Annotated in this window: 49 protein-coding genes and 1 pseudogene (1 of these 50 cut by a window edge); 24 read left to right on the top strand and 26 right to left on the bottom strand. The window is 71.8% G+C overall.

Annotated elements, in window-relative coordinates; translation table 11 throughout:
• Positions 1-42: the end of a helix-turn-helix domain-containing protein gene (locus tag ABZ454_RS12265; protein ID WP_359537555.1), read on the top strand. Its footprint begins 594 nt before the window's first position; 42 of the gene's 636 nt are visible here — the last part of the coding sequence; its start codon lies off the left edge, out of view; its stop codon occupies positions 40-42.
• Positions 43-203: 161 nt separating this feature from the next.
• Here ABZ454_RS12265 and ABZ454_RS12260 read toward each other — a convergent pair whose 3' ends face one another.
• The gene (locus ABZ454_RS12260; RefSeq protein WP_359537553.1) at positions 204-908 is read right to left on the bottom strand and encodes a 2-phosphosulfolactate phosphatase; all 705 of its coding nucleotides are present in this window, start codon (positions 906-908) and stop codon (positions 204-206) included.
• A 396-nt stretch (positions 909-1,304) separates the two neighbouring features.
• Complete coding sequence (locus tag ABZ454_RS12255; RefSeq protein ID WP_359537551.1) at positions 1,305-2,831, bottom strand: alpha/beta hydrolase; 1,527 nt, start codon at positions 2,829-2,831, stop codon at positions 1,305-1,307.
• A 95-nt stretch (positions 2,832-2,926) separates the two neighbouring features.
• On the opposite strand from ABZ454_RS12255, the gene ABZ454_RS12250 reads away from it, so the two are divergent.
• Positions 2,927-3,877, top strand: coding sequence for a MerR family transcriptional regulator (locus tag ABZ454_RS12250; protein ID WP_359537549.1), 951 nt, complete (start codon positions 2,927-2,929; stop codon positions 3,875-3,877).
• A gap of 101 nt (positions 3,878-3,978) precedes the next feature.
• Here ABZ454_RS12250 and ABZ454_RS12245 read toward each other — a convergent pair whose 3' ends face one another.
• The 9 genes from ABZ454_RS12245 to ABZ454_RS12205 form a co-directional block, all read right to left on the bottom strand.
• Positions 3,979-4,536 (bottom strand): GNAT family protein, encoded by a 558-nt coding sequence (locus ABZ454_RS12245; protein ID WP_359537547.1) that lies wholly within the window; start codon positions 4,534-4,536, stop codon positions 3,979-3,981.
• A 52-nt stretch (positions 4,537-4,588) separates the two neighbouring features.
• Positions 4,589-4,828, bottom strand: a complete 240-nt coding sequence (locus tag ABZ454_RS12240) for a LapA family protein (protein WP_356323328.1) — start codon at positions 4,826-4,828, stop codon at positions 4,589-4,591.
• A gap of 123 nt (positions 4,829-4,951) precedes the next feature.
• On the bottom strand, positions 4,952-6,730 hold the full coding sequence (locus ABZ454_RS12235) for a CocE/NonD family hydrolase (protein WP_359537808.1): 1,779 nt from the start codon (positions 6,728-6,730) through the stop codon (positions 4,952-4,954).
• Positions 6,731-6,953: 223 nt separating this feature from the next.
• On the bottom strand, positions 6,954-7,928 hold the full coding sequence (locus tag ABZ454_RS12230; protein ID WP_359537546.1) for an LD-carboxypeptidase: 975 nt from the start codon (positions 7,926-7,928) through the stop codon (positions 6,954-6,956).
• Positions 7,929-8,029: 101 nt separating this feature from the next.
• The gene (locus tag ABZ454_RS12225) at positions 8,030-10,018 is read right to left on the bottom strand and encodes a prolyl oligopeptidase family serine peptidase (RefSeq protein ID WP_359537545.1); all 1,989 of its coding nucleotides are present in this window, start codon (positions 10,016-10,018) and stop codon (positions 8,030-8,032) included.
• Positions 10,019-10,038: 20 nt separating this feature from the next.
• The gene (locus ABZ454_RS12220; protein WP_359537543.1) at positions 10,039-11,379 is read right to left on the bottom strand and encodes a M20/M25/M40 family metallo-hydrolase; all 1,341 of its coding nucleotides are present in this window, start codon (positions 11,377-11,379) and stop codon (positions 10,039-10,041) included.
• Positions 11,372-12,205, bottom strand: a complete 834-nt coding sequence (locus tag ABZ454_RS12215; protein WP_359537541.1) for a M55 family metallopeptidase — start codon at positions 12,203-12,205, stop codon at positions 11,372-11,374. Before ABZ454_RS12215 ends, ABZ454_RS12220 begins: the two co-directional genes overlap by 8 nt.
• A 106-nt stretch (positions 12,206-12,311) precedes the next feature.
• Positions 12,312-13,238, bottom strand: coding sequence for a ketopantoate reductase family protein (locus tag ABZ454_RS12210; RefSeq protein WP_359537539.1), 927 nt, complete (start codon positions 13,236-13,238; stop codon positions 12,312-12,314).
• 57 nt (positions 13,239-13,295) lie between these two features.
• Positions 13,296-14,273 carry a zinc-binding dehydrogenase gene (locus ABZ454_RS12205; RefSeq protein WP_359537537.1) on the bottom strand — a complete coding sequence of 326 codons (978 nt, stop codon included), beginning with the start codon at positions 14,271-14,273 and terminating at the stop codon, positions 13,296-13,298.
• A gap of 104 nt (positions 14,274-14,377) precedes the next feature.
• On the opposite strand from ABZ454_RS12205, the gene ABZ454_RS12200 reads away from it, so the two are divergent.
• Positions 14,378-14,719: a helix-turn-helix transcriptional regulator gene (locus ABZ454_RS12200; RefSeq protein ID WP_356323864.1), complete on the top strand. Its 342-nt coding sequence runs from the start codon at positions 14,378-14,380 to the stop codon at positions 14,717-14,719.
• 192 nt (positions 14,720-14,911) lie between these two features.
• On the opposite strand, the gene ABZ454_RS12195 is transcribed toward ABZ454_RS12200, so the two are convergent.
• On the bottom strand, positions 14,912-15,913 hold the full coding sequence (locus ABZ454_RS12195; protein ID WP_356323862.1) for an aldo/keto reductase: 1,002 nt from the start codon (positions 15,911-15,913) through the stop codon (positions 14,912-14,914).
• Between the two features lie 151 nt (positions 15,914-16,064).
• Between ABZ454_RS12195 and ABZ454_RS12190 the strand changes: the two genes are divergently transcribed.
• Together ABZ454_RS12190 and ABZ454_RS12185 are read left to right on the top strand one after the other, a co-directional pair.
• Positions 16,065-16,955 (top strand): LysR family transcriptional regulator, encoded by an 891-nt coding sequence (locus ABZ454_RS12190; RefSeq protein ID WP_356323860.1) that lies wholly within the window; start codon positions 16,065-16,067, stop codon positions 16,953-16,955.
• A 236-nt stretch (positions 16,956-17,191) separates the two neighbouring features.
• A complete protein-coding gene (locus ABZ454_RS12185; protein WP_359537534.1) occupies positions 17,192-17,611 on the top strand; it encodes a hypothetical protein in 420 nt (139 codons plus the stop codon).
• 55 nt (positions 17,612-17,666) lie between these two features.
• On the opposite strand, the gene ABZ454_RS12180 is transcribed toward ABZ454_RS12185, so the two are convergent.
• From ABZ454_RS12180 to ABZ454_RS12165, 4 genes are all read right to left on the bottom strand, one after another.
• Positions 17,667-18,386, bottom strand: coding sequence for a class I SAM-dependent methyltransferase (locus tag ABZ454_RS12180; protein ID WP_356323858.1), 720 nt, complete (start codon positions 18,384-18,386; stop codon positions 17,667-17,669).
• A gap of 124 nt (positions 18,387-18,510) precedes the next feature.
• Positions 18,511-20,955, bottom strand: coding sequence for a SpoIIE family protein phosphatase (locus ABZ454_RS12175; protein WP_359537532.1), 2,445 nt, complete (start codon positions 20,953-20,955; stop codon positions 18,511-18,513).
• Positions 20,956-21,130: 175 nt separating this feature from the next.
• Positions 21,131-23,572, bottom strand: coding sequence for an MFS transporter (locus ABZ454_RS12170; RefSeq protein WP_359537530.1), 2,442 nt, complete (start codon positions 23,570-23,572; stop codon positions 21,131-21,133).
• Between the two features lie 188 nt (positions 23,573-23,760).
• The gene (locus ABZ454_RS12165) at positions 23,761-24,204 is read right to left on the bottom strand and encodes an SRPBCC family protein (protein ID WP_359537528.1); all 444 of its coding nucleotides are present in this window, start codon (positions 24,202-24,204) and stop codon (positions 23,761-23,763) included.
• Between the two features lie 149 nt (positions 24,205-24,353).
• Here ABZ454_RS12165 and ABZ454_RS12160 point away from each other — a divergent pair, with 149 nt between their 5' ends.
• Positions 24,354-25,403 carry an Rv2578c family radical SAM protein gene (locus tag ABZ454_RS12160; RefSeq protein ID WP_359537526.1) on the top strand — a complete coding sequence of 350 codons (1,050 nt, stop codon included), beginning with the start codon at positions 24,354-24,356 and terminating at the stop codon, positions 25,401-25,403.
• A gap of 129 nt (positions 25,404-25,532) precedes the next feature.
• The gene (locus ABZ454_RS12155; protein ID WP_359537524.1) at positions 25,533-27,125 is read left to right on the top strand and encodes an alpha/beta hydrolase; all 1,593 of its coding nucleotides are present in this window, start codon (positions 25,533-25,535) and stop codon (positions 27,123-27,125) included.
• A gap of 48 nt (positions 27,126-27,173) precedes the next feature.
• On the opposite strand, the gene ABZ454_RS12150 is transcribed toward ABZ454_RS12155, so the two are convergent.
• On the bottom strand, positions 27,174-27,746 hold the full coding sequence (locus ABZ454_RS12150; protein ID WP_359537522.1) for an adenylosuccinate lyase: 573 nt from the start codon (positions 27,744-27,746) through the stop codon (positions 27,174-27,176).
• Positions 27,747-28,119: 373 nt separating this feature from the next.
• On the opposite strand from ABZ454_RS12150, the gene ABZ454_RS12145 reads away from it, so the two are divergent.
• Together ABZ454_RS12145 and ABZ454_RS12140 are read left to right on the top strand one after the other, a co-directional pair.
• Positions 28,120-29,901, top strand: a complete 1,782-nt coding sequence (locus ABZ454_RS12145) for a 3-hydroxybutyryl-CoA dehydrogenase (RefSeq protein ID WP_356323844.1) — start codon at positions 28,120-28,122, stop codon at positions 29,899-29,901.
• Positions 29,902-29,989: 88 nt separating this feature from the next.
• Positions 29,990-30,805 (top strand): TetR family transcriptional regulator, encoded by an 816-nt coding sequence (locus ABZ454_RS12140; RefSeq protein WP_359537521.1) that lies wholly within the window; start codon positions 29,990-29,992, stop codon positions 30,803-30,805.
• 72 nt (positions 30,806-30,877) lie between these two features.
• Here the strand turns inward: ABZ454_RS12140 and ABZ454_RS12135 are convergent, their stop codons facing one another.
• Complete coding sequence (locus ABZ454_RS12135) at positions 30,878-31,666, bottom strand: restriction endonuclease (protein WP_359537519.1); 789 nt, start codon at positions 31,664-31,666, stop codon at positions 30,878-30,880.
• A 130-nt stretch (positions 31,667-31,796) separates the two neighbouring features.
• Here ABZ454_RS12135 and ABZ454_RS12130 point away from each other — a divergent pair, with 130 nt between their 5' ends.
• From ABZ454_RS12130 to ABZ454_RS12090, 9 genes are all read left to right on the top strand, one after another.
• Positions 31,797-32,600: a GNAT family N-acetyltransferase gene (locus ABZ454_RS12130; protein ID WP_359537517.1), complete on the top strand. Its 804-nt coding sequence runs from the start codon at positions 31,797-31,799 to the stop codon at positions 32,598-32,600.
• Between the two features lie 375 nt (positions 32,601-32,975).
• The gene (gene ccrA, locus ABZ454_RS12125) at positions 32,976-34,313 is read left to right on the top strand and encodes a crotonyl-CoA carboxylase/reductase (RefSeq protein WP_356323836.1); all 1,338 of its coding nucleotides are present in this window, start codon (positions 32,976-32,978) and stop codon (positions 34,311-34,313) included.
• A 1-nt stretch (position 34,314) separates the two neighbouring features.
• Positions 34,315-36,327, top strand: coding sequence for a protein meaA (locus tag ABZ454_RS12120; protein WP_359537516.1), 2,013 nt, complete (start codon positions 34,315-34,317; stop codon positions 36,325-36,327).
• Positions 36,324-37,349, top strand: a complete 1,026-nt coding sequence (locus ABZ454_RS12115) for a CoA ester lyase (protein WP_356323832.1) — start codon at positions 36,324-36,326, stop codon at positions 37,347-37,349. The genes ABZ454_RS12120 and ABZ454_RS12115 overlap by 4 nt, the downstream gene beginning before the upstream one ends.
• Positions 37,350-37,351: 2 nt before the next feature.
• The gene (locus tag ABZ454_RS12110) at positions 37,352-37,879 is read left to right on the top strand and encodes a MaoC family dehydratase (protein ID WP_326740005.1); all 528 of its coding nucleotides are present in this window, start codon (positions 37,352-37,354) and stop codon (positions 37,877-37,879) included.
• 2 nt (positions 37,880-37,881) lie between these two features.
• Positions 37,882-39,087, top strand: a complete 1,206-nt coding sequence (locus tag ABZ454_RS12105) for an acyl-CoA dehydrogenase family protein (RefSeq protein ID WP_356323829.1) — start codon at positions 37,882-37,884, stop codon at positions 39,085-39,087.
• A gap of 181 nt (positions 39,088-39,268) precedes the next feature.
• Positions 39,269-39,916, top strand: coding sequence for a phosphatidylserine decarboxylase (locus tag ABZ454_RS12100; RefSeq protein ID WP_359537513.1), 648 nt, complete (start codon positions 39,269-39,271; stop codon positions 39,914-39,916).
• Positions 39,903-40,757: a CDP-diacylglycerol--serine O-phosphatidyltransferase gene (gene pssA / locus ABZ454_RS12095; RefSeq protein WP_356323824.1), complete on the top strand. Its 855-nt coding sequence runs from the start codon at positions 39,903-39,905 to the stop codon at positions 40,755-40,757. Before ABZ454_RS12100 ends, pssA begins: the two co-directional genes overlap by 14 nt.
• A gap of 1,368 nt (positions 40,758-42,125) precedes the next feature.
• Entirely contained in the window at positions 42,126-44,486 is a 2,361-nt protein-coding gene (locus tag ABZ454_RS12090) for a discoidin domain-containing protein (protein ID WP_359537511.1), read from the top strand.
• Between the two features lie 69 nt (positions 44,487-44,555).
• On the opposite strand, the gene ABZ454_RS12085 is transcribed toward ABZ454_RS12090, so the two are convergent.
• From ABZ454_RS12085 to ABZ454_RS12065, 5 genes are all read right to left on the bottom strand, one after another.
• Positions 44,556-45,806, bottom strand: coding sequence for an ABC transporter substrate-binding protein (locus ABZ454_RS12085; protein ID WP_359537509.1), 1,251 nt, complete (start codon positions 45,804-45,806; stop codon positions 44,556-44,558).
• Positions 45,803-46,852, bottom strand: coding sequence for a branched-chain amino acid ABC transporter permease (locus ABZ454_RS12080; RefSeq protein ID WP_359537806.1), 1,050 nt, complete (start codon positions 46,850-46,852; stop codon positions 45,803-45,805). Before ABZ454_RS12080 ends, ABZ454_RS12085 begins: the two co-directional genes overlap by 4 nt.
• Before the next feature lie 76 nt (positions 46,853-46,928).
• The gene (locus tag ABZ454_RS12075; RefSeq protein WP_359537508.1) at positions 46,929-47,819 is read right to left on the bottom strand and encodes a branched-chain amino acid ABC transporter permease; all 891 of its coding nucleotides are present in this window, start codon (positions 47,817-47,819) and stop codon (positions 46,929-46,931) included.
• On the bottom strand, positions 47,816-48,619 hold the full coding sequence (locus ABZ454_RS12070) for an ABC transporter ATP-binding protein (protein ID WP_359537507.1): 804 nt from the start codon (positions 48,617-48,619) through the stop codon (positions 47,816-47,818). Before ABZ454_RS12070 ends, ABZ454_RS12075 begins: the two co-directional genes overlap by 4 nt.
• Positions 48,616-49,413 carry an ABC transporter ATP-binding protein gene (locus ABZ454_RS12065; RefSeq protein ID WP_356322847.1) on the bottom strand — a complete coding sequence of 266 codons (798 nt, stop codon included), beginning with the start codon at positions 49,411-49,413 and terminating at the stop codon, positions 48,616-48,618. The genes ABZ454_RS12070 and ABZ454_RS12065 overlap by 4 nt, the downstream gene beginning before the upstream one ends.
• 349 nt (positions 49,414-49,762) lie before the next feature.
• Here ABZ454_RS12065 and ABZ454_RS12060 point away from each other — a divergent pair, with 349 nt between their 5' ends.
• Positions 49,763-50,503 (top strand): helix-turn-helix domain-containing protein, encoded by a 741-nt coding sequence (locus ABZ454_RS12060; RefSeq protein ID WP_359537506.1) that lies wholly within the window; start codon positions 49,763-49,765, stop codon positions 50,501-50,503.
• A 144-nt stretch (positions 50,504-50,647) separates the two neighbouring features.
• Here the strand turns inward: ABZ454_RS12060 and ABZ454_RS12055 are convergent, their stop codons facing one another.
• A complete protein-coding gene (locus ABZ454_RS12055) occupies positions 50,648-51,763 on the bottom strand; it encodes a glycerate kinase (protein WP_359537804.1) in 1,116 nt (371 codons plus the stop codon).
• A gap of 142 nt (positions 51,764-51,905) precedes the next feature.
• On the opposite strand from ABZ454_RS12055, the gene ABZ454_RS12050 reads away from it, so the two are divergent.
• The gene (locus ABZ454_RS12050) at positions 51,906-52,397 is read left to right on the top strand and encodes an NUDIX hydrolase (protein WP_356322843.1); all 492 of its coding nucleotides are present in this window, start codon (positions 51,906-51,908) and stop codon (positions 52,395-52,397) included.
• Positions 52,398-52,420: 23 nt separating this feature from the next.
• Here ABZ454_RS12050 and ABZ454_RS12045 read toward each other — a convergent pair.
• A pseudogene (locus ABZ454_RS12045) lies at positions 52,421-52,570 on the bottom strand (DUF2191 domain-containing protein); the annotation flags it as partial.
• A gap of 115 nt (positions 52,571-52,685) precedes the next feature.
• Here ABZ454_RS12045 and ABZ454_RS12040 point away from each other — a divergent pair.
• Both ABZ454_RS12040 and ABZ454_RS12035 read left to right on the top strand, forming a co-directional pair.
• Complete coding sequence (locus ABZ454_RS12040) at positions 52,686-53,441, top strand: Sir2 family NAD-dependent protein deacetylase (protein WP_359537505.1); 756 nt, start codon at positions 52,686-52,688, stop codon at positions 53,439-53,441.
• A 94-nt stretch (positions 53,442-53,535) separates the two neighbouring features.
• Entirely contained in the window at positions 53,536-54,315 is a 780-nt protein-coding gene (locus tag ABZ454_RS12035; RefSeq protein WP_359537504.1) for a sporulation protein, read from the top strand.
• 61 nt (positions 54,316-54,376) lie between these two features.
• Here the strand turns inward: ABZ454_RS12035 and ABZ454_RS12030 are convergent, their stop codons facing one another.
• Entirely contained in the window at positions 54,377-54,955 is a 579-nt protein-coding gene (locus tag ABZ454_RS12030) for a CGNR zinc finger domain-containing protein (protein WP_359537503.1), read from the bottom strand.
• A gap of 86 nt (positions 54,956-55,041) precedes the next feature.
• Here ABZ454_RS12030 and ABZ454_RS12025 point away from each other — a divergent pair, with 86 nt between their 5' ends.
• Positions 55,042-55,956, top strand: coding sequence for an alpha/beta hydrolase (locus ABZ454_RS12025; RefSeq protein WP_359537502.1), 915 nt, complete (start codon positions 55,042-55,044; stop codon positions 55,954-55,956).
• A gap of 259 nt (positions 55,957-56,215) precedes the next feature.
• Complete coding sequence (locus tag ABZ454_RS12020; protein ID WP_356322832.1) at positions 56,216-56,800, top strand: TMEM165/GDT1 family protein; 585 nt, start codon at positions 56,216-56,218, stop codon at positions 56,798-56,800.
• Positions 56,801-57,013 lie beyond the last annotated feature (213 nt).

The following is a 57,013-nucleotide window of genomic DNA, read 5'->3' as shown; positions in this document are numbered from 1 at the left end:
GCCCGCCTGGCGAGCGCGGAACCGCCCGGCCCGCCCCGGTGATGGCCGGTCCCCCCGGGGGGCGGCTGCCGTGATCACGGCGTCCGGCCCTTCGGGACGGGCCGGGGCAGAACCGGCCCGTGCGGGATTCGGCCGGTTCCCGGCGCGCGTGACGTGGTGAGTCCGGCCGGCGTCGTACGGAGCCTGCCACGACCGGGCCCCGGCTATCCGGCCCGGACCTCGCCGGCCGGCGCGGGCACCGCGTGCGGGCGCAGGACCATGAGCGATCCCTCCGAGGTCGCCACCATGGCGAAGGGGAACCGGTCGAGTTCGAGGCAGAGGGCGACGTCGTCGGGATGGGTTCCCTGGCGCACTCCCTCCGTCAGTTCGACGGCGGCACGTGACACGGCGGCGCGGCGGAGGTATGCGGCGGGGTCCGTCCCGGCGCCGGTGGCCCTGCGGGCGATGTACTGAGCACAGGCCAGATCTTCGTCGGCCCGGCCGTCCTCGCCGGTGACGACGAACGTGACGCTGTCGCTCCCGCGCGTCCGCAGGAGCCGAGCCGTCGCCTCCGCCACCACGAAGCTCGCGCACAGCACCAGTTGGGCCTCTTTGACCGCGAGGGCGCCGACCGTCCCCGCCGTGGTCTTCTGCACGACGGTCCGTCCGGCGAGGTCGATCGAGCGCAGCAGGCCAGGTGAGTTGACGGTGTCGAAGCCGGGGGCGGGCGGGCCGTCCTTGAGAGCCGCCCAGTCCGGGTGGCGGGCCTTGAGCGCCAGCGCTTCGTCCAGCGATTCGGCGAGAACGATCCGATCCGCTCCCTGGGCGAAGGCCCAGGCAGCCACGGTGAATGCGCGCATGACATCGACGACGACCGCCACGGACGGGACTTCGGCCAGATCGGCGATGCCGAGGAAACGGGTCTTCATTCCGGTCATGATCGCGCATGTGCGTCCCGAGAAGCCCGGCGTGTGGTGCACCGCACTGAACCCCGTGGCGGCTGACGGCCGTCTGTCCGTCCGGCCCGGGTGACCGGGGCGGTGAGGCCGCCTCACGCGACAGAGACCTCCTCGGTCTCGACCACCCGGCCCCGGACCGCCCGGCCCGCCCGGGTAGCCGAGACGGTGAGGCCGCCTCACGCGGCAGCAGCTCCCTCGGTCTCGACCACCCGGCCCCGGACCGCCGACCGCGTGCGCCTCGGCACGGACGCGGAAGCCCTCCCCCGCGGTCGTCGCGCGGGGCGCCCGGCGAGCAGCATCGTCCTGAGCGGCGCACGCGGCATCCGGATCGCCGCCGCGGGCGGTGACCGCGCGCCCCGCCCGCGCTCAGGCCATCAGGTGCCCCAGCACCGAGCGCATCGCGCGGCGCACGGCCCCGCGTGACTCCTCCGTCGGGTCGAGGGTCTCGAAGGCGTGGCGGCCGTTCGGCACGTCGACCACTTCGACGTCCGCGCCGCACTTCTCGGCCGCACTCAGGAACTCCTCGACGGTGACGGCGATCTCGGGTGACTCACGCCCCACCCGGGTGATCACGATGGGCAGGGTCCCCGCGCCCGCCACCGCGTCCACCGGATGGAACCGGCTGTCGACCAGCCCCCAGCCGGGGTGTGAAGCCAGCACCGGGTAGGAGGCCGCCAGGCAGCGCAGCCAGGCCGGCGGCTGCCTCAGCCAGTCCGCCGCGATCAGGCCGCCTCCCGAGAAGAACCACAGCGCGATCCGGTCCGCGTCCACCCGTGGATCGGCCCTGACCCGCTCGACCGCGGCTGCCACGTCCTCGGCGGCGCGCTGGTAGTCGGTCATGTCGTGCAGCCGGTGATCGAGTGTCACGCCGACCGCCCCCTCCGTGGCCGCGTACCGCGCGTACCCCTTCAGGGTCGGCCAGTCCCGCGGGGTCGGCAGGACACCGGCGGGCACGGGGCCGCCGTGCACGAACACCACCGCCGGCCGGGGGCCCTCGGCCTCGGGCAGGTACAGGTCGACGTTCCCGGTCCGCTCGCGCGGGAGTTCCGGCAGGTCCAGCAGGAACGGGCGCAGGTGTGCGGGCGGCTGCGCGGAGCCCGGCGGTGTCAGCCGGTGCCCCTCGCCCGTGGCCGCCCGCAGCAGGACCTCGGCCAGTTCCGCCGGGAGGGACAGCATCGGCCAGTGGCCCGTGGGGAGTTCGAAGAACGACACCTTGGGGTCGGCCAGGGGCAGCATGGCGGCGTCGCCGAGGTCCACCCGGCGCTGGACCATCTCGATGCTCGAACCGTTCGCTTGGCACAACACCCCCGTGACGGGCAGGGACGCCGCTTCGCCGGTCAGCCGCAGGGGCTGGAGCAGGGTGCGCAGCGGCTGCGGCGAGGCGAGCGCGGTGAGCCGGTCCAGCACCGTCCCGGGGATGCCCGCCGTGCTGCCCCAGCGCTGCCACTCGTCGCGGGCCGGGGCGGCCAGGTCCCGTCCGGCCCCCTCCGCACCGGCGCGCCCGGCCACCTCCTCGCGCACGGACCGGTCCGGGACGGCGGCCAGGGCGGGCGCCCCGTCCTGCCCGGGCCCCGTGTCCAGGAAGACGATCCGGCCGATGCGCTCCGCGCGGCGGTCGGCGGCGCCCAGCACCGGGTGGACGCCGTAGTCGTGCCCTACCAGCACGATCTCCGCGTCCGGGCCCGCCTCGACGCTCACCGAGTCGATCAGTGCGAGCATTTCCTCGATGTGGGTGTCCAGGTCGATGTGGTCCGTCGTGGCGCTCCCTGGCCCGCCGAGACCGGTGAGGGCCGCCGTGTGCGCCCCGGCGCCCGCCGCGGCCAGGCGGGCAGCGGTGTCCTCCCATACGTGTGGGCCGGTGAACATGCCTGACACCAGGATGAATTCGGTCATGGCCGTCTCCTTCGCGATCCGTCGTCGGCGGGCCGGCCACGTCGGCCCGGCCGCCCTCGCCGGTACCGTAGAAGCTCCCTCAGAGGGAGGTTCAAGTGTTCACGTCGCACGACGGTCTGTGCAGCATCGGCGAGCTCGCCGAGCGCGCGGGCGTCACCGTCAAGGCCGTCCGCTTCTACTCCGACAACGGCTTGCTGCCCGAGGCGGCGCGCAGCGCGGGCGGGCATCGCCGTTACGGTCCCGAGGCGCTCGGCCGGTTGCGCCTGCTCCGCTCCCTGCGCACCCTCGGGCTGCCGGTGCGCGAGGTGCGCCGCGTACTCGGCGAGGAGGAGGACGCGGCGGGCAGCGTGCTGGAGGGCGCCGTCGCGGGGCAGTTGCGTGAACTCGGCTCCCAGCTCGCGGCCCTGCGCTGGCGGGAGGCGGCGTTGCGGCTGGTGCTGGAGTGCCCGCCCGGGGAGCGGGCCGACCGTTTGCGTCTGGTGGGGTCGGTGGCCGCTCCGCCGAGCACCGCCGCACTGGCCAGGTTCTGGCGTGCCTGGCTGCCGCCGCGGATGCCGGCCCGGGCGACGGCCGCCTTCCTCGATGCGGCGGTTCCGCAGCCTCCCGACGACCCGGAGCCGGCCCAGGTCCTCGCGTTCGCCCGGCTGTACGCGCTCGTGACCCGCCCCTGCACGGGGGACGAGCGGCCCCAGCCGGAGGCGCACAAGGTGTCGGGGTCCCGCGGGCCCGCCGTGCTGTACGCGGGCCTCGCCCAGGCGTACGAGCTGGCGGGCGCCCGGCTGCGCCGGGGCCACGGCCCGTTTCCGGGAGAAGAGCTGGACAGCTTCGTGGACGCGTACGCGAGCGCGTACGGCAGCCGGGACACCCCGGGTTTCCGCAGCGTGCTCGCCGGTCAGCTGGCCGCCGACCCACGGATCGACCGGTACTGGGAGCTGACGGCCGAGGTGATCAGCGCACCCGGCGGGCCGCCGCAACCGACCCCCGGGTCCGCGCACGACTGGCTGTGCGCGGCGCTGGACGCGCAGACTGCCGTGGCGGCGGGCTGAGACACCGACCGGCCCTGCCCGGGTATCCGTGCGCGGCCCCCGCCCCACCCTGTTGCCGCAAGCCGCCGGTCCCCCGCTTCTGCGCTCCTGCGTTCCTTCGGTCAGCGCATCTCGGCCGTGATCGCCCACCGTTCGTGGTCGCGCCACGCCCCGTCGATGAACAGGAAGTCCGGCGAGACGCCCTCCAGCCGGAAGCCCGCCCTGCGCACCAGGGCGATCGAGCCCGCGTTGCCGGGCTGGATGTTGGCTTCGAGCCGGTGCAGACCGAGCGGGCCGAAGGCGTGCCCGAGGACGAGGCCGAGTCCCTCGCTCATCAGGCCGCGGCCGGTCGCGTGGGCGAAGCCGCCGTAGCCGAGCGCGCCGCAGCGGAAGCCGCCCATGACGATGTTGTTGATGTTGATGAACCCGGCGATCGCGCCGTCGCCCGGCTTTTCGGCCGTGCCGGTCCGCTCGCACACCAGGAAGCCCGCCTTCGTCGGGTCCTCGATCAGCACGTCCGCGTACGCGGCGTACGCGGACGGGTGCGCCGGCGGGAACAGCCAGGGACGGTGCAGGTCCCGGCTCTCCCGGGCCCGGGCGGTGAACTCGTCGGCGTCGGCGTGCGTGAAGGGGCGGATCGCCGTGCGCCGGCCCTCGGCCAGGTAGGTGGTGTCGGACATCGGGCCAGCGTAGATCGTCGCCGCCGGGGCTGCGCGACCGGACGGCGGGCGTCTACCTGGACCGCCGGCGGAAGGCATACGCCCCGCAGGCCATCCCGGCCAGGAACATCACGATCAGCCACACGTAGAGCGGCATGGTGACCAGCGGGACGATGAGGCGGACCTGGACCTCTTCGGTGTTCTCGACGATGAACACGACCGACAGGACCGCGATGAGAATGACGATGATGCGGGCCGGTGTGAACGCGCCCGTGCTGTGTTTGCTGCCGCTCGACACGTCCTTCGGGCTCATGAAGCGGCCCCTTCCCTGGTTCTGGTGCGTCACCGCCCCCGGATCACCAGGATGACCGTGTCCAGGCCCCAGGGGGTGGCGCTGTACGGCCGTTCGGGTGACGGCCGTACAGCGATGACCGCGTCACCCCGCCGTGCCGCCGACCACCGGCAGCTCCAGCACTCCGGTGTCCTCGGGGGCGCTGACGACCGTGACGGGCTTGATTCCACGGTTGCCGAAGTACGCGTCGTCGCTGGCCGCGATCACGAATTCCAGCCGGTGCCCCGCCTCGTAGCGGTGGACGACGCCGGGCAACTGGACGGTGAAGGGGCGGGTCACGTCCGGCACCCGGACCGGGGAGACGAGCCGGTTCACCAGGGTCCTGGAGCCGTCCGGAGCCACGTCGTACACCTTGGCGAACAGGACGAGCTTGTCGGCGGCGTCACCGCTGCTCTGCACGCGCTCCGTCTTCGGCGAGACGACCTTCAGTGTGGCCTTCGGGGCCCCGACCACGTCGACCGAGGAGGTCAGCGGTGCGCTGGTCCAGCCGAGGTAGGTGCCCTTGGTGTCGTACGGCTTCGGATCGGGCAGCCCGATGAGACCGCCCAGGGAGCTCTCCGAGTGGCTCGTGGGCACCAGCCAGTTGGTGTACTGGCGGCTGCCGCGTGCGACCTTGGCGCGGTTGTCGACGAGCTTGCCGTCGCCGGAGAGGTACATCGTCCGCGTCGGGCCGGGGACGGCGTCCGCGGTGCCGTAGCCGCTCTGCCAGTCACGGTAGTAGGCGAACTCCGGTCCGGTGTCCGTCGTCGACCCGTGGCGGAGGTAGCGGTCGAACCAGGCGAGGATGCGCCCGCCGACGTAGCTGCTCTCCAGATTGCCCTGGGTCAGGTCGAGTTCGCCCGCCACCTGGCCCCCGCTGTGGCCCCAGGCCTGCCAGATCATCTTGGCCGTGGTGCCCTGCGCCTTGAGCGTCCGGTACGTGGCGGTGGCCTCGTTCAGGTTGAACAGGCTGTCGGCCTGGCCCTGGATCAGGAGGGTGGGAGCCTTGACGCGGTTCAGGTAGGAGACGGGCGAGACGCTGCGCGCGTAGGCGAGCATGGCGGCGGTCCTGTCGTGCGGGTAGCGGCCGGAGTTGAGCAGCCGGATGGTGTCACAGGCCGGCGCGGCGAAGTGGAGGCAGGTGAGGCTGCCGAATCGGGAGGGGTCGAGGCTGGGGCTGAGGATCGTCTGGCCCTCCCCCATCAGGTAGAAGCCGTTGGTCCACTGCCATTTGAAGACGCCGGCGGTGTCGGAGGAGACGCCTTCGGTCGCGCCGGTGTTGTTGGGGGCGAGCGCGTAGCCGAGGTCGTTCCAGGTGATGAGCGGGACGAGGGCGTCGACGCGGGGGTCGACGGCCGCGGTGGCCATCTGGATCGCTCCGCCGTACGAGCCGCCGATCATGCCGACCGTGGGGTCTCCGGGTCCGTCCTGGGTGACGAAGTCGGCCTCGGTGCCGTCGTCGGCGGCGCGCGTTCCGCCGAGGAAGTCGACGAGGGCGGCCGCGGCCCTGCCGTCGGTCTCCGGGTCGTCGAGCGTGATGAGGCAGCCGGACTTGCCGAAGCCCAGGCCGGAGTAGACGAGTCCGGCGTAGCCGCGCGAGGCGAACGCCTTGCCGATGCCGTCGGTCGAACCGTCCGACTTGCTGCCCCCGAAGCCGTTGGTGGCGAGGACGGCGGGCACCGGGTGCCGGGCGTCGGCCCCGGCGGGTCGGTAGAGGTCGGCGTCCACGGTGCAGGAGCGGCCGCCCGCTGACACGGTGAACGTCAGCGGGGTGACGGTGTACTCGGACGCGGCGACGGCCGTTCCCGCCTGTGCGGTGCCGGCGAGCGCGAGGGGTGCGGCGAGTGCTGCCCCGGCGAGGAAGGCGAGTGGTTTACGGGACAGGGGCGTCGACGACTGCGACGACGCCGACCGGACACGGGAACGGGAGACAGCACGCGACACGAGGACCTCCACACCGAGGACACCTTACCGACCGGTAAGTTCTGGGCCGCGCTCATGCTGTGACACAGGTCATGGCGATGTCAACGCCCTGGACAGCGTTTTCTGAAGGCTGCTCAGCTCCGCCGCACCGGGCGTCCGTTCGGGCCCGCACCCCACCGGCGGCTCAGACCAGCGCGGGCACCTCGACCGTGAGGGTCGCCCGGCCGCCGTCCGCCGGGGCGTCGAGAACGGCCGGCACCCCGAGTGGAATCGTCAGCCCGGTCGGCCCGTGCCCGAAGCCCAGCTCCTCGACGACGGGGACTCCCAGGTTGCCGAGCCGGTCGGCGAGCACCGCCCGCACCTTGGCGTACGGCCCGCAGCCCGCCCAGGAACCGCAGACCACCCCGGCCACCCCTTCGAAGGCCCCGGCCCGCAGCAGCTGGGTGAGGATCCGGTCGATGGCGTAGGGGTCCTCGGTGGTGTCCTCGATGACCAGCAGTCCGCCGCGGGCCGACGTGCGGGCGTGCGGGGCGGCGAGGCCGGCCGCGAGCAGACTCACGCAGCCGCCGTACGTGATGCCCCGGGCCCGCCCCGGCACCAGCGCCCTCGCGTCGTCGAGCCCCAGCACCCTCACCGCCTCGGGCTCGAACAGGGTGGCCCGCAGCGACTCCTGGGTCCGGGGGTCCTTCAGGAAGGCCTCGGTGCCCACCATCGGGCCGTGCAGGGTGGCAAGCCCCGTCCGCAGGGCGAACGCCTCGTGGAGCACCGTGATGTCGCTGTAGCCGACGAACACCTTGGGTCCGGCGGCCCGCATCGCCGCCCAGTCCACCAGATCGACCATGCGATGTGCCCCGTATCCGCCGCGGGCGCAGATCACCGCGTCGACGGACGGGTCGCACCAGGCGTCCTGGAGGTCCCGGGCACGCGCCTCGTCCGTGCCGGCGAGGTAGTCCAACTCCGTGTGCACGTCCAGCACATGCGGCATCACGACCGGGTCGAGCCCCCAGCCGCGCAGGAGGTCCAGGCCCGGCTCCAGCCGGTCGGCGGGCACGGGTCCGCTCGGGGACACGACGGCGACCCGGGCGCCGGCGCGCAGCCGGGCCGGGCGGGTCAGAGGGGCGAGGACCGCTGTCTCGGCCGCCCTTTCCTCAGCCGTCACCTCGTCAGCCGCCGATCCACCGACGGCCGTTCCGCCACGCGTCACTCCGCCACCTGCTACTTCCTCAGCCGCGACGTCTTCAGCTGCCACGTCCTCAGCTGTCACTTCTTCAGCTCCAGCCGGGGCACGTCGGTCCGGTCGAGCCCGAAGGTCTGTACGTACAGCGAGAGTTCGGCCTCCAGTGCGCTGATCATGGTCTCCGCGCGGCGGAACCCGTGCCCCTCACCGGGGTAGGTGAGATAGGCGTGCGGAATGCCGCGCCCTTCGACCGCGGCCAGGAACCGTTCGCACTGCACGGGCGGGCAGATCGGGTCGTCCTCCCCCTGGAGGAGCAGGAAGGGCGTGGTGAGCCCGGCGGTGCGGCTGATCGGCGACCTGTCCCGGTAGCGTTCGGGTACCTCGGCGAGCGGGCCGACCAGTGACTCCAGGTACCGCGATTCGAAGTCGTGGGTCTCGTCGGTCCCCCAGCCGGTCAGGTCGAGGATGGGGTAGATGATCGTCCCGCAGGCGTAGACGTCGGTGCCGGTCAGCGAAGCCGCCGTGGTCCACCCGCCGGCGCTGCCGCCGCGGACGGCGAGCCGCCGGGGGTCCGCGGTGCCCTCGGCGGCGAGGGCGCGGGCGACGGCGGCGCAGTCCTCCACGTCGACGACGCCCCACTGTTCGCGCAGCCGGTTGCGGTAGGCGCGGCCGTAACCGGTGGAACCGCCGTAGTTGACCTCGACGACGCCGATGCCGCGCGAGGTGAAGTAGGCGATCTCCAGATCGAGTACGAGCGCGGCGTGGCCGGTCGGGCCGCCGTGGGCCCACACCACGTAGGGCGGGAGCTCGTCGTCCGGGCCGGCCGTGTCGGGGCTGTGCGGCGGATAGACCTGGGCGTGGATCTCACGGCCGCCGGGGCCGGTGAAGGTACGGACGACCGGTCCGGGGTAGTACGACGGGTCGACGGCGTCCTCGTGCGGGGCGCCGATGATCCGGGTGTGCCCGGTCGCCGTGTCCAGCTCCACGATCTCGTACGCGCTGTGCGGACTCGCCGCGATGCCGATGACACGGCTGCCCTGCACGGCGAGGGTCTCGGCCCATTCGGTCCAGGGTCCGGCGATGTCGACGAGGTCGCCGGTCTCCGGGTCGAGGATGCCGAGCGTCGTGGACCCCTTGCCGTGCAGCGCGGCGATCAGCCCGTTGTCCAGCGGGCCGAACCAGTTGAGCCCGATCTTCCACAGCGGACCGGCGAACTCCTCTTCGCGGGGGCAGAGTCCGACGGTGGCGCCGCTGCGCGGATCGGCGCGGTACAGGTTCCACCACCCGCTGCGGTCACTGGCGAACAGCACCTGTCCGTCGGCCGTCCACCGGATCTGCGGAACGGACTCCTCCGGGCCGCCCACGAAGCTCCGGGCATCGTGGAAGGCGCCGTCCTCGCCGATGTCCGCGAGCATCACCTCGGTGCCGTCCCACGGCATCCGCGGGTGGTCCCAGGCAATCCAGCCCGCGTGGCGCCCGTCGGGCGAGACCTCGGGGGCGGTGACGAACCGGTGCCGGTCGTCGGAGAGTTCGCGTACCGCGGACCGGTCGCCGGCCGCCGAGCCGTCCAGCGGCACGGCTGCGATCACCCTGCGCAGCTCGGTGGGCGCCTCGCCGGTGAACTCCTCCAGGACGCACCAGACCTCGCCGGCCGCGCCGCGGTCCGGGTGCAGCCGCGGGTCGGCCCAGCGCAGTCCGCCGCCCACGGCGGACACGGGGGTGAGCGGCCACGGATTGCGGGGCCCGTCGGGCGCGTACGCGTACAGCCGCTGGTCGTCGAAGTGGACGAAGACGATCAGCGGGCCGCCCTCGGCCCGTTCGGTGCCGGCCCAGGGCCTGCCGCCGTACTCGATGACGCGGCTGCGGGCGTTCCACGGCGCGGGCAGCTCCGTGGTGGCGCCGTCCGCCGACCGGCGGACCAGGGCGCGCCGGCCCGCCTGGGCCGGCCGCGGCTCCGTCCACCACAGCTCGTCGCCGACCGCCCCGACGTACTCGGGGCGGCCGTCGCGGGAGGCGGCCATCGCGGCGTCGATCGGTGACGGCCAGCTTCCGTAGGCCTGCGTGGATACCATGATCAATTCCCCCGAGTGGTTCAGGCGGTGCGCAGATAGTGGTCCAGGACCCTGACGCCGAAGTGCAGCGCGTCGACGGGGACGCGCTCGTCCACGCCGTGGAAGAGGGCCTGGTAGTCGAAGCCGACGGGCAGCTTCAGCGGCGAGAAGCCGTAGCCGGTGATCCCGAGCCGGGAGAACTGCTTGGCGTCGGTGCCGCCGGACATGCTGTACGGCACGACGTGCCCGTCCGGGTCGAACCGCTCGACGGCGGAGCGCAGTTTGGCGTACGTGGGTGAGTCGACCGGCGCCTGGAGGGGGACCTCGCGGTGGTGGAACTCCCAGTCGACCGAGGGCCCCGTCAGCCGGTCCAGCGTGGTGTGGAACTCGTCCTCGCCGCCCGGGACCATCCGGCCGTCGATGTAGGCGGTGGCGTGGCCCGGGATCACGTTGACCTTGTAACCGGCCTCCAGCATCGTCGGGTTGGAGCTGTTGCGGATGGTCGGCGCCACGAGGTCGGCGGCCGGGCCGATCTTGCCGAGGAGTTCGTCCACGTCGAAGCCGGGGGCGTCGAGGTCGGGGTGGATGCCGTGCAGGGCGGCGATCTCGGTGAGTGCGGCGCGGACCGTCGGAGTGAGGCGCACCGGCCATTCGTGGGCGCCGATCCGGGCGACGGCCGCGGCGAGCGCGCTGACCGCGTTCGCGTGGTTGACCTTGGAGCCGTGCCCCGCCTTGCCGTGGGCGGTGAGCTTGAGCCAGGCGGTGCCGCGTTCGCCCGCGGCGATGGGGTAGAGCGGCATGGCGGGCCCGGCGTGGAAGGTGAAGGCGCCCGATTCGCTGATGCCTTCCGTACAGCCTTCGAAGAGTGCGGCGTGCCGGTCCGCCAGGAAGCCGGAGCCGTCGTCGGCGCTGGCCTCCTCGTCCGCGGTGTACGCGATCACGATGTCGCGGCGGGGGCGGATGCCGGCCCTGGCCCAGAACCGGACGACGGCGAGGACCATCGCGTCCATGTTCTTCATGTCGATGGCGCCGCGGCCCCAGACGACGCCGTCGCGCACCTCGCCGGAGAAGGGGTGCACGGTCCAGTCGGCCGCCTCGGCGGGTACCACGTCCAGGTGCCCGTGGACCAGGAGCGCGTCGGCTGACGGGTCGGTGCCCGGGATCCGGGCGACCACGTTGGTGCGGCCGGGGGTGCGCTCCAGCATCGCCGGTTCGAGTCCGGCGGCGGCCAGCCGCTCGGCGACGTACTCGGCGGCCGGGCGTTCGCGGCAGTCGCCGCCGCCCCGGTTGGTGGTGTCGATGCGGATCAGTTCGGAGGTGAACGTCACCGATTCGCCGAGCGCGAGCTCGTCGACATCCCTTGGCATGCTCGCCTCAGCCATACTGTTCCTCCACGGCGGCCGACACGATGGTCGTCACCGCCTTGAACGTGCGGATACCTTCGTACATCGTCGCGCTCGTGTAGGCGACGCGCCTCTCGCCGGAAGGTGCCACGCCCGGCACCACCGTGGCGGCCGCCGCCAGGTGTTCGGCGTCGAACTCCAGCTCCACGGTGAACGGCCCGCCGTCCACCGGCGTGTACCGCCCGGCGAGCGCGGCCGCCTCCTTGGCCGCCGCACGGATGTCGGCGGCGGTGCGGGCGGGGGTACGGCAGACCGCGGCGTAGCGCGAGACGTAGTCCTTGACGGCGACCGTCCGGGCGGCGGGGGCGTATCCCCGGGCGTCCACGCACGTCAGGTCGTCGCCGGTGACGAGGACGACGGGGACCCCGTACTCCGCGGCCACATGGGCGTTGAGGAGCCCCTCGCTGGCCCTGGTCCCGTTCAGCCACACTCCGGTGATGGAGTTGGCCAGGTAGGTGTGGGCCAGGACGCCCTCCGTTCCGGCGCCCGTGTGGTAGCCGACGAAGGCCACGGCGTCGACGTCGCCGTGCTGGATGCCCTCCACCATGCTGAGCGACTTGTGCTTGCCGGTGAGCATCTGGACCCGGTCGTCGAGCTGCTCCAGCAGCAGGTTGCGCATGGTCCAGTGGGCCTCGTTGACGAGCACCTCGTCGGCGCCCCCGTCGTAGAAGCCGAGAGCGGCCGCGTTGACGTCGGAGGTGAACAGGGAGCGGCAGCGCTCCCACTGGGGCGTGCCGGGCAGCACATCGGCCGGCCAGGTCACACCGGTGGCGCCTTCCATGTCGGCGCTGACGAGGATCTTCATGCGGCCACACGGTACGCGCCGATGAACGCGCAGGCCAGAGCCATCGTGACCTCCAGAGGTCCATTCCACTGAAGGCCACGGGGCGTGGCGCGCGACTCCGGGACGCTCAGGCGGTGGAGGTGGTGCGGTGTTCGTGGACGCGCAGGTTCAGCGTGACCAGGTCGAGCAGCGGCGTGTCGACGGACAGCCCCCGGGCCCGGTCCACGAGGTCGCCGAAGACCTGCTCGGCCTCGGTCGGGACGCCCTGGGTCACGTCGCGGTACAGAGAGGCGGTGAGGGGCGATCCGTCCGTGGTGAGCATCGCGGCGACGGCGTCGAGTTCCTTCTCCCGCACGGGGTGACCGGCGGCTGCCGCGACGGCGGCGCTCTCGGCCAGGAGGGCGGTCACGAACGCGCGTCCGCCGGGAACGGCGCGGACGTCGCCGACGGTGCCGCGCATCAGACAGGTCAGCCCCGCCAGGGTGCTGATGAACACCCACTTGCCCCACATCGCCGCGACGATGTCCCTGGACCGGTGGGTGTCGATGTCCGCGTCGGTGAGGACTGCGGCGACCGCGTCGACCCGTTCGGACGTGCCGCCCCCCTGCTCGCCGATCGTGAGGCTCGCGACGGGGGCGAGGCGCACGATGTCGCCTTCGGCGTTCAGCGTGGTGATGATCCGGGCGACGCCGCCGAGCACCGCCTTCTCGCCGAACCGGTCGTTGAGCCGTGCCAGGTGCGCCATGCCGTTGAGCAGGGGCACGATCGCGGTCCCGGGTCCGACGGCCGGCGCGATGTCGTCCAGGGCCGCGTCCAGGGCCGTGGCCTTCACCGAGAGCAGTACCAGGTCGTAGGGGCCGGAGAGCTCGTCCGCGGTGACGAGCCGGGGTGTGATCGTCTCCTGCGCCCCCAGCCCGGTGATGCGCAGCCCCCGCTCGCGGAGGGCGGCGGCGCGGCGCGGACGGACCAGGAAGGTGACGTCCTTGCCGGCCTGGGCGAGCCGGGCGCCGAAGTAACCGCCGGTGGCTCCCGCTCCTACGACCAGAATCTTCATGTACGTACACCTTCCGGATCCGCGACAAGGGGGGTGTGGGACGAGGGGCGGGGTCGCTCAGCCGCCGATACGCAGGACCAGCTTGCCGGTCGACGCGCGCCCCTCCATCAGCAGGTGCGCGTCGGCCGCATCCTCCAGGGGGAACTCGGCCGTCACCGGGAGGTCGACCTGTCCGGCGGTCACGGTGCGGAAGGCGCGCTCGGCGACGGCCCGCAGCGTGGCGGGGTCCTGCGCGGCGAGCTCCAGGATCGAGAAGCCGGCGACCGACCTGCTGCCGGGGTAGAGCTCCGGCTGCCCGACGCTCCAGGGCTGTGCGCCGCTCGCGTTGCCGAAGGAGACCAGGCGCCCGAAGACGGCGAGCGCGTCGATGCCGCGCCGCAGGGTGTCTCCGCCGACCGGGTCGAGCACCAGGTCGACGCCCCGGCCCCCGGTGGCGCGGCGGACCTCCGCCGGAAAGGTGTCGCCGACGAACACCTCGTCGTAGCCGTGGGCGAGGGCGTAGTCGGCCTTCGCGGCGGACGACACCACGCCGTACACGGCTCCGGCGCCCGCGATCCGGGCGAGCTGCCCGGCCACCGTGCCGACCCCGCCGGCCGCGCCCTGCACCAGCACGCTCTCGCCGGCCCGCAGCCGTCCGACCTCGTGCAGCAGGGCGTGCGCGGTCGGCAGCACGGTCGGCAGGGTGGCGCCGGTGCGCAGGTCCACGCCCTCGGGGAGCGGGAAGACGGTCGCGGCCGGCGCCGTCACCACGTCCGCGTATCCGCCGCCGTCGAGGAAGGCCGCGACCTCCTGACCGGGGCGCAGTCCCTCGACGCCCGCGCCGACGGCCCGTACCCGGCCGGAGATCTCCAGGCCCGGGACGAAGGGCAGTCGGGGGACCCGGTACCCGACGGAGCGGGCCTTGAGATCGGCGAAGTTGACGCCGGCGTAGGCGACGTCGACGGTGACCTGGCCGGGACCGGGCTCAGGGGTGATCGCCTCGACGACGGTCAGCACCTCGGGTCCGCCGTACTCCTTGAACTCGACCACACGCATGACGGACCGCCCCCTGGAAGAAGTGTTCAACGAAAAGCGAACACCCGGAGTGTAAGATATTCATCGAACACTCAGCAAGGGGTCACGGACACGAGGAGCGGAACATGCCCAACCGGCCCGCGGGCAGCGGCCACCGCGCCGCTCCGGCGCATACGGACCCCGCCGAGGTCTCCGTACTCGCGGCCCTGTCCGCACTCGCCGATCCCGTCCGCCTCCAGCTGGTCCGCGATCTGGCGGGCTCCGAGGACTGGACGCGCAGCTGCGGCAGCTTCGACGTACCCGTCGGCAAGGCAGCGCTCAGCCATCACTTCTCGGTGCTGCGCGGGGCGGGCCTGGTGGAACAGCGCGACGTGGGCCCCAAACGGGTCAACCGCCTGCGCCGCGAAGAGTTCGGGGCCCGCTTCCCGGGTCTGCTGGACCTGCTGCTGCGGGCGGACGACGTCTGAGGCTGCGGTTCGCCCGGCGGTTCCGTTCCGTCCGCACCGCACAAAAGCAGCACCGGCAGCGCACGAAGCAGGACCGGCGCCGCACGGCAGAAGACCGGCAACGCACGAAGCAGGACCGGCGCCGCACGACAGAAGACCGGCAGCGCACGACGAAGGCCGGCGCCCCGTACGGGAGCGCCGGCCTTGCGTGGTTCAGCGGCGCTTGGCACCCTTCAGCAGCTTCTCGATCTTGGCGAGTTCCTTGTCACCGAACTCGAGATTGCGGATCGCCTCCACGCTGTTCTCCAGCTGGGCGACACTGCTCGCGCCGACCACCGCGGAGGTGACCCGGCCGCCGCGCAGCACCCAGGCCAGCGCCATCTGCGCCAGCGACTGGCCACGTCCGGAGGCGAGTTGGTCCAGTTCGCGGAGCCGGCCGACCAGCTCGGGGGTGACCGAGTCGGCCGACAGGAAGGGGCTGCTGCCCGCGGCCCGCGAGCCTTCGGGGATGCCGCGGAGATAGCGGTCCGAGAGGATGCCCTGTTCCAGTGGCGAGTAGGCGATGGAGCCGACGCCCAGCTCGTCCAGGGCCGTGAGCAGACCGTCCTCGACCCAGCGGTCCAGCATCGAGTACCGCGGCTGGTGGATGAGCAGCGGGGTGCCGAGGTCCTTCAGGATCCGGGCGGCCTCCCTCGTCTGCTCGGCCGAGTAGTTGGAGATGCCGACGTAGAGCGCCTTGCCCTGCCGCACCGCGGAGTGGAGGGCGCCCATCGTCTCTTCGAGCGGGGTCTCCGGATCGGGCCGGTGGGAGTAGAAGATGTCGACGTAGTCGAGGCCGAGGCGGGTGAGGCTCTGGTCCAGCGACGCGAGGAGGTTCTTGCGCGAACCCCACTCCCCGTACGGGCCGTCCCACATCAGGTAGCCGGCCTTGGTGGAGACGATGATCTCGTCCCGGTGCCGGGCGAAGTCCGTCGCCAGCGCGCGGCCCATCGCCGTCTCGGCGGAACCGGGCGGCGGACCGTAGTTGTTCGCCAGGTCGAAGTGGGTGATGCCGAGGTCGAACGCCCGGCGGAGGATCTGCCCCTGGGCCTCCGGCGTCCGGTCACCGCCGAAGTTGTGCCACAGACCGAGCGAGAGGGCGGGCAGCTTCAGACCGCTGCGCCCGGTGCGCCGGTACGGCATGTCCTGGTAGCGGCCGGCGGACGGGATGTACATGCGGGGCTCCATGGGAGGGGTCGTTCCGGTGCACCGGGGGCGGCGCCGTACGGCTTCCTCCCGGGCGGGGTACAGGGTCCAGGCTCGCTCACAACGATCCAGCAGTCCAACAGGAGATTCCGCTGGGATTCAGCGCCTATATTTCTCAATCATGGAGTTGCGCCAGCTGGAACATTTCGTCGCCGTCGCCGAGGAACGGCATTTCACCCGCGCCGCCGAGCGCGTGGCCGTGTCGCAGTCGGGCCTGTCCGCGTCCGTCCGGGCTCTGGAGCAGGAACTGCGGACCCCGCTGTTCAGCCGGACCACGCGCAGTGTGCGGCTGACCGAGGCCGGGCGCGCCCTGCTGGTGGAGGCCGAGCGCACCCTGGCGGGCGCGCGGGCGGCGAAGGACGCCGTCGACGCGGTACGGGGACTGCTGCGCGGCACCTTGTCGGTGGGCGTGGAGCAGTGCGTGGCCGGGGTGAGCCTGCCACGCCTGCTCGCCGCCTTCCACCGCGCGCACCCGCACATGGAGATCCGGCTGCGCCAGGAGGGCACGACGAACCTGGTGGACGGGGTGGCCGGCGGGCGGCTCGACATCGCCTTCGCCGCCACCGTCTCCCGCGGGGAGTGGCGCGGCGAGCTCGTTCCCCTGGCCCGGGAACCCATGGTCCTGCTGTGCGCGCCCGGCCACCGGCTGGCCGCGGCGGACCGGGTCGGGTGGGAGGAGCTGCCCGGCGAGGCGTTCATCGACTTCCATCCGGACTTCGGGCCGCGCCGGGCGGCCGACGAGGCGTTCGCCGCCGCGCGGGTGCGCCGCACGGTGGCGCTGGAGGTCAACGACGTGCACAGCCTGCTGGAGCTGGTGCGTGAGGGGCTCGGCATCGCCGTGGTACCGCACCACTTCTCCCGCAAGCCCGAGGCCCGGGGCCTGGTGGCGGTGCCGCTCGGCGGGGACGGCCGGCGGTACTACGAGAGCGTCGTGGTCCTCCCGGCAGCCCAGGCGATGAGCCCGGGAGCGCGGGCGCTGATGGCGCTCCTGCGGGAGGGGACCGGGCACTGAGGCGCGGCGGTCAGCCGCTCAGCGCCTCGGCGAACGCCCCGTCCTCCTGGGGCGGCGTAGTCGCCCATGTCGCCGTCGTCGGACGCGTCGTAGTTCATCGCCATGTTGTTCACCGCGGAGACGTCGACGTCCTCGGCCGCGGCATCCTGGAGGACGGCGGTTCCGCTCGCCGCCAGCCCGTCGGGCCTGACCGGCAAGGTGTAGGTGACGTCCAGGTCGCGCTCCTGCTGGAGCAGGTGCGGGGCCTCGTCGCGACGGCCGATGGCTGGTGGGCGCTCCACCACCGGGTCGACGGGTCGTACGACCTCGACGACATCCCGCTCGCCCGGACGCTGGGGTCGGCGGGTTTCGTCCAGCTGCTCCTGCGGTTGCGGCCCGGCTGCGGGTGGCTCGGCCGCCGGCCCGTGGCGGCGCGGGTGGTGAAGGTCCTCAGCGCCCGCGCCGTGACCGTGTACCTGTGGCACGAGGTCGCGCTGATGGCGAGCGTGCCCCTGATCGACCTGATGGGGGACGTGCCGGCCCCGGAACGGCATCTGCCGCTCGACAGCCCGTGGCTCCAGTTCGCTGTCGTCCGGGTCCTGGTCGCCGGGGCCGTGGTGCTCGTCGGGTGGGTCGAGGACGTCGCGGCGAGACGCAGACCCCGGCTGGTGCCCTGAGACGGGCCACCGGCCCCGGACGGATTCCTCGCCCGGGGCCGGTGCGCGCCCCGGATCAGCCGGCGGCCAGGACGAACCAGCGCGCCGGCAGGTCGATCCTCGTCCCGTCGGGCAGGTACTCGGTCTGGGGCAGCGCCGTGTCACCGCTGTCCAGGGTGGTCAGTCCGGCCGCTCGCAGCAGTTCCGGCACCTCTTCCTCGGTGGCGCTCGCCGGTTTCAGTCCGTGCTCGAAGACCCGCCGCAGCTTCTCGGGTGGCCCGCCCGGCCCTTGCGCGGCGTGCTGCAGCACGGCCTTGGAGGCCGGCGTCAGCTCGGCGACGAACGCCCGGCCCCGCTTTCCCAGCAGCGTCGCCACGGCCGCGGCGACGGCCGGCCTGGCCTCGGGTTCACTCTGGTGGATGACCGCCCGCATGTAGACGTTCGCATCGCCGAGCCGCTCGTGCAGGGCGCGCACCGCCTCGCCGTCGACAAGATCCAACTGGGCGAACTCGGCCACGCCTTCGCGGTCCGCCCGCCGCGCGTGGCCGATCGCCGCGTGGGCGAGGTCCACGCCCAGCGCACGGGCGAACCGGGTGGCGAGATAACGGGTCTGGGTGCCGTTTCCGCAGCCGAGGTCGACGACGGGCAGTGAGGCGTCCGCGTACGGCAGCAGCAGCTCGCTGTGCGGTACGGCGCTCAGCGAGGGGTCCGCGTCCCAGATCGCCTCGCCGGGGGCGTCCGTGGTGGCTGACCAGAAGCCTTCCCACGCCTCGCGGTATCGCTGCGACACATCCATGCGCACTCCCAAGTCCGGCCGTCCCGAGCGTTTTCGCTCAGCACCGGACTACCGTCACCGGCCGCCCTGGGCAAGGGGATGCACACGGTGGACGATCTCCGCCCCGGCCTGCCGGAGGCCTGCTTCACCAGGAGGCCGGCCGGGGGCGGGGGAAGCGGGAGAGCGCCAGCTCGAACCAGACGGTCTTGCCGCGCGCCGTCGTGCTCGTGCCCCATTCCCGCGCGAGGCTGCTCACCAGCACCAGTCCGCGGCCGAACTCGTCGTGCGCGGTGGCGCCCAGCAGCGTGGCGGGGGCGGGGTCGTCGTCGCTGACCTCGCAGAGCAGGGCTCCCGTGCGTACCAGCCGGAGCTCGATGTGATGGGTACGGCCGTGCTTCACGGCGTTGGTGACGAGCTCGCTGACCATCAGTTCGGCCGCCTCCACCGCGTCCGGCAGCTCCCAGTCGAGGAGCCTGCCGCGGACCAGCCGGCGGGCCCGCGCCACCTCGCGCGGATCCAGGGCGAGTTGCCATGCTGCGACGTCGCCGTCCGGGATCCCGTTGAGCCGGGCCATCAGCAGGGCCACGTCGTCCTTGCGCCCGCCGCTGGGGTTCAGGGCGCGGATGATCGTGTCGCAGGCGTCGTCCATCGATGCCGCGGGGTGGGCGGCGGAAGCACAGAGCGCGGCCAGCCCCGCGCCGATGTCCTGGCCGCGCACCTCGACCAGGCCGTCGGTGCAGAGCACCAGCCGGTCCCCCGGGCGCACCCGCACCGTGGCGGTCTCGAAGGCGACCCCGCCGACGCCGATCGGGGCGCCGGTCGGCAGGTCGAGCAGCTCGGCCCGGCCGTCCTCGGCCCGGACCAGCACGGGCGGGATGTGCCCGGCATTGGCGATCTGCAGTTCGGAGCGGATCGGGTCGTAGACCGCGTAGAGGCAGGTCGCGAGGTACTGCTCACCGAGCCGCTGCGCCAGGTCGTCGAGGTTGCGCAGCAGTTGGGCGGGCGGCATCTCCATGGTGGCCATGGTCAGTACGGCGGTCCGCAACTGCCCCATCATCGCGGCCGAGTTGAGGCCGTGGCCCATCACGTCGCCGACGACGAGCGCGGTCCGGGAGCCGGGGAGCTTGACCGAGTCGAACCAGTCGCCGCCGACCCTGCCGAGCCGGGCGCCGGGCAGATAGCGGGTGGCGATGTCGCAGCCCGCCATGCGGGGTTCGATCTGCGGCAGCATGCTGTCCTGGAGGGTCTCGGCGACGTTCTCCTGGTAGGTGTACATGCGGGCGTTGTCGAGGACGAGCCCGGCGCGGGCGGCGAGTTCGGCGCCGGTGGTGCGGTCCATGTCGTCGAAGGGCGCGCGGCCGGGGCGGCGCATCAGCACCATGAAGCCGAGCACCACGTCACGGGCCTTGAGCGGGACGATGAGCAGGGAGCGGTGGGTGATGAGGGGGCGCAGGTCGCGTTTCTCGAACTCGCCCGAGATCCGGTTGCTCAACTCCTCGCTGACGTAAGGGACGATGACGGGTTCGCCGGTGACCATGCACTGGAAGAAGGGGGTGTGCTCCGGGAAGGCGATGGATTCGCCGACGGGCACGGTGTCGTCCCACCGGCCCGGTTCGTCGTTGTGCTCGACCCAGACGCGGTGCCAGACGGTGGTGACGTCGGGCGGCCCGTCGGGGAAGGCCTCACCGGCCAGGACCGCGGCGCGCAGATGCGTGCCGGCGAAGTCGGTGAAGCGGGGCACGGCGGCGCTGGTGACCTCGCGGATGGTCCGTTCCAGGTCGAGGGAGGTGCCGATGCGGCCGCTGACCTCGTTGAGGAATTCCAGCCGCTCACGGACGGCCGCGTATTCGAGGTCGAGCTCCGGGCGGGGTGCGGCGTGCGGGAGGGGCGGACGCGTGGCGGTGTGCTGCGGGCCGTCGGCGCCGTGTCGCCCGGCGCGCCGCGGCACACCCCAGTCGGGGGTCACCGGGATGCGGTCGTGGTGACTGAACTCCAGCACCGGGTAGCCGAGTTCGAGGACCTGGGAGACGATCCTGGTCGCCTCCTGGACACTCATGCTGGGCAGGATCTCGGGCAGCCGCGAGGACAGCTCCTGGTAACCGGGGAAGTCGGTGTGCAGCGCGAATCCGGGAGCGATCGTCTCGTTGTCCGGGGCCCCGCCCTCCGCGTCGCCCCGCAGCGGCGCGGAGTCCGCGGCGAGCACGAGCAGCCGCTCGGGGCCCGGGCCGACCAGCGGATACGCCCACCACAGCACGTCGACGCGGCCGCCCGGTTCGTCCACGCGGGCCCGGCCCGCCGCCGGGTAGGCGACGGTCCCGCTGAGGGACGTGTCGAGTTCGGGGCCGAACTCGGCGTACGCCCCGTCGGGCAAGGGGTCGCCGTGCGGCCGTAACGCCCCGGCCACCGGCAGGAGTTCCCCCGCCGGGCAGCCGACGGCGTCCTCCCGTGAGACCCCGAAGAGCTTCCTCGCACCGGTCGACCAGTGCGAGACGAGTCCGTCCGCGTCGACGACGACCACGGCGAGCGGCACGCGGCCCGCCGCGGCGTCACGCGGCTGTGGTGTCCTCTGCGGCGGCACACCGAGGTCCATGGGCGGAAGACTCCTTCCTCGCCGCAAGCTTCTGCGGTTCGTGCGTCCACGGTACGGCCCCGGGCCCGGCGATGCCGGTCATCGGCCCAATCACCCCCGAGGGGGCAGCGCGGGGCGCGCGGCTTGACCCGCCACCGCGCCGGTGGGGGACCGGCGCGGCGGCGGGCCGGCGTCCTCAGTCCTCGTGGCCCAGCTGGAGGTCCCGTTCGGTGCGCCCGCCGCCCGCGACCTGGAGCACGGTGGCGACCGGCGGATAGCCGGCCGCGATCACGGTGTACTCCCCCGTCGACAGGTCGACGAACCGGAAGGATCCGTCGGGTCCGGTGGTCAGCGTGTCGACCACGTTGCCGGCCGCGTCCAGCAGCGTCACCCGGGCGTCCTCGACGGCCCGGCCGCCACTGGCCCTGACGATCCCGCGCAGCACGGCGCCGCCGGCCAGTTCGATGTCCTGCCGGGTCTCCCTGGCCGCCTGCACGCTGACCGGCAGCGCGGCGGGCCGGAAGGCCGGTGCGGAGGCGGCGAGGGTGTACTCGCCCGCGACCAGCTCCGTGATCACGTACCCTCCCTCGCGCCCGCTGCGGGTGGAGGCGACGACTTCGCCCCGTACATCGGTCAGGGTGACGGCCGCGTCCCGTACGGGGACGCCGTCCGCGGTCACGACCGTCCCGGCCAGCCGGCCGGCGCCGCCGAGCACCACGTCCAGCTCCACCGGCCGTTCGCCCACCGTGACGCTGACGGCCTGGGGCTGGTGGCCGCCCGCGGCGGCGATGAGGACGTACGCGCCGGCGCCGGGCACGCTCAGCGCGTACCGTCCCTCGTCCCCGCTGGCGCCCCTGCCGACCTGCTGGCCCTGCACGTCGATGAGGGTGAGGGCGGCGCGCGGGACCTTCGTTCCGTCGGGGTGCTGGACGCTGCCGCAGACCGGCACCCCGGAGAGGTATCCGACGGAAGGGGGGCCCGGGTCCATGCGGGCGGAGGGGATCGAGGCGGGCTCGGCCGCGGTTTCGGGGCTGTGGTGGGACACCAGCGGTTTCTCCTTGAGGAAGAAGGCGAAGAACAGGCCGAGCACGAGGACCGGCACGAGGTAGAGGAAGATCCGGGGCATCGCGTCGGCGTACGCCTGGATGTAGGCGTCCCGCAGCGCGGGCTCCATCGCGTGGACCAGCTGCGGCGTGATCGACTCCGGGTCGGGCAGCCCGGCGCCGGAGGGCAGCCGTACGGCGAGGGCGTCGGCCAGCCGCCCGGCGAACAGGGTGCCGAACACGGCGGCTCCGACGCTGCCGCCGATCTGCCGGAAGTAGTTGTTGGCGCTGGTGGCGGTGCCGAGGTCGGCGGGGCGTACGGAGTTCTGCACGGCCAGGACGAGCACCGGCATGATCAGCCCGATCCCCAGGCCGAGGACCGCCTGCGCGATGCTGTACTCGAACCGCGGGGTGTCGGTCTCGAGCCGGGACAGCAGCCACATGCCCACCGCGGAGATCGCGCTGCCCGCGATCGGGTAGACCCGGTAGCGGCCGGTCCGGGAGATCAGCTGGCCGGAGACGACGGAGGCGCCGACGATGCCGCCCATCATCGGGAGCATCAGCAGCCCGGACTCGGTGGCGGTGGCCCCGTCGACCATCTGCAGGAAGGTCGGCAGGTAGCTGGCTGCGCCGAACAGGGCCACCCCGACGACCGCGCCGACCAGGGCGGTGACGTTGAAGATCGAGTCGCGGAACAGCCGCAGCGGGATGATCGGTTCGGGCGCGCGGTGCTCGACGGCGAGGAACAGCAAGGTCGTCGCGGCGGCTCCGGCGGCCAGCCCCAGGATGGTGCCCGATCCCCAGGCGTACTCCGTTCCGCCCCAACTGGTCAGCAGGACGAGGCAGGTGGAGGCGGCGGCCAGCAGCACGGCGCCGAGGATGTCGAGCCGGGGGCGGACGGTCGGTCTGGGCAGCTTCAGCACCACGGTGATGACGACGAGGGTGACCAGGCCGAACGGCACGTTGATGTAGAAGCACCAGCGCCATGAGGCGTGGTCGGTGAAGAAGCCGCCGAGCAACGGGCCCGCCACGGACGCGAGTCCGAAGGCCGCGCCGATCAGCCCCATGAACTTGCCGCGCTCCCGGGCCGGTACGACGTCCGCGATGATCGCCTGGACGCCGATCATCAGCCCGCCGCCGCCGACGCCCTGGAGGGCGCGGAAGGCGATCAGTTCGTCCATGGTGCGGGACCAGCCGGCCAGCGCGGAGCCGACGACGAAGACGACGATCGCGAACTGGAAGACGCCCTTGCGCCCGAAGAGGTCACCGAGCTTGCCGTAGACGGGCAGTCCGATGGTCGAGGCGAGCAGATAGGCGGTGACCGCCCAGGACATCTTCTCCAGGCCGTGCAGCTCGCCGACGATCTTCGGGAGGGCGGTGGCGACGATCATCTGGTCGAGCGCCGCGAGCAGGAGCGTGAGCATCAGCCCGATGAAGACGAGCCGGATGCGGCGGGGGTCCACGACCCCGTCACCGGCCGGGGCGGCGGGCTCCGTCACGGTGGGAGGCGGCGGAGGCGGGACGGCCATCGGCACCGTCTCGGTGCTCTCCGTACCGCCGGGCTCGTCCTTCACCAGAGTGATCCCACCCACCACGTGCCGCTCCCCTCGTCGCACTGCCGCCGCCCATTTCTCGCATCGGGCGACAAGCGAGGGCAAACGCGACGAGGGGGCGCTGACGGCGCACTCAGGGGGCTTATCCCCCGGTGGGAGGCACTACGGCGCACAACCGACGGGACGAAAAAACCACCCGAACCGGTGAGGCGGGGCGGCTCGCCCGAGGGCTACTTCTCCACCTCGGTGGCGAGGTTCTGCAGCAGCTCGTCGTAGATGCGCCCAAGTCCCTTGGGCGCGAAGGTCTTCTCGAAGAATCCGCCGATACCGCCGGCGCCGTTCCACACGGTGGAGACGACGGCCTTGGACCTGCCCTCACCGGCCGGGGTGACGGTCCAGGTCGTGACCATCGAGGAGTTGCGGTCCTTCTCCACGAGCTGTCCGTCGGTCGGCTCGGTGACCTCCAGCAGGCAGTCGCGCACGCGCTTGCTGGTGGCCTGGAGCTTCCAGTGGACGAGGGTGCCCTCGCCGTCGCCGCCCTCCCGGACCTCGTACTCGCTGAAGTGGCCGGGCAGCACCTTGCCGCGGACGTCCTTGTAGTCGGCCAGCGCGTCGAACACCGTCTCCGCGTCCGCCGCGATGATCCGCTCTGTCGTGGCCTCGACCTGCGCCATGGCTGTTCCTCCAGCACTCGGTTGTTCGGGGGTGTGCTGAGCCAACCACCTCGGCAGCCCGGCTCAAAATCCGGTCCGGGACGAAGGGGAGAAAACGATCAAGGGAACAAGTGTTCTATTCTCGGGGCAGTGCTACCGAGGAGGCGTCCATGCGCTGGGACAATCTGGCCGATAAGCCCGCCGAAACCACCGAACCCGTCGCCGGCGCGCTCTTCGCCGCGGACGCGGTGACGACCCGCACCTTCGACACTCCGGAGTTCCGGGGGATCACCTTCCACGAGATCCGGGCCCGCTCGATCGTGAACCGGGTGCCCGGGGCCTCGCGGATGCCGTTCGAATGGACCGTCAACCCCTACCGGGGGTGCAGCCACGCCTGCGTCTACTGCTTCGCCCGCAGGACCCACAGCTATCTCGACCTCGACACCGGGCTCGGCTTCGACTCGCAGATCGTGGTCAAGACCAACGCCCCGGAGCTGGTACGCCGCGAGCTCGCCTCACCGCGCTGGCACGGCGCGCACATCGCGATGGGCACCAACGTCGACTGCTACCAGCGGGCCGAGGGCCGCTACCGGCTGATGCCCGGCATCCTCACCGCCCTGCGCGACCACGCGAACCCCTTCTCGATCCTCACGAAGGGCACGCTGATCCTGCGCGACCTGGAGCTCCTGCGGCAGGCCGCCGAGGTCACCGAGGTCGGCGTCTCGGTCTCCGTGGGCTTCACCGACGCCGAACTGTGGCGGACCGTGGAGCCCGGCACGCCCTCCCCCGAGCGCCGCCTCGACGTCGTACGCGCCCTCAGCGAGCACGGCATCGGCTGCGGGGTACTGATGGCGCCCGTGATCCCGTACCTCGGTGACCGGCCGGACCAGCTGCGGGCGACGGTCCGCGCGATCGCCGCCGCCGGCGCGACGTCGGTCACCCCGCTCGTCCTCCATCTGCGCCCGGGCGCCCGGGAGTGGTACATGGAGTGGCTCGGCCGGCACCACCCGCACCTGGTGGGGCGCTACGAGCGGCTGTACGCGGACGGCGCGTACGCGCCCACGTGGTACCAGCGCCGCATCACGCGGTACGTGCACGAACTGGCGGCGGAGTACGGCATCGGCCCCGCGCACCGCGCAACCCCCCGCGGCCTCCCCGGTCGCGACGAGCCGGAGAGCCCGCCGCCCGGCGCCGAGCCCACCCAGCTGACCCTGCTCTGACTCGGCGCCCGCCCACAGGGGCAATCGGGTCATCTCCCACCGGAACAGGACCTCCCGGCCCCGAATACGGGGAGCATGCGGCGAGGGCTGCGCCACGCCCAGCCCTGCTCCCCCACCACCGGAGGCCACATGACGAACCGTGCAGGAATCCTGGTCGCCGTCGGGGCGACGGTCGCCGGTCTGATGACCGCCGCGCCGTCACCGGCGAGCGCCGACAGCGGCGCGCCGCGCGCCGCGTCGCTCAAGTGGACCGACTGCGGCACCGAGGCGCATCCCACGCTCCAGTGCGCGTCGGTGCGCTCCCCGCTCGACCATGACGACCCGTCGGGCCGTCAGGTCACCCTCGCCCTGTCCCGGATCCCGCACACGGCGAAGACCTTCCAGGGGCCACTGCTGGTCAATCCGGGCGGTCCCGGCGGCAGCGGCCTGTCCATGGCCGGTTTCGTCGCCGCCTCCCTGCCGGAGGCGGTGGCCGCGCAGTACGACGTGATCGGGTTCGACCCACGCGGTGTCGGCAGGAGCCGGCCGGCCCTGGACTGCGTGTCGAAGTACTTCGACCCGGTGCGGCCCGACCCGGTGCCGCGATCCGTCCGGGACGAGCAGACCAACCGCGAGCGCGCCCGCGGCTTCGCGGCCGCCTGCGGCGAGAAGTATCCGGACCTGCTCCCGTACATGGACACGCCCAGCGCGGCCAAGGACCTCGACGTGATCCGGCGCGCCACCGGCTCGCGGCAGCTCAACTACTTCGGCTACTCCTACGGCACGTACCTGGGCGCGGTGTACGCCAAGCTGTTCCCGGAGCGCGTCCGGCGCCTGGTCCTCGACTCGAACGTGAACCCGGACGGGGTCTGGTACGACGACAACCTCGACCAGGACTACGCGTTCGACACCCGCCACAAGGCCTTCGCCGCCTGGGTGGCGAAGCACGACGCCGCGTACGGGCTCGGCGGCGACCCGTCGAAGGTCGAGGCGGCGTGGTACCGGATGCGGGACGCGGTCAGGGAGCATCCCGCGGGCGGGAAGGTCGGCCCGGGCGAGCTGGACGACACCTTCCTGCCGGGCGGCTACTACAACGGCTACTGGCCGACGCTGGCCGGGGCGTTCGCCGCCTATGTGAACGACAAGGACGTCAAGCCCCTGGTCGCCGCGTACGAGCGCTTCGGCGCGGTCGACGCGGCGGGGGACAACGGGTACACGGTCTACACGGCCGTGCAGTGCCGGGACGCGCGGTGGCCGCGCGACTGGGAGGCCTGGCGCGGCGACAGCTGGTGGGCGCACGCCAAGGCGCCGTTCATGACCTGGGGCAACACCTGGTACAACGCCCCCTGCGCCGACTGGCCGGTGGAGCCGCTGAACCCGGTACGGGTCTCCAACCGCGCCGTGCCGCCGGCGCTGCTCTTCCAGGCGACGGACGACGCGGCCACGCCGTACGAGGGCGGCGTCACCCTGCACCGCGAGCTCGTCAATTCGAGTCTGGTCGTCGAGGAGGGCGGCGGGAACCACGGCGTCACGCTGAGCGGCAACGCCTGCCTGGACCGCTACCTGGCGGATTACCTGGCCGAGGGGACCGTGCCGCGCGGGCAGCACGGCGACGTGGACGCCGTTTGCGCGAAGACGCCCGATCCGGAGCCGGCGGCCGCCACGTCCGCCCGCCCCGCGCCCCGTCCGGACGCGAACGGCCGGGGAAACACGCTGCACCGGCTGCTCGGCTTCCGGCGCTGAAGGGCTGAGGGTCTGAAGGGCTGAAGGGCGGCGCGCCACACCCGCCCCTCAGCCCGCGGGCAGCCGGCTGAGCGCGGTCTCCGCGGCACCGGCCAGCCTCGGGTGGGGCAGAGCCGCCTCCAGGAGGGGGCGGGCCTGCACGTCGCCGAGCTGCCCCAGGCCCTCGACGCAGGCCAGCGCCACCCGCCAGTGCGGCTCGTCGGGTCCCAGCAGCCTGGACAGGGTGCTCATGAGCGCGGGTACGGACTCCGGGGCCCTCAGCTCGGTGAGCAGGCGGACCGGGTGCAACGCGTAGGCGGTGCGCAGGCTGTTGGTGGCGAGCGCGGCGGCGGCGCGGGGCGTGCGGGGGTCGCCGAGACGGGCGAGTGCGTGGGCGGCGCCGACGCAGCGTGCCGGGTCGCGGTGGTTGAGCAGCAGCACCAGGGTCTCGAAGGCGCGGCGGTCGCCACCGCAGCCGAGCCGGAACGCCGCGATCTCGCGCGCCCAGAGCGGACGTTCACGCTCGATGAGCACCTCGGCCAGTTCCTCGTCGTCCTCGGTGGCGAGCAGCCTGCGGTAGGCCGCCGACTCCCCCGCCTCGTCCGCCAGCCGGTGCGTCAGTGACCGGAACTCTTCGTCCATGACCCTCAGCGTATAGGCGGACACGAAGCGTGCCCATGAGGGCGGTTGATGTGAGGGGGGCCACAACGATCGGGGACTGGCGCGCTCGTTACCCGCCGGTTAACCTCATGTGAGCGGGGCACTCCCCCGCAGGCTCCGGTGGCCTGGTGACGCAGCCACCCGGAGTGTTCGTCGGTTCGGCAGTTTTGTGAGACGTGACTCCGGGACAGAGTCCGTCGCCCCTTCCCGGTCCCGGCGTGTGCTTCGCACCCGGGGCCCGAGCACCACGACAGGCAATTCCCGTACGCCGCGCGCCGGTTCGGGCTTCGTGCCTCTCTCATCGGCCACGCGCCCCGTGCGTCCCTCAGTCGTCACTCATCCCTGGAGTCCCGTGATGGACACCCCGCTCAGCATCATCGCCGTCGTCGGCCTCGGCACCATGGGCACCGGCATCGCCGAGGTCCTGACCCTCGCCGGCCGCGAGGTCATCGGTATCGACGTCAGCGACGCGGCCGGCCGCCAGGCCGTCGCCGCCCTGGAGTCCTCCACCGCCCGCGCCGTGCGGCGCGGGCGGATCACCGAGGAGGAGCGGCGCGACGCCCTCGCCCGGTTCCGCACCTTCTCCGACCTGCGGGCCGCGGCCGAGGCGGAGCTCGTCATCGAGGTCGTGCCGGAGACGTACGAGATCAAGCAGCAGGTCTTCCGGGAGCTCGACGCGGTCGTCTCGCCCACCGCGATCCTCGCCACGGGCACCAACGCCCTGTCGGTGACCCGCCTCGCCGCGGAGTCGCAGCACCCGGAGCGGGTCCTCGGCCTGCACTTCTTCAATCCGGCGCCGGCGATGAAGCTGGTCGAGGTCGTTTCCTCCGTGCTGACCGCGCCGCCGGCCGTCGAGGCCGTCACCGCGCTCGCCCGGCAGCTGGGCAAGGAGCCGGTCGCGGTCGGCGACCGGCCGGGGTTCGTCGCCGACGGCCTGCTGTTCGGCTACCTCAACCAGGCCGCCGCGATGTACGAGGCGAACTACGCCTCCCGCGAGGACATCGACGCGGCGATGAAGCTCGGATGCGGCCTGCCGATGGGCCCGCTCGCGCTGCTGGACCTCATCGGCATCGACACGGCCCGCACCGTCCTGGAGGCGATGTACTCCGCCTCGCACGACCGGCTGCACGCCCCCGCCCCCGTCCTGGGCCAGCTCGGTGCGGCCGGGCTGACCGGCCGGAAGTCGGGCCGCGGCTTTTACACGTACGCGGAGCCGGGCAGCGAGACCGTGGTCCCGGACGCGCTGACTCCGGCGGAGGACGCCGGGGCGGGCACGGGGCGCACGGTGCGTTCGGTCGGCGTCGCGGGGTCCGGGACGATGGCGTCGGGGATCGCGGAGGTCTTCGCGAAGGCCGGTTACGAGGTGGTGCTCGCCGCGCGCAGCCCGGAGAAGGCGGAGATCGCCAAGGGCCGGATCGCCAAGTCGCTGGAGCGGTCGGTCACCAAGGGCCGGCTGACCGCCGGGGCACGGGACGAGACCCTCGCCCGGATCACCGCCGCGGGCTCGCTGGACTCGCTCGACGGGGTGGACCTGGCCGTCGAGGCCGTCGCCGAGGACCTGGCGGTCAAGCAGCAGCTGTTCGCCACGCTGGACAAGGTGTGCAAGCCGGGCGCGGTGCTCGCCACCACCACCTCCTCGCTGCCCGTCGTCTCGATCGCCCGGGCCACCTCGCGGCCCCAGGACGTCATCGGGATGCACTTCTTCAACCCGGCGCCGGCGATGAAGCTGGTCGAGGTCGTCCGCACCGTGCTGACCGCCGACGATGTGCACGCCACGGTCCGCGAGGTCTGCGGGAAGGTGCGCAAGCACCCGGTGGACTGCGGGGACCGGGCCGGGTTCATCGTCAACGCGCTGCTGTTCCCGTACCTCAACAACGCGATCAAGATGGTCGAGGAGCACTACGCGAGCCTCGACGACATCGACGCCGCGATGAAGCTGGGCGGCGGCTACCCGATGGGCCCCTTCGAACTGCTGGACGTCGTCGGTCTCGATGTCTCGCTCGCCATCGAGAAGGTGCTGCACGGCGAGTTCCGCGACCCGGGCCTCGCTCCGGCGCCGCTGCTGGAGCATCTGGTGGCCGCGGGCTGCCTCGGCCGCAAGACGGGACGCGGCTTCCGCGAATATGCCCGCCGCTGACGCGGGGGGCTGGGGCGGGCTGCTCGGCCCCTCGGGCGGCCCGCCCCCACAGGCGCGCTCTCCTGCACCGATGCAGTACGTTCACACCATGTCCCAGCCCGCCAGGTCCCCCCGTGTGTCCGCCGTGCCCGACGTCCCGGAGAGTGCCGCGGGCACCCGTGCCGCCGCCCAACGGCTCAAAATGCGCCGCGAACTGGCCGCAGCGGCGATGGAGCTCTTCGCCACGAAGGGGTACGAGGCGACGACCGTCGACGAGATCGCGGGCGCGGCGGGCGTCGCCCGACGGACCTTCTTCCGGCACTTCCGGTCCAAGGAAGAGGCCATCTTCCCGGACCACGACGACACCCTGGTACGGGCCGAGGCGGTCCTCAACGCCGCCCCCGCGCACGAGCACCCGCTCGACACGGTCTGCCGTGGCATCAAGGAAGTCATGCGGATGTACGCGGCGAAGCCCGCGGTCTCCGTGGCCCGGTACAAGCTGACCCGCGAGGTCCCCACGCTGCGGCAGGCCGAGATCGCCTCGGTGGCCCGCTACGAGCGGCTGTTCACGCGCTATCTGCTGGGCCACTTCGACGAGCGCGACCACCACGCGGGCAACGACGATCCGCTGCTGGCGGAGGTCGCGGCGTCCGCCGTGGTCACCGCGCACAACCACGTGCTGCGCCGCTGGCTGCGGGCGGACGGCCAGGGCGATGTGGAGGCGCAGCTGGACCAGGCGTTCTCCATCGTCCGTGACACGTTCGGGACGGGGATCGGCGCGGGCCGGACCGCCGCCGGCGAGCCGGCGAAGCCGCCGGCGGCGTCGGTGAGCGCGGAGGGCGAGGTCCTGGTGGCCGTGGCACGGACGGACGCGCCGCTGGACGAAGTGATGCGCGCGATCCAGCAGGCGCTCAAGGAGCGCTGAGCGGGGCGGTACGGCCTCGGCCGCCTGCCCCGCCGGGGAGGGCCAGGCGCGGCCCCAGAGGCCTCAGAGGCCTCAGAGGCCTTCGGGGGCCTGCCACGGCGGCGGTGCGGAGCCCTCGCTCCAGGCGGCGAGCGCCTCGCCGTCCAGGCACAGGATCCCGCACTGTCGCGCGTAGTCCAGGGCCGGCTCGGTGTAGGCGCTGGTGGTGACGCAGACGGCGATCTCCGCCTCGTGCACGGCGTAGCAGGTGCCCCCGAACCGCTGGAGGTCCTGGGAGCCGACCTTGTTGGTGGGGCCGTAGCACTTGCACTGGACGACGAGGCGCCGACCGTCGGGGGCCGACGCCAGCACGTCGGCCCCCAGATCGCCCGCTCCGCCCACGACCCGCACGTCGGAGCAGCCGTCCCGCTCGCAGAGCGCGGCGATCGCCTCCTCGAACCCGTCGGGGTCCAGGGCCGCGTAGTCCGCCACCTCCTCCACCGGCCCGGCCTCTTGCGGTTCCGTCAGGACGACTGTGCGCGCGATGTCGTACTCGGCGGCCCCGTACGGCTCGGGGGCCGGTTCGAAGAGCTCCTCGGGAGGGTCGAAGATCTCGGCCACGGCCTCGGAGAGCGGTCCCGGCTCCTCGGCCGGCCGGCGGCGCGTCCTGCGGAGGTACAGGATCAGGACGGCCGCGGCGCCGAGCGCCGCGGCCGGTACCACGGCGGCGGGATGCCTGCCCGCGCCCTCCCACAGGGTGCGTACCAGCAGCCCCGCGCCGCAGATCAGCAGGGCGACGGCCGCGAATCCGAAGGCGGTCCTGCGGACGCTGAAGGCCCTGCGGGTCCCGCCGTAGCCGCGTTCTCGCATCGGCACCGTCATCCGTTCTGCCCCACCCGTCCCGATATGAGTCTTCCAAGATCATCCATTTCTGCCGTCTGCCCCGGACGGCCGGATCCAACGGCCGTGAAACACGGTTGCACCCGCCTCCGCCCGGTGCTGTGGTGTGCCGATGACCCAGAATCAGGACCACCGCTCCCTGCTCGCCGTGTTCGACCGTGAGATGCGCCAGGGGGCCCGCCCCGACGGTCCCGGCGTCCGCGTGGAGCGGACCGACGACCTCGTACGCCAGGTCGGCTCGGACCACGACTGGAACGGGGTCGTCTGGTCGTCTCCGGACCTGGACGCCGAACGGGCGGACGCGGCGATCGCCGCACAGGTGGCCCACTGCACCGAGCGCGGGTACGCGGAGTTCGAGTGGAAGCTCTACGCGCACGACCGGCCGGCCGACCTCGGGGCGCGGCTGCTGGCGGCGGGCTTCGTGCCCGATGAGCCGGAGACCCTCCTCGTCGCCCGGGTCGCGGACCAGCCGGTGACGGTCCGGCTCCCGGAGGGCGTCCGCCTGCGCACGGTGCGTGACGAGGCCGATGTGGAGCTGATGGTCCGGGCCCATGAGCGGGCGTTCGGTTCGGACGGGTCCCGGCTGCGCCGTCAGGTGCTGACCCGGCTGAGGGAGGATCCGGAGGACTTCGTGGGCGTGGTGGCCATGGCGGGCGAGGAGCCGGTGAGCTCGGCCCGGATGGAGCTGTACCCGGGCACCGGCTTCGCCGGGCTGTGGGGTGGCGGCACGGCCGAGGAGTGGCGCGGCAGGGGTGTCTACCGGGCGCTCATCGCCTTCCGGGCGGGGATCGCCGCGGAGCGCGGTTACCGGTACCTCCAGGTCGACGCCACGCCGGACAGCCGCCCGATTCTCGAGCGTCTCGGCTTCGCGGTCCTGGGCACCACGACGCCGTACGTCTACCGCCCCGCCTCCTGACCTCCGCCGGGCTTCCCCGGAACCACCCACCCCGGGCACAAGGCGGCAAATCGCCCGCCGTGTTGCTCATGCGTGGCACCCGGATGACAATTGAGGGAAATTGCTGGCACCCAGTGCCTTGCCAGCTGTCACGCAGTGCCATACGTTGAAGTGGTCCGGGCGGCCGGCGTGCTGAGACCTCACGTACGCCGGCTGTCCCCGCAAGCCACGTGCCTGCGCGCCCGGGCGCCTGCGTCACAGGCAACCCTTCTGCTCCACAGAGCAAGCAGCCGAAGCACCGTCCGCCGAACCGACGGCACACCTCCACCCCCGCCACCCCCTGTTCCCAGGGACCCCTGAAGCGTTCCCTCAACGCCGCACCGCCGGAGGCACACCGTGAAGGAAATTCTGGACGCGATCCAGTCCGAGGACAGCACCCCCGCAGACTTCGCGGCCCTGTCCGTCCCCGAGTCGTATCGCGCGGTGACCGTGCACAAGGACGAGGCCGAGATGTTCGCCGGCGTCGCCAGCCGCGACAAGGACCCCCGCAAGTCCCTCCACGTCGAGGACGTGCCGGTGCCCGAGCTCGGCCCGGGCGAGGCCCTGGTGGCGGTCATGGCCAGCTCGGTCAACTACAACTCCGTGTGGACGTCGATCTTCGAGCCCGTCTCGACCTTCGGCTTCCTGGAGCGGTACGGCCGGCTCAGCGACCTCAGCAAGCGCCACGACCTGCCGTACCACGTCATCGGCTCCGACCTGGCGGGCGTCGTCCTGCGCACCGGCCCCGGCGTCAACGCCTGGAAGCCCGGCGACGAGGTCGTCGCGCACTGCCTCTCGGTCGAACTGGAGTCCTCGGACGGCCACAACGACACGATGCTCGACCCCGAGCAGCGCATCTGGGGCTTCGAGACCAACTTCGGCGGCCTGGCGGAGATCGCCCTGGTCAAGTCCAACCAGCTGATGCCGAAGCCGGACCACCTCAGCTGGGAGGAGGCGGCGGCTCCCGGCCTGGTCAACTCCACCGCGTACCGCCAGCTCGTCTCGCGCAACGGCGCGGGGATGAAGCAGGGCGACAACGTCCTCATCTGGGGCGCGAGCGGCGGACTCGGCTCCTACGCCACCCAGTTCGCCCTGGCCGGCGGCGCCAACCCGATCTGCGTCGTCTCCAGCGACCAGAAGGCGGAGATCTGCCGGAAGATGGGCGCCGAGGCGATCATCGACCGCAACGCCGAGGGCTACAAGTTCTGGAAGGACGAGCACGAGCAGGACCCGCGCGAGTGGAAGCGCTTCGGCAAGCGCATCCGCGAACTGACCGGTGGCGAGGACGTGGACATCGTCTTCGAGCACCCGGGCCGCGAGACCTTCGGCGCCAGTGTGTACGTGACCCGCAAGGGCGGCACGATCGTCACCTGCGCCTCGACCTCCGGCTACAACCACGAGTACGACAACCGCTACCTGTGGATGTCGCTCAAGAAGATCGTGGGCTCGCACTTCGCCAACTACCGCGAGGCGTGGGAGGCCAACCGCCTGGTCGCGAAGGGCAAGATCCACCCGACGCTGTCGAAGGTCTACTCCCTGGAGGACACCGGCCAGGCCGCGTACGACGTCCACCGCAACCTCCACCAGGGCAAGGTCGGCGTCCTGGCGCTGGCGCCCGCCGAGGGCCTGGGCGTGCGCGACGGGGAACTGCGCGAGCAGCACATCGACGCCATCAACCGCTTCCGGAACGTCTGACATGACCGGCCGTCAGAAGGACCGCCCGTGGCTCATGCGGACGTACGCCGGCCACTCGACCGCCGAGGCGTCCAACGAGCTCTACCGGCGTAACCTCGCCAAGGGCCAGACCGGTCTGTCGGTCGCGTTCGACCTGCCGACCCAGACCGGCTACGACCCCGACCACATCCTCGCCCGCGGCGAGGTCGGCCGGGTCGGCGTGCCCGTCTCGCACCTCGGCGACATGCGCCGGCTGTTCCAGGACATCCCGCTGGAGCAGATGAACACCTCGATGACGATCAACGCCACCGCGATGTGGCTGCTGGCGCTCTACCAGGTCGTCGCCGAGGAACAGGGCGCGGACCCCGGCAGGCTCCAGGGCACCACCCAGAACGACATCGTCAAGGAGTACCTCTCGCGCGGGACGCACGTGTTCCCGCCGGGACCCTCGCTGCGGCTGACCACCGACATGATCACGTACACGGTCAACCACATCCCGAAGTGGAACCCGATCAACATCTGCAGCTACCACCTGCAGGAGGCCGGGGCCACTCCGGTCCAGGAGATCGCGTACGCCATGTCCACGGCGATCGCCGTGCTCGACGCGGTCCGCGACTCCGGGCAGGTGCCCGAGGAGAAGTTCGGCGACGTGGTGGCCCGCATCTCCTTCTTCGTGAACGCGGGCGTCCGCTTCATCGAGGAGATGTGCAAGATGCGCGCCTTCGGCCGCATCTGGGACCGGGTCACCCGTGAGCGCTACGGCATCACGGACGCCAAGCAGCGCCGCTTCCGCTACGGCGTCCAGGTCAACTCGCTCGGTCTGACCGAGGCGCAGCCCGAGAACAACGTCCAGCGCATCGTGCTGGAGATGCTGGCCGTCACCCTCTCCAAGGACGCCCGCGCCCGCGCCGTACAGCTGCCCGCCTGGAACGAGGCGCTCGGGCTCCCCCGGCCCTGGGACCAGCAGTGGTCGCTGCGCATCCAGCAGGTCCTCGCCCACGAGAGCGATCTGCTGGAGTACGAGGACATCTTCGCCGGTTCGCACGTCATCGAGGCCAAGGTGGACGAGCTGGTCACCGACTCGCTGGCCGAGATGGACCGGATCGAGCAGATGGGCGGCGCCATGGCGGCCGTCGAGTCCGGCTACCTGAAGTCCGAGCTGGTCTCCTCGCACGCCGCCCGCCGGGCCCGGATCGAGGGCGGCGAGGAGAAGATCGTCGGCGTCAACATCTACGGGACGACCGAGCCCAATCCGCTCACCGCCGACCTCGACGGGGCGATCATGACCGTCGATCCGGCGAACGAGGCCAGGGTCGTCGCCGCACTCCACCAGTGGCGCGACAACCGCGACGAGCCGCGCGCCACCGAGGCGCTGGCCGCTCTGAAGAAGGCCGCCGCGGGCACCGAGAACATGATGGAGGCGACCGTCGAGTGCGCCCGCGCCGGCGTCACCACCGGTGAGTGGTCCTGGGCCCTGCGCGACGTCTACGGCGAGTTCCGCGCGCCGACCGGGGTGTCGTCCGCGCCGGTCGCGGTGACGGCGGAGGAGGGCACTCCGCTGGCCGCCGTCCGCGAGAAGGTCGCCCGGACCGCCGAGGAGCTGGGGGCGGGCCGGCTGCGGCTGCTCGTCGGCAAACCCGGTCTGGACGGGCATTCCAACGGCGCCGAACAGATCGCCGTACGGGCCCGGGACGCCGGATTCGAGGTCGTCTACCAGGGCATCCGCCTCACGCCCGAACAGATCGTCTCGGCCGCCGTCGCCGAGGACGTGCACTGCGTCGGCCTGTCGATCCTGTCCGGTTCGCACGCGGAACTGGTGCCGGACGTACTGAACCGTCTGCACCGCACCGGCGCCGGCGACATCCCGGTGATCGCCGGCGGGATCATTCCCCCCGCCGACGCCGCGGCACTGATCGAGGCGGGGGTAGCCGCCGTGTTCACCCCGAAGGACTTCGGTATCACGGAGATCATCGGCCGTATCGTCGACGAGATCCGGAAAGCGAACAAGCTCGACCCTCTGGAGGTCCCCGCATGACCACGCCCAGCCCGTCGCCCGCCACCAGCCCGATTCCGGGCGGCTCCGCCGCGCACCCCTCGTCCGCCGTGAACCGGCTGCGCCCCCGTCGCTCGTGTCTGGCAGTGCCCGGCTCGAACCCGCGGTTCCTGGAGAAGGCCCAGGGCCTGCCGGCCGACCAGGTCTTCCTGGACCTGGAGGACGCCTGCGCGCCGCTCGCCAAGGAGGGCGCCCGCCACCACATCGTCGACGCGCTGAACAACGGCGACTGGACGGGCAAGACCCGGGTGGTGCGGGTCAACGACTGGACGACGCACTGGACGTACCGCGACGTCATCACGGTCGTCGAGGGCGCGGGCCCGAACCTCGACTGCATCATGCTGCCGAAGGTCCAGGACGCCCAGCAGGTCGTCGCGCTGGACCTGCTGCTCACCCAGATCGAGAAGACGATGGGCTTCGAGGTCGGGAAGATCGGCATCGAGGCGCAGATCGAGAACGCCAAGGGCCTCGTCAACATCGACGACATCGCCGCCGCCTCGCCCCGCCTGGAGACCCTGATCTTCGGCCCGGCCGACTTCATGGCGTCGATCAACATGAAGACCCTGGTCGTCGGCCAGCAGCCGCCCGGCTACGGCGCGGACGCCTACCACTACATCCTGATGCGCATCCTGATGGCGGCCCGTACGCACGACCTCCAGGCGATCGACGGCCCCTTCCTCCAGATCCGCGACGTGGACGCCTACCGCGAGGTCGCCGGCCGTGCCGCGGCGCTCGGCTTCGACGGCAAGTGGGTGCTGCACCCGGGTCAGGTCGACGCGGCCAACGAGGTGTTCTCCCCCTCGCAGGAGGACTACGACCACGCCGAACTCATCCTCGACGCCTACGACTGGTGCACCTCCGAGGAGGGCGGCAAGAAGGGCTCCGCGATGCTCGGCGACGAGATGATCGACGAGGCCAGCCGCAAGATGGCCCTGGTCATCGCGGGCAAGGGCCGCGCGGCCGGCATGCAGCGCACCTCCAAGTTCGAAGCGCCGGAGGCCTGATCATGCAGTTCGGACGCACGTACGAGGAATTCGAGGTCGGTGCGGTCTACAAGCACTGGCCAGGAAAGACCGTCACCGAATACGACGATCACCTCTTCTGCCTGCTGACCATGAATCACCACCCGCTGCACATGGACAGCAACTACGCAGAGAAGACGACCGACTTCGGCAAGAACGTCGTGGTCGGCAACTACATCTACTCGCTGTTGCTGGGCATGTCGGTCCCGGACGTCTCCGGAAAGGCGATCGCCAACCTGGAGGTCGAGTCGCTGAAGCACGTGGCGCCGACCTTCCACGGTGACACGATCTACGGCGAGACCACCGTTCTGGACAAGACCCCGTCGAGGTCCAAGAGCGACCGCGGGATCGTTTATGTGGAGACCAAGGGCTACAAGCAGGACGGCACGCTCGTCTGCGTGTTCCGCCGCAAGGTCATGGTCCCCACCGAGACGTACATCAAGGAGCGGGGCGGCGAACAGCCCGGCCGCCCGGAGCTGAAGCAGCCTTCGCAGAAGAACGTGGAGAAGTAGCCATGACGCGACTCGCCCAGACGGCCGGTCTCAACGACGTGCAGCAGGAAATCCTCTCCACGGTCCGGGATTTCGTCGACAAGGAGATCATTCCGGTCGCGACCCAGCTGGAGCATCGGGACGAGTACCCGGCCGAGATCGTCGAGGGCCTCAAGGAGCTCGGCCTGTTCGGGCTGATGATCCCCGAGGAGTACGGGGGTCTGGGTGAGTCGCTTCTCACATACGCGCTGTGCGTGGAGGAGATCGCCCGCGGCTGGATGAGCGTGTCGGGGATCATCAACACGCACTTCATCGTGGCGTACATGCTCAAGCAGCACGGCACGCAGGAGCAGAAGGACACCTTCCTGCCCCGGATGGCGCTGGGTGAGGTCCGCGGCGCCTTCTCGATGTCCGAGCCGGCGCTGGGCTCCGACGTCTCGGCCATCAGCTCCAAGGGTGTCAGGGACGGCGAGGAGTACGTCCTCAACGGTCAGAAGATGTGGCTGACCAACGGCGGCACGTCCTCGCTGGTGGCGGTCCTGTGCCGGAGTGACGAAGGCCACCCGGAGGGCACGCCGCCGCACAAGTCGATGACGACCTTCCTGGTCGAGAAGGAGCCCGGCTTCGGAGAGGTCCGGCCCGGCCTCACCATCCCGGGGAAGATCGACAAGATGGGCTACAAGGGCGTCGACACCACCGAGCTCATCATGGACGGACTACGCATTCCGGCCAATCGTGTACTGGGCGGCACCACCGGCCGAGGGTTTTACCAAATGATGGACGGCGTGGAGGTCGGCCGGGTGAATGTCGCTGCGCGTGGCTGCGGCGTCGCACAGCGTGCATTCGAACTGGGCGTTTCCTACGCGCAGCAGCGCCACACCTTCGGAAAGCCGATCGCCGAGCACCAGGCGATCCAGTTCAAGCTGGCCGAAATGGCCACCAAGGTCGAGGCCGCGCATGCGATGATGGTAAATGCAGCGCGCAAAAAGGACTCCGGGGAGCGGAACGACCTGGAGGCAGGGATGGCGAAGTACCTCGCCTCCGAGTACTGCAAGGAAGTCGTCGAGGACGCCTTCCGTATCCACGGCGGTTACGGCTTCTCCAAGGAGTACGAGATCGAGCGCCTCTACCGCGAGGCTCCGATGCTGCTGATCGGTGAAGGTACCGCCGAGATCCAGAAAATGATCATCGGGCGCCGGCTCCTTGAGGAGTACCGTTTCCAGGGTTGATTGTCCCTTTCGAGGCGTTTTAGCCGCGAAGAAGATCACACCCTGTCATCCTCATCCGGTGCCTTCCAGACGTCCGACTCGGCTGCTGGCTTGCCCAGTTGCGGTCCGCAACCGATAACATCGCCGGAAAAGCCGCCGTCCCCCGTTGCCAGCGCGGCATCATCCGCTACGAAGGTCATCCATGCCCGACAGCCATACCTCTGCACCACGCGGCGGGGTCCGCCTTGCTCGCGGAGCTTCGCCGTGGCTCCTGCCGACCGTCGCCACCGCCGCACTCAGCCTGACCCGGGCCCGCAGGTCCGGGCGCTGGGCGGCGGTGGCCGTGCCCACCACCGCGCTCGCGGCGGGCATGCTGTGGTTCTTCCGCGACCCCGAGCGTGAGATCACCCAGGGGCGCGTCATCTCACCGGCCGACGGCGTGGTGCAGAGCATCATGCCCTGGAAGGACGGACGCACACGCGTCGCGATCTTCATGAGCCCGCTGAACGTCCACGTCAACCGCGCGCCGCTGGCCGGCACGGTGACGTCGGTCGAGCACATCCCCGGCGGGTTCGTCCCGGCGTTCAACAAGGAGAGCGAGAACAACGAGCGCGTTGTCTGGCACTTCGACACCGAGCTCGGTGACATCGAGATGGTGCAGATCGCGGGTGCGGTCGCCCGCCGCATCGTCCCCTATCTCCCGCAGGGCACGAAGGTGGAGCAGGGCGAGCGCATCGGCCTGATCCGCTTCGGCTCCCGGGTCGACATCTACCTTCCGGAAGGTATCGATGTCGCGGTCGAGGTCGGCCAGGCCACCACCGCGGGGGTGACTCGCATTGACCGTGATTGATCCGGACACACAGGCCGGCTGGGTGCCGGAGGCCGAGGCGGAGGACGACGCCGAGGACATGCCGCTCTCGATGCGGCTGTCGATAGCGGACACCCTCACTCTCGGTAACGCCACCTGTGGATTCATGGCGGTGTACTTCACCACCACGGGAATCCTCATCCCGCACCTCACGGGCAGCGACGAGAGCGGCATGGCGCGGCACTCCGCGGCCACCGCCGTGATCCTCATGCTCATGGCCGCCGTCTTCGACCTGTTCGACGGGCTCGTGGCACGCAAGCTGCGCTCCTCGCCGATGGGCGCCGAGCTGGACAACCTCTCGGACCTGATCAGCTTCGGGCTCGCCCCGGCGTACTTCGTCCTCGTGTACGGCATGGTCGCGGACGACGCACACCAGCGGGTGTCGGCGCTCGCGGCGATCGTGGTGCTGCTGGCGGTGGTGCTGAGGCTTGCCAGATTCTCCTGCGTGACCATGAAGGACGGCATGTTCCAGGGCATGCCGAGCCCCTTCGGAGCGCTCACGGTCATCTCGATCGTGCTCCTGGAGCTGCCCTTCGTGCCGACGCTGCTCGCGATCGTCGGAGTGGCGTGGCTGATGGTCAGCCGGGTCGAGTACCCGAAGCCGCGCGGCGTTCTCGCGGTGGCGATGCTCGGCTGGATCGTGGCCGCGATGGGCCTCCTGGCCGCCTGGGCGTTCGACGCCCCCGGTGGTCAGCTGCTGCTGCAGACCGGCTGTGCGCTCCAGGTGGTCCTGGGTGCGGTCATCCCGCTCTTCGCGACCGCCCGCCGGGTGAACACCTTCCGTGACAACCGGCGCGAGGCCCGAGCGGCTCAGTTGCCGTAGCCCGCACCGCATGCACGAGGGCCCGGATGCTCCCCAGCATCCGGGCCCTCGTGCATGCCGGACTGCTTCCGGGCATCCCGGCCCTCGTGCATGCCGGCCCCCAGCGGCTCCGGGCGCACCAAGCCGCTCAGCCACTCCCCGGGCCCCTCAGCCGCGGGCCGGGACCATGGCTTGGCCGGAGCCGTAGCTTGGCCGTGGCCGCGCCCTGCCGAGGCCGTACCTTCCGTGAAGCTGACGCCGGTGGTGCCGGCCTCGCCGCCGAGCGGGATCTGCTTGCGCGGGGTACGCCGTGGGCCCGGGGGTGAAGGGGGTCCGAGGCGCCTCGGGGCGTTGCCTCGGACGACGGAGCTCGCCGTGCGGCTCGCTCTCGATGCCCCTGGCCACCGGCGTGTCGTCGGACCGATCCGGTCGGTCATTCATTTCCCAGGCCGCGCGGAACTGCTCGGCGTGCACGATCTTTTCCCCCGGACGGGATGGATGTGGCCGGCCTTGTCCGCCTCGGCCCTGTGAATATCGTGCACGGCGGTGATGCCGTAATGATCCGCCCCCTCGAAAAGGCAATCGCGTTTTCTGAAGGCTCGTCTCGTCCTTCCGTTTTGAATGCGCCTACGCATCATGTTCCGCACTCAGGAGAACGGCCCTTTGCTCATTCTTCCATTCCAGGAGAGGCTGGGCGGAAGAATCGCCCGTCGCCCTGGGAGCGGTGCCGAATGACGCTTGTCAACCCGGCCACCTGACCCTTGTCGCCGAAGCTCCGATTGCTCCGGATGTGCGACGGTCCGCACCGGTCGCAGCCCTGGTTACGGGATGCGCGCGGGATTCCGCTTCAGGCCCCGCCCCGGCCTGTACGGACATCTCGCCGACAAACCGGTCCGGTCCCGCCGCGGCCGTGCCCGATAAGGCGCACGGAACGACGGCGACCGGCCCCACAGCCATCACGCTTTCCGTTGACCCGCCCCCCCGGGATTTCCATTGATCCGCCTTCCGCCTGTGGAACCGGAGCTTTCGAGCACGCCCCTGAGGTGGCCTCCGCAGGCCCGCGGAAAGGCGGGGAACCCGACCATGGCCCCCGTGGCGACATCCCCAGCCGCCCGGGACGCGGGCAACCCGGCTCCTCAGGGCAGGGGCGCGCCTTCTGCCGGCCCTTCCCCCGCCCGCCCCTCGCCCGATGCCCGTCGGCGGCCGCAGCCCCCGGAGGCTCGGCCCAGGCGACCAACCCGCCCAGAGCGCCCAATCTTCACAGCGTTCCGTCGCGAATTTGAGCGCTGAAGACGAAATCTTGCACGCAAGCGTGGACTTCCTTGCGGCACTGCTCCTAGCCTGTGGGGCGTCCGAAGAGCCCCCACGAGCCGCAAGGACGACTGTCACGTGACCCCACCACCCCGACGCCCGTTGCTCAGACGATCCCTGTCCGCCTCTCTCTCGCTGGCACTCGCCGCGTTCGGTACCGCCGCCGCCGTGGTCCTGTCCAGCGCGCCTGCCGCCCAGGCGGCTGGTGTACCCGCCCCCTCTCCGCTGGCGGTTCCCGGTCGCGGTGCGACCGTTCCGTTCAAGGAGCAGGAAGCCGAGTACGCCGCCACCAACGGCACGCTGATCGGTCCGAACCGCCTGTACGGCACGCTGCCCTCGGAGGCGTCGGGCCGGCAGGCCGTGACGCTGGACGCGGTCGGCGAGTACGTGGAGTTCACGCTCACCGCACCCGCGAACGCCATGTCCTTCCGGTACTCGCTGCCGGACAACGCCGCCGGATCGGGCCGGGACGCCTCGATCGACGTGACGGTGAACGGCGCCTCGCCCAAGGCGGTGCCGGTCACCTCGAAGTACGGCTGGTACTACGGCGGCTACCCGTTCAACAACAACCCGGGTGACACCAACCCGCACCACTTCTACGACGAGGCCCGGACCATGTTCGGGTCGACCCTGGCAGCCGGTACGAAGGTGCGGTTGCAGGTCTCGTCCACCGCCGCCTCACCCTCCTTCACCATCGACCTGGCCGACTTCGAGCAGGTGGCCGCGCCGACCGGCAAGCCCTCGGGCGCCCTCGACGTCGTCGCCGACTTCGGCGCAGACCCGACGGGGGCCGCCGACTCGACCGCCAAGATCCAGGCAGCCGTCGACGCGGGCAAGGCGCAGGGCAAGGAGGTGTACCTCCCACGGGGCACCTTCCAGGTCCGCGACCACATCGTCGTGGACAGGGTGACCCTGCGGGGCGCGGGGCCCTGGTACTCCGTCCTGACCGGGCGCGATCCCTCGAACCGGAGCAAGGCCGTCGGCGTCTACGGCAAGTACGCCGCGGAAGGCGGCAGCAGCAACGTCACGCTCAAGGACTTCGCCATCATCGGCGACATCCGGGAGCGGGTGGACAACGACCAGGTCAACGCCATCGGGGGCGCCCTGTCGAACTCGACCGTCGACAACGTCTGGATGCAGCACACCAAGTGCGGCGCCTGGGTGGACGGCCCGATGGACAACTTCACCATCAAGAACAGCCGCATCCTCGACCAGACCGCGGACGGCGTGAACTTCCACTACGGCGTCACCAACTCCACCGTCACCAACACCTTCGTCCGCAACACCGGTGACGACGGTCTGGCCATGTGGGCGGAGAACGTCCCCAACGTGAAGAACAAGTTCACGTTCAACACCGTGATCCTGCCGATCCTGGCCAACAACATCGTCACGTACGGCGGCAAGGACATCACCCTCTCCGACAACGTCATGTCGGACACCCTCACCAACGGTGGCGGGCTGCACATCGCCAACCGCTATCCGGGGGTCAACTCCGGTCAGGGCACGGCCGTCTCCGGCACCACGACAGCCGCGCGCAACACACTGATCCGTACCGGCAACAACGACTACAACTGGCAGTTCGGCGTCGGCGCGATCTGGTTCAGCGGGCTCAACGAACCGATCAACGCCACGGTCAACATCTCCGACACCGAGATCCTGGACAGTTCGTACGCCGCGATCCACCTCATCGAGGGTGCGACGAACGGGCTGCACTTCGACCGCGTCAGGATCGACGGCGCCGGCACCTACGCCCTCCAGATCCAGGCACCGGGCACGGCGACCTTCACCGATGTCGTGGCCACGCACATCGCGCAGTCCAACCCCATCCACAACTGCGTGGGCAGCGGCTTCCGGATCACCCGGGGCTCCGGGAACTCCGGCTGGTACGCCGATCCGCCGGCCTGCACCGGCACCTGGCCTGCCCCGGTGTGGACCAACGGCGGGGTGCCCGGCGGCGGCAGCGGTCCGACCGACCCCACCGACCCGCCGACCGACCCGCCCACGGACCCGCCCGCCGAGACGGGGAACCTCGCCCAGGGCCGTAACGTCACCGAGTCCGGCCACGCGGACGTGTACGGAGCGTCCAACGCCGTGGACGGCAACGCGAACACGTACTGGGAGAGCACCAACCACGCCTTCCCGCAGACCATCACCGTGGACCTGGGCGCGGCGAAGACGGTCAAGCGACTGATCCTGAAGCTGCCCCCGGCGGCCGCCTGGTCCACCCGCACGCAGACGCTGAGCGTCTCGGGCAGCACGGACAACGCCACGTACAACTCGCTCAAGGCGTCGGCGGGTTACACCTTCGATCCGTCGAGCGGGAATCAGGCGACCCTCACCCTGCCCGGCACGGCGTCCCGTTACCTGCGGCTGACCTTCACCGGCAACACAGGATGGCCGGCCGGGCAGCTCTCGGAACTGGAGGCCTACTCCAGCTGATCCGGACACACCCCCGGGGCGGCACGCTGCACGCGTGCCGCCCCGGGATCTTCCGTGCCGGCTGCCCGCCTACTTCAGCGTGTACGACTTCGCCGCCGCTGCCGCCTGCGCGGGCCTGACGACCTTGAGGCCGCCGGGGATCTTGGCGTCCGGCTTCATGATCACGCTCTCCCGGGTGGAGGGCGCCGCCGGGTCGGAGAAGTCGTGCGGCATCCCGAAGTCGCTGCCGAAGTCCGTGATGGTCAGCAGGGCCTTGTCGATGCCCTCACGGGTGAGGTCCTTGGAGGCGCAGGCCTTCTTCAGCGCCTCCCCGAACAGGCTCGCCGCGTTGTATCCCGCGATGACGCCGTTGTCGAGGCCGTCCTTCGGGTACGCGGCGCCGTACTCCTTGGCGAGCTTCGCGGGGCCGGCGCCCGGGTCGCCGATCGGCAGGGTGGAGGCGGCGACGTAGTAGTCGTTCGCCAGGGCCGGGCCCGCCTGCGTCTTCAACAGCTGGGGCGCGAACGCCGAGTTGTTGCCGACGACCGGCACCTTGAAGCCGGTGGCGGCGGCGACGCCGACCAGCGAGGCGGCCTGCCGCGGCCCCGCGCTGACGACGACGGCCTTGACGCCCGCCTGCTTGAGCGCGGCCACCTGGGCGGTCATGTCGTTGTCGGTGGGCTTGATCTTCTGCTCGACGACGGTGAGGCCCGCCTCCTTCGCCGCGTACTTCGAGCCGACCAGGGCGTTCTCGCCGTAGTCGCCCTCGAAGTACACATGACCGATCTTGTCGCCCTTGGCGATGCGCTTCTCGGCCAGCAGGTAGTCGATCGCGTTGATCGTCTCGACGTCGTACGTGGCGCCGATGACACGGACGTACTTGCTGCCGAGCAGATTCGCCGACCAGGCCTGCGGCAGGACGAGTCCCTTGTCCTGGCCGTCGATGCGCTGCTCGACCGCCGCCACGAACGGCGAGCCGATGAACTGGACGAAGCCCAGCACCTTGGGCTCCAGTTCGGTGTACCCGGCGATGGCCTTCTGCGGGTCGTAACCGTGGTCGCGCACGGTCAGTTCGACCTTGCGCTCGCAGATGCCGCCCGCGGCGTTGGTCTGCTTGACCCAGAGCTGCTGGGCCTGGGTGACGCTCTTGCCGAGCGAGGCGTAGACCCCGGTCATGTCGGTGAGCGCGCCCAGCGAGATCACCGAGTCGGTGACGCCCTCGCCGGTCTTCACACCGGCCTTGTCCTGGGTCCCCTCGTCGGAGGACTTGGCCTTCTCGCTGCAGCCCACGAGGGTGAGGGTGAGGGCCGCGCACACGGCCCCGAGCACACGCAGTTTCATTTCTTCTTCTCCCCTGAGTTCTTCGTCAGACGTGTCAGGCCGCCGGGCAGGAACAGAACAGCCGCGACCACCGCGGCGCCGTACAGGTAGCGCGAGGCCTCGCCCGGAGCCAGACCGCCCGTACCGGGGGCGGAGACCAGGGGCAGGGAATCGCTGTAGTGGGTGAGCAGCTGCGGCAGCAGCGAGACGAACGCGGCCCCGACGACCGCTCCCGCCACGGTGCCGAGCCCGCCGATGACGATCATGGCGAGGTATTCGAGGGACAGGACCATGCCGAAGTACTCGGGCACGGTCCGCTGGAAGACCAGCGCGAGCAGGACGCCCGCCAGTCCGGCGTACATCGAGGACAGGACGAAGACACCCGCCCGGTAGCGGGCGACCGGGACGCCCATCACACCGGCCGCGATGCGGTGGTCACGGATGGCGTTGAGCGCCCGGCCCGGACGGCCGCGCAGCACTCCCCGGGCGAACAGGCCGCTCAGCAGCAGGGCGAGCAGCGCCGCGTACCAGAGCTTCTCGGAGGACTGGAACGGCACGGCGGCCACCATGACCTCGGTGTCGTCGAAGTCGAAGCCGAAGAGCGAGAGCGGCGGTACGGCACGGCCGTTGAAGCCTCCGGTGAGGGACCCCGCGTTGAACAGCACGTGCTGGCCGATGAAGATCAGTGCCAGGGTCGCGATGCCCAGGTAGGCGCCGCGCAGCCGGCTCGCGATGGGGCTGAACAGTCCGCCGGCGACTCCGGCGAGGAGCACCGCGAGCACGGCGGCGAGCCAGCCGGGCAGGCCGAGTCCGGTGAGCTCGTGCCCGTTCTCCGTGCTGCTCTCCCCCGCCAGCACGCAGTAGCCGTACGCGCCCACCGCGAGGAAGAACGCGTGCCCCATGGAGAGCTGGCCGGTGGCGCCGGTGAGGAGGTTGAGCCCGATGGCGCCGATGGCGGCGGCCATCGCGAACAGTCCGGCCTGCAGCCAGAAGCGGTCCAGGTAGAACGGGAACGCGAGCAGCAGCACCGAGCCGACGGCCCAGAGGTAGGTGCGCGGGTGGCGCAGCCGGGCGGCGAGGGCGGCCCCAGGGGTGCCGGCCGCGGGGTGTGCCCCGGTGTCCGGCTGGGTCGCGGTCGTGGTGTCAGACACGGGCGAGCTCCTTCGTACCGAAGAGTCCCGCGGGCCGCAGGAGCAGCACGATCACCATCACCAGGTAGGGGGCGAGGTCGCCGATGCCGCGGCCCAGGAAGGACAGGTCGCTCTGGTAGCCGGTGGCGAGCGATTCCGTGACGCCGACGATGAGTCCCCCGGCGAGCGCACCGGTCGTCGAGTCCAGGCCGCCGAGGATCGCGGCGGGGAAGGCCTTGAGGGCGGCCAGCGAGGTGGCCCGTTCCAGGCCGGGGGTGGGGAAGACGGTGAGGAAGAGCGCGGCCACCGCCGCGAGCGCTCCGGCCACCGCCCAGGCGGCGAGCGACACGCGGCCGAGCTTGATCCCCATCAGGGCCGCGGTCTGCGGGTTCTCGGCGGCGGCCCGCATCGACACACCCCAGGAGGTGAAGCGGAAGGCGAGCAGGAACACGGTGATGAGCAGACCGGCGGCGAGGAAGGCGGCGACCCGGGTCTCGGCCAGGGTGACATCGCCGATGGTGATGACGCGGTCGCCCCACGGGTCGCCGAGCGAGAGGACCTCCGTGCCCATGCGCCGGGTGAGTTCGGTGGTGAGGAGGATGTCGACGCCGATGGTGACGATGGCCAGGACGCTGTGGTCGCTGCCCCGGTAGCGGCGCATCACCAGGAACTCGACGGCCGCTCCGACGACGGCGGCGCCGGCGATGCCGACGGCGAGCGCGGGCCAGAAGCCGATGTCGTCGTGGAGCACGGCGGTCACGTAGCCGCCCGCGAGCAGCAGGGAGGCGTGGGCGAAGTTGACGACCTCGGTGGCCTTGAAGATGACGACGAAGCCGAGCGCGATCAGTGCGTAGACCGAGCCGATGGACAGGCCGCCGAGGAGGAGTTCGATGAAGGTGGTCATTCCTGTGCCCCCAAGTAGGCCTGGACGACGGCCGGATCGTTCTGGACCTCGGCGGGGGCGCCGCCGGAGATCCTGCGTCCGAAGTCGAGTACGGTCACGGCGTCCGCCAGCCGCATCACCACTCCCATGTCGTGTTCGACGAGCACGATCGAGATGCCGAGGCTGTCGCGCACTCCGGCCACGACCGCCGCGGTGCGCCGCCGTTCGTCGGCGGTCATCCCGGCGACCGGTTCGTCCAGGAGGAGGACCTGCGGCTCCATGCACAGGGCGCGGCCGAGCTCGACGAGCTTCTGCTGTCCGTACGGGAGCGCGCCGGCGGGACGGTCCAACTCCTTTTCTAGGCCGATGAATTCGGCTATCTCCCGGACCCGGCCCAGATGACGGCGGGCCTCGCGGGCGGCGGACGGCAGGCGCAGTCCGCTGGCGAGGAACCCGGCGCGGGTGAGCCGGTGCCGGCCGAGCAGGAGACTCTCGGCGACGGTGGCGTGCGGCGGAAGGGCGAGGTTCTGGAAGGTGCGGGCGACGCCGAGTCGGGCGATCTTGTGGGGGGCGAGTCCGGTGAGTTCCGTCGTACCGAGGTGGACGGTGCCGGATGTGGCCCGGTACACGCCGGACAGCACGTTGAAGGTGGTGGACTTCCCCGCCCCGTTGGGGCCGATGACGGCGTGCACGCTGCCGGGCTCCACGGTGAAGGAGACGCCGTCGAGGGCGGTGAGCCCGGCGAAGCGCACGGTGACGTCCCGGACGGCGAGTGCGGCCGGCGCGGTCGCGCCCCGGGTGGTTTCCTGGGCGGTCGTCAAGCGGACCACCTGCTCAGGGAGGGTGCGGACCCGGAGGCCCGGTCCGCGTCCGCGGCGGCCGTCTCGTCGACGACGCCCAGGTAGCGGCGGCGCACCTCGTCGGAGGCGGCGAGCTCGTCGGCCGGCCCCTCCAGGGCGACTTCGCCGACCTCCAGGACATAGGCCGTGGAGGCGAGCCTCAGGGCGATCGCCGCGTTCTGCTCGACGAGCAGGACGGAGGTGCCCGACGCGTTGATCTCCTGCACCGTCTCGGCGATGCGTCGCGCCATCAACGGGGCGAGTCCCAGGGAGGGTTCGTCGAGCAGCAGCAGCCGGGGCCGGGCCATCAGGGCCCGTCCCATCGCCAGCATCTGCTGCTCACCGCCCGAGAGCAGCCCGGCGCGCTGGTGCGCACGCTGGGCCAGTACCGGGAACAGTTCGTGGACGCGGTTCAGCGCGACCGCCGACGCCTTGCGACCGCCGCGGGCCCCGAGTGCGCCCGCCCGCAGATTGTCGGCCACCGTCATCCGGGCGAACACCTGTCGTCCCTCGGGCACCTGGACCACTCCGGCGGCCACCACCTGGGCGGGACGCAGCCCGTCCAGGGGGCGGCCGTCGAAGTGGACGGTGCCCGTACCCGTCCCGCGGTGGAAGCCGAGGGTCCGCGAGATGGCCCGCAGCAGCGTGGTCTTCCCGGCCCCGTTGCCGCCGAGCACGGCGGTGATCGCGCCGGCCGGCACATCGAGGGAGACGTCGCGCAGTGACCGTACGGGGCCGTAGCCCACGGACAGTGCGCGGATCTCGAGCGTTGCCATGCGTCCTCCTCCTTCCGCCTTGTCTTGGAATCGACGCGTCGATTCGTGGTGCGCAGGGGTCCTGGCCGGCCGTGGCCGGGCGGTGTCCGCCTGTGCCTGCCTGGGCCTGCCCTGTGCCTCTGTGGGGCCACAGACCAGCAGCGGGCGGGCCGCGCGTCCACGGTCACCGGCCGAAACGCTGCGGGTGACCAGTGGGCGAGGCCGCCGATTGTGCACGCGCACAGAGGCGCGCCGTGGGCTGTCGCCGCCGGCCCGGACCGGTGCCATCCTCACGACGGCGGCCCGGTGGAGCGGGCCGGGTCCTCAGCACGGAAGCGGCCCCCCGGGGCGTGCGGAGAACGGAGCGGGCATGCGGCAGCGCGGGGACGAGCGGGGGTGGGCGCTGCTCGACGCGCTGCTGGACGACGAGAGCGGGCCGGGCCTCGCGGCGCTCGCCGGGACGGTGCTGGGGCTGCCGGAACAGGGCCGCTACGCGGTGGCGGTGGTCCCGGCGGGGCGCGGTGGAACGGGGAGCCGTCCGGCCGATGCGCACGGGATGCGGTTCCTCTGGCGGCCACGGCCGGACCGGGAGATCGCGGTGGTGGCGCTCGGCGACGCGGAACCGGCGGCCGTCGCCGCACTGGTGGCGGGCGGGAGGCCCGGTCCTGGCGGGGTCAGCCCGGTGGTCGACGGCCTGGCCGCTCTGGGCGCGGCCCGCCGGCTGGCCGAGGCCGCGCTGCTGACGTGCGGCACGGACGGGGCGGACGAGGAGGGCGTGATCTGCCTGGAGGGGCGGGTCCCCGCGGCCCTGGTGGCGGGGCAGCCGGCCCTCGCGGCCTACCTGGCGGTGGACGTCTTCGGCCCGCTCCTGGCCCGCGACCCGGCCGACCGGGCCCTGCTGGTGTCGACGCTGGACGCGTGGCTGGACTGCGGGGGTTCGGCGGGGCGGACGGCGGTACGGCTGTGCTGCCACCGGAACACGGTGCTGAACCGGCTGCGGCGGCTGGAGGAGCTGACGTCACGCTCGCTGTCGCGGCCGAGGGAACTGGTGGAGGTGGTGCTGGCGCTGGAGGCGGTAAGGCTGCGACCGGTCCCCTCGGGAGACCGGTGAGCGGAGGGCGCGGGGCTGAGCGGGAGCCCGGTGAGCGGAGGACGCGGGGCTGAGCGGGAGACCGGTGAGCGGAGGACGCGGGGCTGAGCGGGGGCCCGGGGCGGGCGCGATGGCGCCCACCCCGTCACCGCACCGCGACGCGCCTTACCGCAGGAAGTCCCGTGCGATGGACTCCGCCACCCGCTCCAGCAGCGGGCCCGCCTCGGCCATGCAGACCGCGGGGTCCGGCTCCAGCTCCGTGAGCGCGTAGGCGCGACGGATGCCCGCGCGTCCCAGGGCCTCCGGCGCCAGTGCCAGGCGACCGCAGACCGCGACGACCTCGATGCCCGCCGCGCGCGCCGCCGCGGCGACCCCGGCCGGGGCCTTGCCGTGCAGGGTCTGTTCATCGAGCGAGCCCTCGCCGGTGACGACCAGCGTCGCCCGGGCCAGGGCGGGTGCGAAGCCGAGGACGTCGAGCATCACCTCGATCCCGGGCCGGAACCGCGCGCCGAGCGCGACGAGCGCCCCGTACCCGATTCCGCCGGCCGCTCCGGCCCCGGGCAGCCGGGCGTCGTCCGGCCCCAGCACGGAGGCGTAGTGGGTGAGCGCCGCGTCGAGCAGCGCGATGTCTTCCTCGGTCGCGCCCTTCTGGCGGCCGTACACCTGCGGCGCGCCGGTGGGTCCGGTGAGCGGGTTGTCGACGTCGCTCGCGAGGATCAGGTCGACCTCGCCGAGCCGGGCGTCGAGCCCCGTCAGGTCGGCCTTGGCCAGTTCGGCGAGGCCACCGCCGCCGGGGCCGACGGGCTTGCCGTCCGCGTCCAGGAACCGTGCGCCGAGCGCGGCCAGCATGCCCGCCCCGCCGTCCGTGGTCGCGCTGCCGCCGACGCCGAACACGATGGTCCGCGCGCCCGCGTCGAGGGCGGCGAGCAGCAGCTCGCCGGAACCGTACGTGGTGGCCGTGAGGGGGGCGAACACGCCCGCGGGCAGGTGCTGGAGGCCCGAGGCCTCGGCCATCTCGACCACCGCGGTGGTCTCCCGCACCGCGTACGCGGCGGTCACGGGGTCGCCCAGCGGCCCGGTGACCCGTGCCTCGCGGCGCTCGAATCCGGCGGCCACCGCCGCCGCCACCGTGCCGTCGCCGCCGTCCGCCACGGGCAGGGTCTCGACCCGTACCTCGGGGGCGACGCGCCGCAGTCCGGCCGCCACCCGCTCGGCGACCTGCACGGCCGTGAGCGAGCCCTTGAACTTGTCCGCCGCGACGAGCACGCGTGCGGTCTCCATCACTGCTCCGTCCGTCACCTTGATTCCCTTTGCTTTCGAACAGGCAGTCGCGCCGCCCCGACCCTATCCGCCGGCCCCCCTGTCTGCCCATGGGTGTCCGGGCACTGGACCCGGCCCCGCACTCCGCCAGTACGCTGCCGACGTGACCACCCATGACTACGCCACGTACATCGCCGGTCTCCCCAAGGTTCTGGCCGGCGCCGCCTGCCTCTTCCGCGACGCGCGGGGGCGGGTACTGCTCGTCGAACCGAACTACCGCGAGGGCTGGGCGCTGCCCGGCGGCACGATCGAGTCGGCGGACGGCGAGACCCCCCGGCAGGGGGCGCGCCGCGAGTCGGCCGAGGAGATCGGCGTCGACCGGGAGCCGGGCCGGCTGCTCGCGGTGGACTGGACGCGCGGCGCCGCACGGCCGCCGATCGTGGCGTACGTGTACGACGGCGGGGTGCTGGACGAGGAGCAACTGAAGGCGGTCCGGGTCCAGGAGGAGGAGCTCCTGTCGTGGAAGCTCGTCGAGCCCGCGGAGATCGACCGTTATCTGCTCGGGACGCTCCGCGGACGTGTGCGCGCCGCGCTGGACGCGCTGGCTTCCGGCGCGGGCGCCGTGGAGCTGGAGGACGGCAGCCCCGTCGGCTGACCGGTGGGCCGGCCCGTGGGTCGGCCCTGCTGGTCCTGCGGCCTGATCCCGTCCTCGCGGACGGTCTCCTCGCGCGCCGCCGTCCGCGCCTCGGTGCGGTGGCCGCGCGCGATGTAGTCGCGTACGACGGGTTCGACGGCGTCCTGCGGGCTGCCGACGCCCGCGAGCACCATCACTTCGACCACGAGTTCCGCGTCCGGACTCACCGCTGCCTTCGCCGTGGCGGGGACCGTAGCAGCGCGTGATATCGCCTCGCGAGGTGCGGCGGGTGGTGCGTACGCTCGCCGTATGACACTCGTGGCGATCCTCAGTGGCGCCGGCATCTCCACGGACTCCGGCATCCCCGACTACCGCGGGCCGAACGGCCTCTGGCGCAAGGACCCGGAGGCCGAGAAGCTCGTCCGGTACGACCTGTACATGGCCGATCCGGAGATCCGCCGCCGCTCCTGGCAGATGCGGCGCACCAGTGCGACGTGGAAGGCCGAGCCGAACGCGGCCCACCGGGCCGTGGCCGGTCTGGAGCGGTCCGGCGTCCCGGTCCGGGTGATCACGCAGAACGTCGACGGCCTGCACCAGCTGGCCGGGCTCTCCCCGCGCAAGGTCCTCGAACTCCACGGCACCGCCCGGCAGGTGGTGTGCACCCGCTGCCACGCGCGCTCGACGATGGCCGAGGCCCTGGCCCGGGTGGAGGCCGGGGAGCCGGATCCGCCGTGCGGCTCGTGCGGCGGGATCCTCAAGTCGGCCACGGTCATGTTCGGCGAGCGGCTGGACCCGGTGGTGCTGGGCGAGGCGATGGCGATCGCGAAGGGCTGCGAGGTGTTCCTCGCGGTCGGCACGACGCTCCAGGTGCAGCCCGCCGCCTCGCTGGCCGGGATCGCGGCGGAGCACGGGGCACGGCTGATCGTGATGAACGCGGAGCCGACGCCGTACGACGCACTGGCGCGGGAGACGATCCGGGAGCCGATCGGCACCGCGCTGCCCGCCCTGCTCAGGCGGCTGACGGACGAGGCGGGCCGGACTCCGGCCGGGGGTCGTGGGGACTGACTCCGGTGGGCAGATGCGGGGCTGCGGGCGGGGCGACGTCCGTACCGCACGCGGGTAGCCTTCTCCCCCTGATCATTGCGGACTTGGGGGGCACGTGGGGTTCAAGAAGTTGTTCGGGATCGGGAGTCCGGACGAGGCGATCGAGGTGGACACACAGATCCTGGGGCCCGTGTATCCGGGCGAGGACGTGAAGGGCGAGGTACTTCTGCGGGGCGGGGCGCGCGACATGCCCGTCCAGGGGATCTACCTGCGCATCTCCGTCCGGTACACGGACTACGACGGCGAGGAGCGCGACTACGAGTTCGACAGCTGCTCGGCCAGGCCCTCGGACTTCATTCTGCGCACGGGTGAGGAACAGCGGCTGACCTTCTCGGAACGGCTGTCCTGGGAGACGCCGGTGAGCGAACTCGGCGGCCGTGCCCTGGGAGTCGTGCTCTCGGTGAAGAGCAGCCTCCGCCGCGACTGGGACGACGACGGGACCGAGGTGGACAACGACCTGTTGCACATTTCGGCCCTGCCGTTGCACGAGGCCGTCCTGGACGCGTTCGCGGAGGAGGGGTACTACTGCGACTTCGCGCACGTCGTCGATTCGTACCTGCCGCACGTGGAGCAGCATCGGGGCTTCTACCAGTCCTTCGTGCTCACCGACCGCTCGCCCGGTGGCGGGCGGCTCGAGCAACTGGAAGTGGCCTTCCACGTGAACGTCGTCGGGGCCCTGGTCCATGTGCGGCGCGCCGCCCCTGATGTGCGCGGCTGGGACAGGAATACCCCCGTACGCCGCTTTGCCGCGGCCCATCACGAGGTCGGCCACGTCGACTGGCGCCCTCAGGTGCGCAAGGTGCTGGACGAGCTCGCCCTGCTCGACGACCACTGACCACGGCGCGGTCGGCGTTCGAGGGGGGGACCGTGCGCCTGCGCTCGATGTCCTGCCCGGGCTAAGGGGCGTCCTTGTGGCGCTGGTAGTAGCGGGCCACCCGGGCGCGGTTGCCGCAGCGCGTGGCCGAGCACCAGCGCCGGCGGGGGTGGGCGGGCAGGAACAGCATCGTGCAGTCCTCGGCCTCGCACTCCCGGACCCGCGCGAGCGCGGGATCCGCGAGGAGCCCGGCCACCTCCTCGGCCAGGGCCGCCGCCACCCGCACGCCGGGCGGACCGGAGCGGCGGGGCGTCACGACGACGGCGTCGCCGTCCCACTGCGCGTACCGGACGGCGGGGGCGGCGAGCTGCGCCTCGTTGAGTCCGCGCAGGGCGGATGCCGGCGGGCGCTCCCCGCGCCGGGCCGCCGCGACGGCCACGGCCGCGTGCGCCCGGACCGCGCGCACCGCCGCCAGATCGTCCGGACTCGCCTCCCGTACCCCCTCGGCCTCCGGCAGCCGCTCCCCCTCACGAGCCAGCCAGGCCACCAGGCCGGCCGCATCGGCCAGATGATCGGCCGGAGGCCCCTGCGCCGCGTACGGAAGCGTGTTGAGCAGGTCCAGGGCGAGCGGCTCACCGGTCAGGGGCTCGAGACCATTCATGCCTCTAATGCTAACTCGCGCACTTGACGCGTTAGGCCTCTCCTGCGTAAAACTAATGCATCGGGCCACCAAGGAGGCATGTGAACATGGCGATTCGGGATGTTCCGCACATCCGTCACCGGCACATCGAGGTCGACGGAGTCCGTGTCTTCTACCGCGAGTCGCTCCCTGCCGGGGCCGCGGACGACGCCCCCGTGATGCTGCTCCTGCACGGCTTCCCGTCGGCCTCGCACCAGTTCCGCCGGCTGATGGACGCGCTCGGCGGCCAGTACCGGCTCGTCGCCCCGGACTACCCCGGCTTCGGCCACAGCGACGCCCCGGAGTCCTCGGCCACCGGCGGCCCGTTCACGTACACCTTCGACCGGCTCGCCGAGATCATGGAGGGCTTCGTACGGCGGCTCGGGCTGTCCCGGTTCGTGATGTACGTGTTCGACTTCGGCGCCCCCGTCGGGTTCCGGCTCGCCGACCGCCACCCGGAATGGATCGCCGGACTGGTGGTCCAGAACGGCAACGCTTATACCGAGGGGCTGTCGCAGCAGGCCCTCGACTTCATCGCCCTGCGAGCTGACCACCCCGGCGCCGCCGCCACCGTGCGCTCGCTTCTGACGCTGCCCGCCACCCGTGGACAGTACGAGGGCGGCACGGCCGATCCCGAACTGGTGGCGCCGGACGGGTGGACCCTGGACCAGCACTTCCTGGACCTGCCGGGCCGCGCCCAGCCCCAGCTGGACCTGGCCTTCGACTACCACTCCAATGTGGCGCTCTACCCGCGGTGGCAGGAGTGGCTGCGCACGCACACCCCGCCGGCACTCGTCGTCTGGGGCACGAGGGACATGTTCTTCCCCGAGCCGGGCGCCCGCGCCTATCTGCGCGACCTGCCGGACGCCGAGCTGCACCTCTTCGAGACCGGCCACTTCGCCCTGGAGGACCACCTCCCCCGGATCGCGCCGCTGATCGCGGACTTCCTGGACCGCGCCTGGGTGCCGGAGCACCGGGCGTGAGGGCGGAACACCTCATGCGGTAACGTTGACGGCTGCGAAGGGGAGTAGCCCTGCAAACCGGTCGTCGACACACTGGAGCCTCCGGGTTCCCGGTGGCCGGGCTCGTGGATCATTGCGGGCGGGCGAGACCTTCGGTCAGGTGTGACACGCCCACGCCCCGTGGGCGGTGCCGTCATGCCGGGCCGAGTGGTCCTCCCAAGAGCCCGAGCGGCACTTCGCGGAAGATCCGGGGCCCGGCTCCCACAGAAAGCCACCCGGAATGCATCTCGACCCTCTGGCGATCATCACCGCTTTCGGGCTGATCTTCCTCGCGGAACTCCCGGACAAGACGATGTTCGCCTCGCTGGCCATGGGCACGCGCATGCGTCCGCTCTACGTCTGGTTCGGCACGTCGTCCGCGTTCATCGTCCATGTCGCCATCGCGGTCGGAGCGGGCGGTCTGCTCGGCCTGCTGCCCGGATGGATCGTCAAGCTCGTCTCGGCCTGCCTCTTCGCCTTCGGCGCGTTCATGCTGCTGCGGGCCGACGCGGGCGAGGACGACGAGGAGGGCGGCCCGAAGACCGTCACCGGCTTCTGGCCGGTGTACTCCACCGCCTTCATGGCGGTGTTCATCAGCGAGTGGGGCGACCTCACGCAGATCACGACGGCCAACCTGGCCGCGAGCAATGGCGCCTGGTCCACCGCGATCGGATCCGCCGCCGCCCTGATGTCCGTATCGGCGCTGGCGCTCCTCGCGGGACGGTTCATCGCCAAGCGCGTGCCGCTCAAGACGGTTCAGCGCATCGGCGGGGTGTGCATGCTGGGGCTGGCGATCTGGACGGCCGTCGAGATCTTCACCGGCTGATCCTCCCGCCCCCGCAAGGCTGCACGGGCTCCGCGCACGGCGTGCGCGGAGCCCGCGGCCGTCTCCCCGCCCCAGGGATGTCGAGCACGTGCCGGGGCGTCGTCGTGTGCCGGGCGCCCCTAAGGGCTGTCCCGTCATCCCTGGCGGGCGCACGACGACAGCTACGGCACCTCGCCGCGTTGTCGGAACGCCCGAATACATCCAGTATGCGGA

Source organism: Streptomyces sp. NPDC005803 (assembly GCF_040630435.1).
GTDB lineage: Bacteria > Actinomycetota > Actinomycetes > Streptomycetales > Streptomycetaceae > Streptomyces.
This window is presented reverse-complemented; position numbering and strand designations above follow the sequence as displayed.

Coding starts and splice junctions, on each gene's coding strand:
- ABZ454_RS12255 (WP_359537551.1), bottom strand. CDS start 2,831: ATGACCGAATTCATCCTGGTGTCAGGCATGTTCACCGGCCCACACGTA.
- ABZ454_RS12165 (WP_359537528.1), bottom strand. CDS start 24,204: ATGGCGCAGGTCGAGGCCACGACAGAGCGGATCATCGCGGCGGACGCG.
- ABZ454_RS12175 (WP_359537532.1), bottom strand. CDS start 20,955: ATGGACCTCGGTGTGCCGCCGCAGAGGACACCACAGCCGCGTGACGCC.
- ABZ454_RS12155 (WP_359537524.1), top strand. CDS start 25,533: ATGACGAACCGTGCAGGAATCCTGGTCGCCGTCGGGGCGACGGTCGCC.
- ABZ454_RS12145 (WP_356323844.1), top strand. CDS start 28,120: ATGGACACCCCGCTCAGCATCATCGCCGTCGTCGGCCTCGGCACCATG.
- ABZ454_RS12195 (WP_356323862.1), bottom strand. CDS start 15,913: ATGTACATCCCGTCCGCCGGCCGCTACCAGGACATGCCGTACCGGCGC.
- ABZ454_RS12260 (WP_359537553.1), bottom strand. CDS start 908: ATGAAGACCCGTTTCCTCGGCATCGCCGATCTGGCCGAAGTCCCGTCC.
- ABZ454_RS12130 (WP_359537517.1), top strand. CDS start 31,797: ATGACCCAGAATCAGGACCACCGCTCCCTGCTCGCCGTGTTCGACCGT.
- ABZ454_RS12120 (WP_359537516.1), top strand. CDS start 34,315: ATGACCGGCCGTCAGAAGGACCGCCCGTGGCTCATGCGGACGTACGCC.
- ABZ454_RS12210 (WP_359537539.1), bottom strand. CDS start 13,238: ATGAAGATTCTGGTCGTAGGAGCGGGAGCCACCGGCGGTTACTTCGGC.
- ABZ454_RS12200 (WP_356323864.1), top strand. CDS start 14,378: ATGCCCAACCGGCCCGCGGGCAGCGGCCACCGCGCCGCTCCGGCGCAT.
- ABZ454_RS12030 (WP_359537503.1), bottom strand. CDS start 54,955: ATGAATGGTCTCGAGCCCCTGACCGGTGAGCCGCTCGCCCTGGACCTG.
- ABZ454_RS12215 (WP_359537541.1), bottom strand. CDS start 12,205: ATGAAGATCCTCGTCAGCGCCGACATGGAAGGCGCCACCGGTGTGACC.
- ABZ454_RS12040 (WP_359537505.1), top strand. CDS start 52,686: ATGACACTCGTGGCGATCCTCAGTGGCGCCGGCATCTCCACGGACTCC.
- ABZ454_RS12055 (WP_359537804.1), bottom strand. CDS start 51,763: ATGGAGACCGCACGCGTGCTCGTCGCGGCGGACAAGTTCAAGGGCTCG.
- ABZ454_RS12160 (WP_359537526.1), top strand. CDS start 24,354: ATGCGCTGGGACAATCTGGCCGATAAGCCCGCCGAAACCACCGAACCC.
- ABZ454_RS12205 (WP_359537537.1), bottom strand. CDS start 14,273: ATGCGTGTGGTCGAGTTCAAGGAGTACGGCGGACCCGAGGTGCTGACC.
- ABZ454_RS12115 (WP_356323832.1), top strand. CDS start 36,324: ATGACCACGCCCAGCCCGTCGCCCGCCACCAGCCCGATTCCGGGCGGC.
- ABZ454_RS12240 (WP_356323328.1), bottom strand. CDS start 4,828: ATGAGCCCGAAGGACGTGTCGAGCGGCAGCAAACACAGCACGGGCGCG.
- ABZ454_RS12190 (WP_356323860.1), top strand. CDS start 16,065: ATGGAGTTGCGCCAGCTGGAACATTTCGTCGCCGTCGCCGAGGAACGG.
- ABZ454_RS12180 (WP_356323858.1), bottom strand. CDS start 18,386: ATGGATGTGTCGCAGCGATACCGCGAGGCGTGGGAAGGCTTCTGGTCA.
- ABZ454_RS12075 (WP_359537508.1), bottom strand. CDS start 47,819: ATGACCACCTTCATCGAACTCCTCCTCGGCGGCCTGTCCATCGGCTCG.
- ABZ454_RS12060 (WP_359537506.1), top strand. CDS start 49,763: ATGCGGCAGCGCGGGGACGAGCGGGGGTGGGCGCTGCTCGACGCGCTG.
- ABZ454_RS12140 (WP_359537521.1), top strand. CDS start 29,990: ATGTCCCAGCCCGCCAGGTCCCCCCGTGTGTCCGCCGTGCCCGACGTC.
- ABZ454_RS12085 (WP_359537509.1), bottom strand. CDS start 45,806: ATGAAACTGCGTGTGCTCGGGGCCGTGTGCGCGGCCCTCACCCTCACC.
- ABZ454_RS12245 (WP_359537547.1), bottom strand. CDS start 4,536: ATGTCCGACACCACCTACCTGGCCGAGGGCCGGCGCACGGCGATCCGC.
- ABZ454_RS12220 (WP_359537543.1), bottom strand. CDS start 11,379: ATGGCTGAGGCGAGCATGCCAAGGGATGTCGACGAGCTCGCGCTCGGC.
- ABZ454_RS12225 (WP_359537545.1), bottom strand. CDS start 10,018: ATGGTATCCACGCAGGCCTACGGAAGCTGGCCGTCACCGATCGACGCC.
- ABZ454_RS12105 (WP_356323829.1), top strand. CDS start 37,882: ATGACGCGACTCGCCCAGACGGCCGGTCTCAACGACGTGCAGCAGGAA.
- ABZ454_RS12135 (WP_359537519.1), bottom strand. CDS start 31,666: ATGACGGTGCCGATGCGAGAACGCGGCTACGGCGGGACCCGCAGGGCC.
- ABZ454_RS12110 (WP_326740005.1), top strand. CDS start 37,352: ATGCAGTTCGGACGCACGTACGAGGAATTCGAGGTCGGTGCGGTCTAC.
- ABZ454_RS12025 (WP_359537502.1), top strand. CDS start 55,042: ATGGCGATTCGGGATGTTCCGCACATCCGTCACCGGCACATCGAGGTC.
- ABZ454_RS12100 (WP_359537513.1), top strand. CDS start 39,269: ATGCCCGACAGCCATACCTCTGCACCACGCGGCGGGGTCCGCCTTGCT.
- ABZ454_RS12020 (WP_356322832.1), top strand. CDS start 56,216: ATGCATCTCGACCCTCTGGCGATCATCACCGCTTTCGGGCTGATCTTC.
- ABZ454_RS12065 (WP_356322847.1), bottom strand. CDS start 49,413: ATGGCAACGCTCGAGATCCGCGCACTGTCCGTGGGCTACGGCCCCGTA.
- ABZ454_RS12150 (WP_359537522.1), bottom strand. CDS start 27,746: ATGGACGAAGAGTTCCGGTCACTGACGCACCGGCTGGCGGACGAGGCG.